This window comes from Alishewanella maricola (assembly GCF_016343785.1).
Taxonomy (GTDB): Bacteria; Pseudomonadota; Gammaproteobacteria; order Enterobacterales; family Alteromonadaceae; genus Alishewanella; species Alishewanella maricola.
Genome location: NZ_JAEINI020000004.1, coordinates 173,015 through 230,685 on the forward strand (window position 1 = coordinate 173,015; position 57,671 = coordinate 230,685).

A 57,671-nucleotide genomic window follows, 5' to 3' on the forward strand; every position below is an offset into this window, starting at 1 on the left:
AAGTGACTAAAGCGACCGCTAGCCAAGCGACCACTAAATTACGCTTGAATCAAGCCAGTGTAGAGCAATTGGTTGCCGTGCCTGGTTTAGGCAAAGTGAAAGCAGAAGCGATAGTGGCGCATATTAGTGAAAATGGCGCTATTAGCAATGAAGCGGATCTGACCAAAGTAAAAGGCATTGGCCCAAAACTGGCGGCACGCGTGGCGCAATATGTCAGTTTTGACTAAGGGTTAAAGCAAAGCCTTAGGCGAGTTCGCCTAAGGCTTTCATTTGTTCGTTAGCCCATTGCACAGCCTGATGATACGCATCAGGTACTTTCTCAACCGGTAAATTCAGGTGTTTGATAGTGCTCGTCGCTTCCGTCCAGTGCGCCGTTTCGTAATACTCAATTAAGCGAATATAATCGGCAAGCACGCCTTCTTTATTCACTAATGCGTCTTTGATATCAGCTGACAGAGGTAATTTTTCCATCACGCTTTCAATTGACTCATCTAAAATCGCATCCATTAACGACATCATCCCGGTTAAGAAAGCTTTTTCTAACGGTACTGTGCCCGATAATGCCGCTAAGCCTTCAGCAAAGTTTGCCCGAGTCATGGCCATTCGCATCAGTTCAGCCGGTTTGTCGGTACTGATTTGCGCGGTAAATAATAAGGATAAAAATTTCTTTAACTCAGCTTGACCAAGCACTACGATGGCATGCTTGATGGTATCAATTTCAGTGCGGCGGCGGAAAATGGCCGAGTTACTATAACGTAATAGCTTATATGAAAGCGTCACATCGCGTTTAAACACTTCGGCAATTTGCACTAAATCCATATCGGCCTTCGATGTTTCATATAACAGCTCAGCTAATGCCAATTGTGAAGGAGAAAGCGCTTTGGCTTGCATCATTTCCGGCTTAGAAAAAAAGTAACCTTGGAAGTAGGCAAAACCTTGATCCATAGCTTGTTGAAACTCTTCAATAGTTTCTACTTTTTCGGCTAATAACTTGATGTTCGGAAAGTCGGCAATCGCCGTTTTTATCTCTTCAATTTGTTCGCTATTGGTGCTGCGAAAATCGATTTTGATAATATCAATATAAGGGTAAAAATGCCGCCAAACATGTTTATGCTCGTAATCGTCGAGTGCCAAAACATAGCCTTGCTCTTTAAGTTGCTGGCATTCTGCTAGCAGGCGTTTGCCCGGTTGCACCGTTTCGAGTACTTCAATGACTACCTGTTCTTTTGGCAGCATACTGGGGTATTTTTTTAGCAGTGTTTCTAGTGTGAAGTTGATAAAGCCCGGCTTATCGCCCAGAAAGTCGTCTAAACCAAAAGCAAATTGACTGCCTTCAATCATTTTTGACGTGGCTTCATCACCATCAATGTCTGGAAATGCGTTATCGACGCCATCCCGAAATAGCAATTCGTAGCCGAAGAGCGCTTTATTACGGTCCAAGATGGGTTGGCGAGCGGCATAAAAAAACATTCGTGAGGTTTCTCCGACAAGTAAACTTTGCCTAATGTAACAAAACGCTGGCTATGAAAGCCAGCGTATCTTCAGCACAATCAGTAAAAACAGCCTGTTTTGTCACTGGCTGTTTCGATTAAAGCGCATTAAGTGTTGGCTTTTAGGGTGGTGAGCATCTTAGTGAACATCTGCTGTACACTTTCTGATGGCATTCTACCCATTAAACTGACAACAATAATGGCTAAAGTACTGAAGATCACCCCTGGTACAATTTCGTACATGGTCGCACTTAGCGTTTGACCATTAATGCTGATAGGTAAGTAGATCCACAATAATACGGTGCCCGAACCAACAATAATTCCGCTAAGCGCACCGGCAAACGTCATGCGTGGCCAATACAAGCTCATGATAATCAGAGGGCCAAAGGCCGCACCAAAACCGGCCCAAGCATTGCTTACTAATTGCAGTACTGAACTATCGCGATCGTAGGCTAGCGCGATAGCCACTAAGGCCACTAATAATACCGATAAACGACCCACCACCACTAATTCTGTTTGGGTGGCGCTGCGATTCACAAAGGTTTTATAAAAGTCTTCGGTTAACGAGCTCGACGTTACCAACAGCTGTGATGAGATGGTACTCATAATGGCCGCTAAAATAGCCGCTAGTAAAAAACCACTGATCAGCGGATGGAATAAAAACTGTGAGAAGACAATAAAGATGGTTTCAGGATCGGCGATGTCCATTTTGGTTTTCGCCACATAAGCGATACCCACAAAACCGGTAGTAATGGCACCGACGATGGTCACAAACATCCAGCTCATGCCTATACGACGAGCCATTTTGATATCTTTAACCGAACGGATAGCCATAAAGCGTACGATGATATGCGGCTGGCCAAAATAGCCCAAGCCCCAACTGAGCGCTGAGATGATTCCCAGAACTGAACTGCCAGCTACCCAATTCATTAAATCAGGGTTGATGTTCGTGACAATTTGGTTAACTTCACTGATCCCGCCAAGGTGATCGATCGCCACGATAGGCACTAATACCAGAGCGATAAACATTAAGCAGCCTTGCACAAAGTCGGTAATGCTGACCGCCATAAAGCCGCCAATCAGGGTGTAAATAACCACTACCCCCGCGGTAATATACAGGCCCAGTTCGTAGTTAAGATTAAACGAGCTTTCGAATAATTTACCGCCGCCCACGACACCTGAAGACGTGTACAGCGTAAAGAAAATAACGATAACTAAAGAAGAGACAATACGCAGCATGCGCGTTTTGTCTTCAAAACGTTTTTCAAAGTAATCCGGAATGGTAATCGCATCATTGGCTATTTCGGTATACACCCGCAGCCTTGGCGCAACAATCAGGTAGTTCAGTAGAGCACCAATTAATAAACCGACCGCTATCCAGGTGCTACTAAGGCCAGAAACATACATGGCGCCGGGTAAGCCCATTAACATCCAACCACTCATATCAGAGGCACCGGCAGAGAGCGCTGTCACACCAGGGCCGAGTTTACGACCACCGAGCATATAGCCTGAAACATCATTATCTGTGGCATTGTAGGAATATAAACCGATGCCGATCATGGCAAGAAAATAAATACCCAAAGATATTAGGGTGGCAGTTTCCACTACGCGAGCTCCTTTTTTAGTTTTATTTGGCATTACAGCGAGGTTAACTGACCAGGTGATTAACCTTGAGAGTATCTCGCGATAATGATGATTGAGCTGACGTTTGCTGACGCGACAACCGTTTTGTTCCCCATCAGCAAAAGTCAAATCACTTTAAATGTTAACAACTAGACTACTTAGATACCAGTCATTTTCAGTAACGCGGTCTCAGCTCTTGGTCATTCTAACGTAAAGCCCCGGTAGCTAATACAGGGGCTTTGGGTTTTCAGTACGTTATTATGGGGTTAACCGCAATTTATCAAGGATAAAGTGACGCCAGCCCTTGCGGCGTATGCTGTTTTGCTGGCGCTTGCCATTCCCGCCATTGCTGATAAAGGCTGTTGCCCTGCCACGGGCTGTCGGTGTTACTGTACAGTTGTTGTTCCAGCTGCTTTAACTCGGCTAATAACGCCTCATCTTGTAGGTGGCCCATTAACTGCCCTAAAGAGCGCATCGAAGTGCCAAATTGCTGTTGCCCCCAAAGGAGTAATTGCTGTGCCGCTGTTGCTGCATCACCTACGGCACAGGCTTGTTGTAGCAAGCGATTATCCGCCATCACTTTGGCGCTGCGTACTGTGTTTAAAGCTGCTGGTTGCGCAGAGCGTGATTTTAAAAAGTAAAGAGCGATCAGCATTGACGCAAGCCAGAGCAGGCTAAGTAGACTTGAGGTGTAATTCCATTGCCAAGGGTTGCTAGCCACTGACGGTGTGGTAGCCATTGGCGCAGGCAGCGTGTTGGCAGTAGGTGTAGCACCTGCTGCTGCAATAACTTTAAATGTACGTGCAGGTAACACCGTAGTTTGTAATTGATCCGTTTGGCTATTCCACCAAGCCAAACTAATTTCTGGAAGTGTTACATCCCCCTCAGCATTAGCAATTAAAGCCGTGGTAAAGACTTTTTGCGCGACCAAGCGGCCATTACGTTCAGCGCCGACACTTTGCGGCTGTTCATCATATGAGCGTAATTGCGCGGGCAGTTGCTGAGATAACTCGGGTAATTGACTGGGCGACACATCTACTGCTGATAAGGTAATGATCCGTGTAACAGGCTCGCCGACCACTAATTCGGTGTTATTGGGTTGCCACTCTTCTGTCAGTGTAACTAAACCGGCGACAAGCCAATTTCCAGGGAAATTATCTGGTTGCGGTAATACCTGCAGGGTAATGGGGTTGGCTTCCTGCATCACAGTTTTACTGCGGGCAAAATAATTGTAGTTGCTGTTATCGCGATCAATCACTTCACCGGTAAATACCGGCGGGTTAATCACCATATCTCCGCTGCGCTGCGGGATAACACTATAACGACGGGTAATAGTGCGATAACGCACACCATTAACGATAGCGCTGCCTTCGGCATCTTGACCCACCCGTTTAATCTCAGCACCTTCGAGTTGCGGTTCAGTTAAGGTGCCGCGCTGTAAATCACCGCTAAAATAAATCACCACATCGTAATACAACATTTGTTGCACATAGACGTTATTGGTGGCAATTAAATTGGCTTCAACAAACAGCTCGCGTGAGGCATCTTTTTTTATGGGTTGGTCTAACACTTCCACGGTGAGCGGTAAAGAACGAATACCGTTAATTTCAAAGGCCGGAATAGTGAACACGCCGCTGTTAAGCGGAAATAAGGTTAGTGACCAACGGGTACTTTGGCTACTTTGGCCGTTAATAATTTGCGTGCTTTGGCTAACCGACGGTGCCATTACGCGGAAGTTTTGCTCTAACTGCCGATAATTTAAGGCGTCAGCCGATAAACGGCTATCTGCCGTGACAACCAAGGTGATGGCTTCACCGGCCAGTGCCGGGTTTTTATCCACTTCACTGGTCAGTGAACTAAAGGCCGCTAGCGGCATGCTCATAACCAGTAACAGAAAAATAAAGCTGTTAAATACCGATGTCACCATTCCTGACGAGCTCCTGGAGGGGGTTGAGTACGACGTTTCTGATGTTCTAATAACATTCTATTGCGCAGTAAAATACCCGGATCGTCTTGTACTTTGCGCAGCAGATTTTCTAGCTCTTGTTGTTGTTCTGGCGTGGCATTGGGCCAGTTTTCAGTAACAACTTGCTGTTTATTGCTTGGCGGTTCGTCGCCGGGTTGCTGTTCTGTTGCTTGCTGCGCGGCTTGTTGCTCTCGTTGTGCGGCGTCTTCTTGCTGTTCAGCATTTTGCTCGGCTTGTGCGCTGCTATCACCGGCACTGCCATCTTCTGCTGAGTTTTGCTCGGACTCAGCCGACTCTTCAGCGTCTTGCTTTTCAGATGACGCGTCGTCGGCAGCATCGCCGTCTTGCTGACCTTGTTGTTTATCTTGCTGTTGCTGATCCTGTTGTTGTTGTTCTTGCTCTTGTTGTAACAACTTGCGCATTAGCTCAGCATTGGCCGCCGGTGATGGCGCCTCGCCGTCAAGCGCCAGTGCTTGCTCGTAAGCCGCTAAAGCAGCTTCATATTGCTGTTGCATCGCTAAGGCATTACCTAAATTGTGCCAGCTATCAACGGAGGGGGCGTCGTTGCTGGCTCGCTGATAGGCTTCTGCTGCTGCGGCATAATCTTCGGCGCGGTAAGCGGCGTTACCTTGCCATAAAGGATCACGAAACTTCTGTTGAGCTTGTTGATAGTCTTGCTGTTGATAATCCTCTACGGCTTGCTGTTGTTTTGTTTGCCATAAATCACGCCAACTTACGGCATCTGCTGGTGGCAGATATAACAAGGGCAAGATCACTAAAATGGGTGCTTTACGCGCTAGCCATAGTGCTAAGGGTAAGAGTAACCACACCAAATAAACAGCATTGTCTTGCCATTGATCGCCTGTCATCAGGGGCTGTGGCTGTCTGTCATCATATTGCTGTTGGTTTTGTTTCAGTAGTTGTTGTAAATCCGCATTATCGGCACCGGCTTGCACTAAGCTTCCGCCGGCTTGGCGAGCGAGTACGCGCAGTTGTTCAAGAGGGACACGAGGCATCACAACACCCCCTTGAGCATTTTTTAGCAGTTCGCCATTTTCTAAACGCACCACTGCACCTTCGGCTTGACCAAAAGCCATGATGGCTAATTGATGTGGCCAATTGTTAAGTAATTGCTGGATAGACTGATAACTGTCAGCATCAAAGCCGTCGGTAAACAGCACAATTTCACCGCTGGGGTAACCGGCTTGTTCTAACAACTCGGCGGCTTGCTCTAGCGCGCGTAGCACATTAGAGCCCTGAGCGGGCATTAATTCTGGGCGTAGGGTAGGAATTTGCAGGCGGATATTATTATGATCCGGCGTCAATGGCGAAATGACAAAGGCATCGGCGGCGTAACTGATTAAACCCAAATCACCTTCTTGCAGCAAATCAATGAAATCTAAAGCTTTAAAGCGTTGCTGTGTCAGGCGATCGGGCGTTAGATCTGTTGCCCGCATTGATAACGACATATCCATGACTAAAACTGTGGCTTTTTTCACCGTTAAGGCCGGTTGCGGCAGTTTCTGCCAGCTGGGGCCACTTAACGCTAATACGGTCAGCAACCAACAGCTGGCTAACAGTGGTAGCGCCCAAGGTTGACGTTGCTGAATATGTTGGCCCAACAACATCACATGCTGCAAATGCGGGGCAATCAGTTGTTGCCACGGGCTAGTGTCTTGTCGCCGCTTTTGCAGTAACCAGCAAAGGAGTGCCAGTGGCAGCAGCGCCAGTAACCAATAAGGTCGTAAAAAATGAAAGTCAGCGAACATCTTTCGTTACTCCAGACCAATTGATACGCCGAACCGCTAAAAAGCATGAACAGAGCAAGGCGAGGGCCAGCGGATAATGCAACAGGCTGCGCTGTGGCCGAAAGGTCAGCTCTTCACGCTCAATCGGTTCGAGTTCATCTAATAACTGATAAATTTCTCGTAATTCTTGCGGGCTACGAGCTCGAAAGTAACGTCCGCCGGTGCTTTCAGCTAATTCTATCAACAAGGGCTCATCTAAATCTTGCGACGGATTGATATTGCGCTGTCCGAACAGGCTTTGCTGGATCATTTGTTCTGCACCGAGCCCCACCGTGTAAATTTTTACGCCCGCCGCTTTAGCCAGTTGCAATGCTTCTCGGGGTTGAATATCGCCAGCATTGTTTGCACCATCACTGAGTAAAATCAGCACTTTATTGCTGGTCTCAAAATTATTAAAGCGTTTTACCGTTAAGCCAATGGCCTCACCAATGGCAGTGCGTTGCCCAACCAGCCCGATAACGGCATCATCAAGAAATTGCTGCACTGTGGCTAGGTCAAACGTCAGCGGGGTTTGCTGAAAAGCGGCATCGGCAAATAGCACTAAACCAATACGATCTCCTTGACGCGCTTGAATAAATTCACCCAACACCACTTTCATGGCTTTTAATCGGGTGGTATTCCCCATCTCCAATCGCATATCGGGGATATCCATTGAGCCGGATAAATCAATCGCTAACATGAGTTCGCGCCCAGGCTGTGGCAAGCTTACCGGCTCATCCAGCCAGCGGGGCTGCGTGGCACTGATCACTAATAACAGCCAAATCACCGCCAATAAAAAATGACTGACGTTACGCTGCTCGGCTTTGGCTTGATTGGCACTGCCTAGTTTAGCTAAAGCCGGTAAATTAAGGGCACTGCCATTGCGCTGCGGTTTTTTCTTTAGCAACAGCGGTAACGGCAAGGCTAACAATAACCAAGGGTAAGCGAGATCAAGCATGGGTGCCGCCTTGCTTAAATGAAGTAAACCCTTGTACAGGATCTAATTGTTTAATGATGTGCTGGGTTGCCAGCCAAAATTGCTGTTGCTGTGCCGTTTTATCTGGCCCAGGTGCTTGATAAAGCAGCGTGGCCAAAGGCGGAAGCGGCAACTGCGCCGGTAATTGCTGTTGTAAAAAAGCTTGCCATTGCTCGGTGCTGGCGCTTAACAGCGGGTGGCTAGGTTGATAGTGCTTTAATAGCCGTTTTAACAGCACATTTAATGCGGTGGCGGCTTGCGGCGATTGCCAATCAATTTGTGCCAATTCGGCCATTGCTGCGCGTTTAACCCGCGATTGCTGCTTTGCCCGATAGCGCCAAAATAATAAAGCGGTTAATAACGTTAATGCCAGCAAGGCGAGCAGCCAATAACCCAGTGGTGGCAACATACTGCTGGCTAGTTCAGGCTCATAAATATCCGCTAATTGCGGCAGTAAATCGTGTTTATCGGCCATGATAACCCCTCGACAATTGGGTTAATAATGGTTCAGCACTGCTGATACTAAGCCATTTACAGCCGAGTTGTTGGAGTTGCTGTTGCATTTTTTGCATGGTTTGTTGTTGCTGTTGTTGATAGCGTTGCTGCAGCTTGCGATCGCCAAGTGTCACCAACAGTGGCTCTGCATTGGCTTGCACCAAGGCAGAGCCTTGCGCTTTGGCAGGCAGTTGTTGTTCTAGCGGGTCGACCAATTGACAGCAATGCACTTCATTATGCTGTCGGATCAGCTGTAAATGGCGCATCGCTTCATCATCTAAAGCGTTATAGTCAGACAGCAAATACAACAAACTGCCCGGGCGTAACAAGCGGCGTACCTCGGCCAGCGCTTGCGCTAAGGATAACCCTTGGGCCGTGGTGTCGGCTTGATGCACATCGACTAAGGCTTGCAGGTAGCGCAGTACGCCACGGGTGCGACTGGCCGGCTTGAGTAAACGATGTTGTTGCTGACTAAAGACAATGCCGCCAAGTTTATCGCCATGTGCTTTGCTGTGCCAACTGATCACCGAAGCGAGATGCGCAGCTTGAATAGATTTTAATAACAAGGTGGAACCAAAGCGCATACTGCTGCTCAGATCGGTAAGTATAAACACTGGCCGTTCTTTTTCTTCACGAAATAGCTTGGTGTGCACCTTGCCGGTTCGTGCGGTAACACGCCAGTCAATCGCTCGCACGTCATCACCAGGCTGATAATGCCTCACCTCGTCAAACTCCATGCCGCGACCTTTGCTTTTGGCCAAATAACTGCCGGCCAATTTGCTTTGAATGGCAATCGTTGGGCGCAGATCCAAAAGTTGCGTATGGCGTTGATACCACAACAGCTCAGCTAAACCAAGTTGGTAGCCGCTGGCTTGTAGGGTGGCTAACCATTGTGAAGGCGTGGGTTCTGGCATGTTCATTTATGGCACAGCGACCTGCTGTAAAATTTCATCGAGCACATGATCGGTGCTGATGCCCTCTGCTTCAGCGGCATAGGTCAGAATTAAGCGGTGGCGCATCACATTATGAAACACCGCTTGAATATCTTCAGGCGTCACAAAATCACGCTCTTGCAACCAAGCACGGGCACGGGCACAGCGATCTAATGCGATGGTTGCGCGCGGGCTGGCGCCATAGCCAATCCAACTGGCCAGTTTACTGCTGTAAGCGGCAGGTTGGCGACTCGCCATAATTAACTGTACCATATAATGTTCAAGGCTTTCGGAAAGGTGTAACTTTAAAATTGCTTGGCGGGCAGCAAAGATTTCTGCTTGGCTTATTGGCTTTGCCGCTGCAGCCGCTTCGTGCCGAGCCTCAGCGCGGGTTAGGCGCAAAATGGCTAATTCGGTTTGGCTATCAGGATAATCCACTTTTAAATGCAGTAAGAAGCGGTCGAGTTGCGCTTCTGGTAAAGGGTATGTGCCTTCTTGCTCAAGTGGGTTTTGTGTGGCCATCACTAAAAACAATTCCGGTAAAGGGTAGGTATTACGCCCAACGGTAACTTGTTTTTCGGCCATCGCTTCCAATAAGGCAGATTGCACCTTGGCGGGCGCACGGTTAATTTCATCCGCCAAAATAATATTGTGAAACAATGGGCCTGATTGAAAAGCAAACTGGCCGGTCTCTGGTCGATAAATATCGGTGCCGGTTAAATCAGCCGGCAGTAAATCTGGGGTAAATTGGATCCGATGAAATTCGGCTTCTACACCCTGTGCCAGCGCGTTTACGGCGCGCGTTTTCGCTAACCCCGGTGGCCCTTCTACTAATAAATGACCGTTGGCCAGTAAGGCCAACAAGATCCCTTCGGTCAGTGCTGGTTGCCCCAGTACTTGACTGTCTAAATAGCTTTTTAGTGATGCAAATGCCTGAACCATAATAATGTTAGTCTTTTAGTCAATAAGTGAATGATTTTTGCACAATTAATGGCAAAGCTAGCTAAGCTAAGATGTTCTAACCTTTATAAGGTTCCCGTTAAAAGAAAACAAGGGCAAGGGGCATGTTGACCTTTGATTATTGATAATCTAAATGGCAACGATTAAACCGCTCTTAAAACAACTGTTTTAATTTTTGCTGAGTGTGGTTACAATCGAGCTACACTCAGAGGTCAGACCTGTAATCAAACAGAATTGCAAAAAGAGGATCACTATGGCTGCGCCAATTAATCTCACTACTCGGCAGGGCGAACGTATCGCCATTGTGGCTGGGTTACGTACCCCCTTTGCTAAACAGGCAACGGAGTTTCACGGTGTGTCCGCCTTGGACTTGGGCAAGTTAGTGGTCAATGAATTATTGATCCGCACCGAATTAGATCCTGCTTTAATTGAGCAGGTGGTGTATGGCCAAGTTATCCAAATGCCAGAAGCGCCCAATATTGCACGTGAAATTGTGTTAGGCACCGGTATGCCATTACAAACCGACGCCTATAGCGTAACACGGGCTTGTGCTACCAGTTTTCAATCGGTGGTAAGTGTTGCCGAGTCGATGATGGCGGGTATTACCCAAGTTGGGATTGCTGGCGGGGCCGATTCGAGTTCAGTGTTACCTATTGGGGTCAGTAAAAAACTGGCACGCGCCTTAGTAGATTTGAATAAAGCCAAAACGCTCGGCCAAAAATTAGCCATCGTGCGCAAGTTAGGTTTAAAAGATTTAATGCCAGTGCCACCGGCCATTGCGGAATACAGCACGGGCTTATCGATGGGCGACACGGCAGAGCAAATGGCCAAAAGCCATGGTATCAGCCGTGCAGCACAAGATGAAATGGCGCACCGTTCACACAGCTTAGCCGCGGCGGCGTGGCAATCAGGCAAGATGGCTGGCGAAGTGATGACTGCGCATGTTGAGCCTTACAGCCGCTTTTTAGACATGGATAACAATATCCGAATGGACTCTAAACTTGAGTCTTATGCCAAATTAAAGCCGGTGTTTGACCGAGCGCATGGTACGGTAACTGCGGCTACCAGCACCCCTTTAACAGACGGAGCCTCGGCTGTATTGATGATGACTGAAGGTCGAGCTAAAGCGCTTGGCTATAAACCGCTGGGCTACATTCGTAGTTATGCTTTTGCGGCCATTGACGTATGGCAAGACATGTTAATGGGGCCATCTTACGCTACGCCAATTGCGTTGGCTCGGGCAGGCATGAACTTAGCCGATCTCACCTTAATTGAAATGCACGAAGCTTTTGCTGCGCAAGCGCTAGCGAATATGCAGATGTTTGCTAGCCGCAAATTTGCAAAAGAACAGCTGGGCTTAGATCAAGCGATTGGTGAGATTGATATGGCGAAATTTAACGTCAATGGCGGCTCTCTGGCATATGGACACCCATTTGCGGCAACGGGCACGCGCTTAATCGTGCAAACGCTGAATGAATTAAACCGTCGCGGTGGCGGCGTTGGCCTTACTACGGCTTGTGCAGCCGGTGGCTTGGGTGCAGCAATGATTGTGGAGACAGAATAATGAGTGACAGCAACAGCTTCAGTTTAGCCGTACGCGACGATCAGGTGGCCATTTTGACCATGGATATCGTTGGTGAAAGCATGAATGTGTTAAAAGCCTCTTTCGCCAGTGAAATTGAGCAGCTACTACAAAAAATTACCAACGACAGCAAAATTAAAGGCGTGGTGTTTATCAGTGGCAAAGCAGACTCGTTTATTGCCGGTGCCGACATCAGCATGTTAGACAGCTGCAAAAGTGCAGACGAAGCGGAAAAGATTGCGCAAATGGGCCAACAAATGTTTGACCGTTTGTCTCAGATGCGTGTGCCTGTGGTTGCCGCCATTCACGGTCCTTGTTTAGGCGGTGGCTTAGAGTTGGCCATGGCATGTCATGCGCGTATTGCCACTGATAGCCCGAAAACGGTGTTAGGTTTACCCGAAGTGCAACTGGGCTTGTTACCGGGTAGTGGGGGAACGCAACGTTTACCTAAACTGGTCGGCGTACAAAAAGCCTTAGACATGATTTTAACCGGTAAACAGCTGCGTGCTGCGCAAGCCAAAAAAGCCGGTTTGGTCGATGACGTGGTGCCGCAGAGTATTTTGTTAGAAGCGGCGGTTAAAAAAGTTTTGGCGGGTAAACCACCGGTAGTGGTTAAAAAGCAAAGCGTATTAAACAAGCTGTTAGAGCAAACCTCGCCTGGGCGTAAGCTGGTGTTCTCGCAAGCGTTAAAACAAACGTTAGCCAAAACGCAGGGTAACTACCCAGCCGCATTAAAAATTATCCGAGTTATTCAAACGGGGGTAGAGCAGGGCTACAACCAAGGTTTGGCCGCCGAAGCCAAAGCCTTTGGTCAGCTTTGTATGACTCCCGAGTCGGCAGCACTGCGCAGTATTTTCTTTGCTACCACGCAAATGAAAAAAGAAACCGGCGCTGGCGCCGTGATCCCTCAAAAAATTCATAAAGCCGCTGTGCTTGGTGGTGGCTTGATGGGCGGCGGTATCGCCAATGTTACAGCGACCAAAGCTGGTTTACCGGTGCGCATTAAAGATATTAGCGAGAAGGGTATTAGTGCAGCGCTGAAATACACCTATGATCAGCTGAATAAAAAAGTGAAAAAGCGCTTTTTGCGCAAAACCGACATGCAAAAGCAGCTACTGCGGATCACCGGCACCACCGACTTTAGCGGCTTTCATGATGTTGATATCGTGGTAGAAGCGGTATTTGAAGATTTGGCGTTAAAGCAGCAAATGGTTGCCGACATTGAGCAACATTGCCCTGAACACACCATTTTTGCCAGTAACACCAGCTCTTTGCCTATTCATCAAATTGCAGAAAAGGCAGCCAGACCTGAGCAAGTAATTGGTTTACATTATTTTTCACCCGTGGATAAGATGCCATTGGTTGAAGTGATTGCCCATGAAAAAACCTCAGCGCAGACCATCGCGACGACCGTTGCTTTTGCCCGCAAACAAGGCAAAACGCCGATTGTGGTGAAAGATGCAGCTGGTTTTTATGTTAATCGCATCTTAGCGTTGTACATGAATGAAGCCGCCAATATTTTATTAGCAGGTGAATCCATTGAGAAAATCGACAAAGCTTTAGTGAAGTTTGGTTTTCCGGTCGGGCCTATTACCTTATTAGATGAGGTGGGTATCGATGTTGGCGCGAAAATTTCGCCGATCTTAAGCGCTGAACTGGGTGAGCGTTTTACTGCCCCCGCTGCTTTTGAGAAGTTACTGGCAGACGGTCGTAAAGGTAAGAAAACAGAAAAAGGTTTTTACCAATACGGTAAGTCAGTGAAAAAAGGAAAAAAGCTGGTGGACGAATCGGTTTACAATGTACTGGGTGTTACGGTGGCTCCTGCGCTGAATGCGGATGAAATTGCCAGCCGTTGTACGGCTCAAATGTTAAATGAAGCAGTACGTTGTTTAGATGAAGGTATTATCGCTTCAGCGCGGGATGGCGATATCGGGGCTATCTTCGGTATTGGTTTCCCACCGTTTTTAGGCGGGCCGTTCCGGTATATTGACAGCTTAGGCGTCAATAACTTAATTGCGACCTTACGTCAGTTAGAAAACCGCTTTGGCAGTCGTTTTACGCCGTGTCCACGCTTGTTAAAAATGGCCGAGCAGGGCGAGCGGTTTTATCCAAACTAAGTTAGAGCAATCGCCCTTCTTATGGGCGGTTGTACTATTTAATCAGGGCCTTAGGGCCCTTTTTACGTTTATGCGACTAAAGATTAACAGGAAGGCCTCCAGATTGCTGTTATAATCAGCAACACAATGAGGGCTGACCCATATCAACAGTAAAGCAAACAAAGGGGGCAATTGTGGTTGTAGTGCCAGTAGTATGGTTAATGGTTGTTATAGGCGTATACATTGCGGCCTTACGCAGTGGCATGCGAGCATTGCAATGGGCCATAGCGGCGCTATTCACTGGGCCTTTATTACTTCCGCTGTTTAACAGTTACAAACGTTTAGCCATTCATCGCGCCCGCACCAAAAACGCACGTATCTTCAGGCCTTAATTCGTCAATCGGTATTAGGTTTGCCATTGTTGGAGCAAGCGTATCACTGCTTGCAGTTGTGGTTGATATTCTTTATCAGTTAAATAGGCCGCATATAAGTCGAGCGTTAAGCTGGGCGTTGCCTCAAGCGGTTTTAAGGTACCTGCAGCCAACTCTGCGCTGACAAACTGCGCGGGTAAATAGGCACAACCGCCTTGTTGTAACAACCAGGCTTTAGCCAAACTGGCGCTGCTGGTTTTTAACTGCACCACTTGCTGCTCGGCAAAATGACGCTGGTGTTTAACGTCAAAGTTGCTCCCCCAATCGACATAGCAATAACGTTCATCGGGTTTGCCCGCAGCGTGTTGCTCTTTGCAGCTACTGACGGGTAGTAAGTGGATCTCGGTTAATTTAACCAGCGTGATCTCATCGGTTTTTGGTGGATCAAATAAGATGGCAATATCTAATTGATGTTCCAATAATTGGCGGGTACTGGCTTCACGGTTTAAACTGTCAGTACGCCAGGTAACATCGGGTTTCGCGGCGGCTAAAGGTAAAAACACCGGCAGTAACACGCTTTCCCACAAGTTGGCTGTTGCGCCAAGTGATAATTGCTGTAACTGTTGTATGCTTTGTGTTACATCCTGACGGGCGCGTTGTAATGCACTTAACATGGTTTGGGCATGAGGCAGTAAACGTGCACCTGCCGCCGTTAATTGAATATTATTGCGATGGCGCACAAACAGATGAACACCGAGTTGTTGTTCCAGTTGTCGAATGCGAAAGCTCACCGCCGATTGGGTTAGATAGAGGTTTTCAGCAGCCTTTCCAAAATGTCGAGTATGCTGTACTTCTAAAAAGGTTTTTAATAACTCAGTATCCAAAATGATTCCTTTGTGATATTTATCGTAAGCATAAAAAATTTTTGTTTTACGACAGGAAATTTGTTAACCATACTCCGCACAGTTTAAACAGGCTGGCTTGATATTCAACGAGATGAGAGGAAAAAAGTGATGCAGCAAAGTTTTGTCGCTAATCGTCGCTTTTTCGATGACCGGAATTTCCCACGTGGTTTTACCCGGTCAGGGCGCTTTACTCTGGCAGAGGGTAATCTGTTAGAGAAACATGGTTTGGCAATGCAGCAACTGGATCAAGGTGCTAGAGCGCCAGTCAACGAAGAGGAAGAGCGGTTTCTGCTCGTCTGTCGCGGCGAAGCTGAAGCAACGACACCTTATGAGAAGACCTGGCTAAAGTACAAACAACGCTTAGCAGAAAAGCGTAAGTTCCACACCGTATTTGGTAAAAAACGTATTGCGGATGGAGCAGACGATTTCTCTTACGTTGAAACAGATACTGATTAAAAAAAGCCCTTAGGGGCTTTTTTTATGTCTGCTGTTTGGCTGCTACCAATTATTACCGTTTGCTGTCAGGCTTAAACGGGGCTTTTTTTGTTCATGTAAAAAAGCTGCAAAATCGTCTGCTGACAGTGGCTTACTGTAGTAAAACCCTTGAATAATTTCGCAGCGCAGTTTTCTTAGCTGCTCTAATTGTTCAAGGGTTTCAACGCCTTCAGCCACCACCGATAAACTTAAGTTGTGCGCGATAGTCACAATGGTATCTACCATATTGCGGCCACGGGCGCTGTTCATATCATCGATAAAGGCTTTATCAATTTTCAGCGTATTCAATGGGAATTGCTTTAAATAGGCCAGTGATGAATAGCCGGTGCCAAAATCATCCATGGCGAGGTGAATACCGCGAGCGCGCAGTTTTTTCATCGTATCGATGGCCAGTTTTGGCGATTCCATTACTGTGCCTTCAGTGATCTCTAATTCTAAGTGATAAGATGCCAATTGGGTTTGCTGTAAAATATCGTCGATTTGATCACACAAAAACGGCAGCATAAATTGTTTGGCCGATAAGTTTACCGCTACCCGCCCATGAAACAACCCTTGGTCAATCCAGCGGCGCACATCTGAACAGGCTTTGCGCAAGACTACAGTACCAATATCAACAATTTGTCCGGTTTCTTCTGCAACTGGAATAAAACTCGCTGGGCTGACTAAGCCGCCTTTGGGCGTAATAAAGCGCACCAGCGCTTCCATACCGACCACTTTACCGCTGAGTAAGTCCATTTTCGGTTGATAGAACACCGCAAACAGATCTTCTTTTAAACCATGGCGGATTAAATTTTCGACTTGCAAGCGTTTAACCGCTTGTTTGTTCATGGTGTCATTAAAAAATAGATAGCGATTCGCGCCAGCGCTTTTGGCGTGATACATCGCGGTATCGGCGTTGCGTAACAGCGCTTGCGGATCTTTGCCATCCTCTGGGAACAACACGATACCGATACTGCTGGTGACGACCAGTTCATGTTGCTCGATAGCAAAAGGCGCATTAATTTGCTGTAGCATGGCTTTGGCAAGACTGGTAATGGCATGAATATCATTGGTATTGCTCAGTAAAATGGCAAATTCATCGCCACCTAACCGATATAGCCTTTGCCGGAACAGTTTGTTGTTATGCAGTCGTTCTGACAATTTACATAACAGCGCATCGCCTAGTTCATGACCAAGTGAGTCGTTAATTTTCTTAAAGTTGTCTAAGTCGAACACTAAAAGTGCATGCTGCGTGTTATCTTTGACTAGACTGGCCAGTTTATTCATAAACACCGCCCGATTGGGCAGTCCGGTCAGCGTATCGCTGTTGGCCAATCGATTGAGTTCGGCATCACGTCGTTTACGCTCTGAAATATCAGAGAATACGGCGACATATTGAGTGATAAAGCCTTGTTCGTCTTTAATCACGTCAAAGGTTAATTCGGCTTGATAATAATCACCGTTGGTTTTGAGTTCACGGATCTCATCACTCCAGCGGCCTTTTTGTACCAAGGTTTTTTCAATTTCTTGTAAGAAACGTGGCGGATACAAGCTGAGTTTAAAGCGGGTTTGTAGCACGCTTTCCCGAGTATTGCCGGTAATGTTGCTAAAAGCGGGGTTCACTTCGAGAATATTAAACTTGGTATCGCAAATCACCACGGCATCTGAAATGTTTTCTAGACAGCGTGCAAATAATTGCATTCTGGCTTCAGCTTGTTTTAACTGACTAATATTTTTCAGCGTGCCGGTCATTCGCTGTGCTTTGCCTTCGTTGTTATAGGCAACAATTTTTCCGCGATCTAATACCCAGATGTAATTATCATCTGCCGTGCGTAAGCGATAACTTGATTCAAAAAATGGGCTATTTCCGGCCAGATGCTGCGAGAGTGCGCTACTGACGCGTTCTAGATCTTGTGGATGAATAAAATTTTTGTTCGGAGGAAAGTTTTTTCCTTCAGGCGGCGCAGAGAGGGGGTCAAGCCATGCACTGGAGCGATACAGCTCGCCACTTTCGATATTCCAATCCCATAACTCATCACCGCTACCCCAAATGGATAAACGTAAACGCTCTTCGCTTTTTGCTAAAGCTTGATGGTAAGTGCGCATGCGGCGCTGATTAAATTGGGCAAGTAAAAAACCTGCGACGGCAATAGCCATCACAGTGTAAAGCAGATAAGGTTCAATGATGGTCCAGTCGATTACTGTTGCTGCTAGATAAGGCGAAAAAAAAGCCAATAAAATCAAACTGCCAAGCGTAAATTTTTTATAAGACATTTATTATTGTTTTTGTGAATATTCAGGCTAAGTTAACGAAGATCAGCAAGGCTGTCAAAGCAAATTCAGCCCCGCTAACAATTCAGTTTTCAAGAGAGTTTTTACATGGCTATTGCTGGGTGCCGGATCGGTTGCTAAAAACAGCACATCGTAGTCGGGTGCGAGCAGTTGTTGTAAAAACGCAATAAAGGCTTGCCGGCTTAGCGTTGCTAAGGCCTGTTGAATATCTGCGGTAAGACTAAACTGATAATCTTGCTGGCCAAGGGCAAGCCACAATCGCTTGGCGCGTGCGCCTAAACTGGTATCACGCTCGGCCAATTGCGATAGCATACTCTGTTTTAATGCGGCGAACTCGTCAGACGTTAACTGCTGAATTTGCTCTAAAAACTGTTGAAAAAACGCTACCGTCGCGGCATACAGTTTATCTGCTGTTGAGTCGGGCGATTGTACGTAAAACGCTAAACCTGGCAGGGTATTAATCGGTACATAACCGGTGCCGACTAAATAGCCTAATTGTTGCTCTGTGCGTAATTGATGAAAATAGCGTGGCGACATCACGTGGTTTGCCAACATAAAGCAGGCCATTTGGTCGGCCGTTTTTTGCTGCGCTGCGATATAAATCACAATAGCATGATCGGTTTGACCACTGGCGACACTCTGTAACCAAACCGGGCCAAGATCTTTAATACCGTTTTGCCGCGCAGGCAACGCAGGGCCACTAGAGTGCTGTGCCGCTAACCAGGTTACTAATAGCTGCTGTAAGTCAGCCGCTGCCGCGGTAGGCCAGTTGCCTACCAATAAAGCTTCCAAATGGATCTGTTGTAAAAGCTGCTGCTGAAATTGCTGAAACTGCTCAAAGCTTAATGCCGCCAGGGTGCGTTGTAATAAATCTAACTCAGGGTTTTGCGGCTGCAAAATGGCTGATAACTGACTAAATAACTGCGCGACCGGCTTATTTTTACTACTGTTTTCCCAGTGTCGGCACAGTTGATGTTTGAGTTCATTGAAACGTTGCTCACTAAATTCAGGCTCGGGTAATTGGCTTAAAATATCACTAAGTAAACGAATTTGGTTCGCAGTCAGGCCAGAGGTTTGTAAGCTGACACCTTGACGATGTACGTGAAGATAATAATTTAATCCCGCAGTTGTCGCGGCATACAATTGCTGATTAAAGCGATCCAGTACAAGTTCTACCCACAAGCGAGTGGCAGCTAACTGCGTTAAGGTTTGACAGCTATTAGGCAGGGTTAGCTGCACAAAAATATGGCCTTTTGGGGTGTTAAAATCCGTGTCGGCTTTATACCAAATATGCAGGTCATCACGCTGACATACTGCATGTGGTAAAGGCATATGCGCACTGTCCGGTAATAACGATAATTCGGTTTGTAAATACGGATTCGGTGCTGGCAATTGCATGGCGCGTTTAAGGGGTTGTTGGCTTAATTGCTCAAGCCACTGCTTATCTAAACGGACAATACTGTAGGGGGTATGATACCAGCGCGCTTCACAATTAACTGGCACCTCATCAGCCACCAACATAATGCGCATATTGTCACTACAAAAATACCCCAGCAGTTCTTGATATAGCGCCTCGGGCGGTAATTCCATGCGATAATCGCCGAAAATAATATCCTCAGGCGGGTAATGCTGCATATTGAGCGATAAATCGCCCGCGGTTTGTAAAGCACTACTGGGCTCATAAAACTGAAATGACCATTGCAATAAACGTTGCCGCTCGACAAACAGTGCCTGATTGAACCCGGATTGTTTTAGCAGCTTAATTTGACTAAACAGTGCCGCCACAATATCGCGATAATGCGCGCGGCCACTGGCCGTCAGTTCAAAGGCAACGGTGAAATCTTTGTAATTACTGCCATCAATACCGCCACCGGCACTTAATTGATTAACCAGTTCGCGTTCTTTTAAATAGGCCAGTAAAGAATGTTGCCCTTCATCGCCCAGCAGATGTGCGATAAAACTCACCAGTTTAAAGCGGTACCATGGCTGAATATCAGGCATGGCAAAGCTGACCACCAAACGGCTACTGCTTTTATGGGGTCGGATATTTAATTGAATCCCTTGCTGTTCAGGCAAATACAATGGCACCTGTACCGCAGGTTTTTTCGGAAGATGCGTTGGCAGTGCCGCAAAATGTTGCTCCGCCAGCGCGGCTAATTCAGCAAGTGATTGAGGACCAACTAAACACAAACTCATGCGACTAGTGCTGTATTGCTGCTGATAAAACTCGCTGACGGCTTGTTGCAGGCTGTTGTTTGGTAAATCGGCGAGCGTTTGGGCATTCCCTACTGAAAATTTAGCAAAAGGATGCGCAGGGTTAATGCTTTCTTTGTGTGCTTGATAAATGCGGCGGCTATCATCTTTGAGTTTCATAGAAAACTCAGCTTCGATAGATTGCCGCTCTTTATCAACGTAGCTGGCGCTAAACAAGGGCGCACTAAACATATCACCAAAACGGGCAAGGCCTTGCGCAAAAGCGGCGTGTTCAATATCAAAATAAAAATGACTATGTTCAGTGCCGGTCCAGGCATTATGACTACCGGCATGCTCACTGATAAAATGTTGAAACTCACCGGCGTTCGGATAGTGTGCCGAGCCTAAAAACAGCATATGTTCTAAAAAGTGCGCGAGACCTTCTCGTTCTTGTGGATCGTCAAAATGTCCGACATTAATGGTTAAGGCGGCGGCACTTTTTTCACTGTCAGCTTGGTGAACCAAAAGCACACGTAAACCGTTAGCTAACTGCAAATATCGGTATTGCTTTGGGTCATTTGGACTTTTTATCAGTTCATTATGTTGCAAAGCGGTTCCTTTATTTAGCATGAGGGCTTGTTGACGTTTGCGGGTTATCCGACCAAAGTTTCATAGCGATAAGTAATAACTAAACGCTATGTTATGCACAAATGATAGTTACGCTGACAACAGACTTTCTTTATCATAGCGCACTATTTTCACCTGACGCATGCTAATTTGCTCAATAGTCGAATCAATGGGACAAAACAGCATTATGGTAACAATTTCATGGTAAATCTCGTGATCATGCGACATGGCGAAGCACAGCCCTATGCGGCGGATGATAGCTTACGACAATTAACACCAGACGGTCAGAACGATGTGCGGCAAATGGCGTTGTGGTTAAAAACGGTCTATGCCAATCTCGATTATGTGTGGAGTAGCCCATACTTGCGTGCTCAGCAAACAGCCGAATTAATGTTAGAGCAGCAGCCCGCAGAATGCCAATTTAAACTCATACCCGAGTTAGTGCCTGATGCGCCAGCGGAAGCAGTGAAAGCGCAAATTGATGCATTATTGTTAGCCCAGCCCAACGCCAAGCTGCTGTTGGTATCACATATGCCGTTGGTGAGTTTTTTAGTCGAAAGCTTTACTGAGCCCGGCCAAGCCCCGATTTTTAGTACCGCCTCGTTAACTTGTATCAGTTACCAGCCAGGACAAGGGGGAGTGGTGCAAGAGCGAAATAGACCACTGGCGTTGTCGGTATTACCCGAAATCTAAAAGGCGAATGGCTTTAGCGGCCAGGCAAATCCCGAAACTGTTGCTCGGTGCTTTGGTTGATTTTCAAAAGTAGTAATAAAGCGCCTTGTTTGCCCCAAGCTTTGGGCGCAGTATGAAAGGCGCGCACATTGGGATGCTGCACTAACCAATTCGGCACTTTTCGCGCTAAAATCCCTAAGCCTTTGCCATGTACCACGCAGGCACAGTTAAATTGCTGCTGCTGGCAATAAGCTAATAACCCGGCTAATTCTGTTTTCGCTTGTTGGCCGGTCATGCCATGTAAATCCAAAACGACTTGGGGCTCGATTTCTGCGCGGCGCAGGCGCCCAGCTAAATGCGGATCATCACCGCTTTGCACATAAGACAAGCTGCCTTGGGTGTCGCTAAAAACTTCGTATTCATCAGAGAAAAAGAACAGCTTTTCAGCAGTTGCGCTATTCGAGGCCGCGCTGGGGCGTTTTTGCTTGCTGCGTTTGGCAACTGGCGCTATCTTGTCTTGCTCAAGCGGGCGGGTGCCAGCAACAAACTCCCGGAACAGTTCCAGCTCCTCTGGATCAAGGGTTTTGCTAGCTGAGTTTTTTTTCTGCATGCGCGCGGGTCTAATCAATATTTTGTTAAAATCTGGAGTGCAGCATACCATGACTGAGCAACCGCTATCACCTTTTCATCCTGAACAGTTGCAGGGTACCTTATCAGAACTGTGCACGGTACATGATTGGTTACGTTGGGCAGTAAGTCGTTTTCATCAGGCTGGAGTGTATTTTGGTCATGGTACCGACAATGCTTGGGATGAAGCGGCAGTGCTGTTAGCACATGTGCTATTTTTACCGCCACTGACCGATGACAAACTGTTGCCCGTACGTTTAACCCTGCATGAGCGCCAAGCGTTTATCGATTTACTGCAGCAACGCATTGAACAGCGTATTCCCGCCGCTTACCTGACTCAGCAAGCCTACTTTTGCGAGCTGCCGTTTTATGTGGATGAGCGGGTGTTGATCCCACGCTCGCCGATTGCCGAATTAATTAAAAACAAATTTGCTAACTTACTTGAACCGGGTTTTACTCCTACGGCTATTTTAGATTTATGTACCGGCTCTGCCTGTATTGCTATTGCTTGTGCTTATGCGTTCCCTGATGGACAAGTGGATGCCGTGGATATTAGTCCTGATGCGTTAAATGTGGCGCAAATTAATATATCGGAGCATCAATTAGAAGATCGGGTATTTCCCGTGTTATCTGATGGCTTTGCCGCCTTACAAGGCCAGCATTACGATTTGATAGTGACCAACCCGCCTTATGTTGACGCCGAAGATATGGATGACTTACCCGAAGAGTATCGGCATGAGCCCGAATTAGGCTTAGCCTCGGGTGTAGACGGGCTGGCATTAACGCGGCAAATCCTTCGAGATGCGGCAGCCCATCTTACCGAACAGGGCATTTTAGTTTGTGAAGTTGGCAATAGTATGGTTGAATTGCAGTATAGATATCCAGACGTCCCATTTAATTGGCTGGAATTTAACAGCGGTGGTCTGGGCGTTTTCGCGTTGACAAAGCAGCAGCTTATCAACAGTCAGCATTTGTTTGAGGAAGCATAAATGGCAGGTAACAGTATTGGGCAGTTATTTAAAGTCACCACCTTTGGCGAAAGTCATGGTCCGGCTATTGGCGGAGTGGTTGATGGCTGTCCACCTGGTATGGCATTGACCGCTGAAGATCTGCAGTTAGATCTGGATCGGCGCAAGCCAGGCACGTCGCGTTACACCACCGCGCGCCGTGAAGAAGATACGGTGAAGCTATTATCAGGAGTGTTTAACGATACTACTACCGGTTGCTCTATCGGTTTATTGATTGAAAACACCGATCAGCGTTCACAAGATTACTCGAACATTGCCGCTTTATTTCGTCCTGGGCATGCCGATTACACCTACTGGCACAAATTTGGGATCCGCGATTATCGTGGCGGTGGCCGCTCATCTGCACGTGAAACGGCCATTCGAGTGGCTGCCGGTGCTATCGCTAAAAAGTATCTAAAAGAGCATTGTGGTATTGAAATTCGCGGTTATTTAGCCCAGCTTGGCCCGGTAAAAGCGGAACAATTACAATGGCATGAAGTTGAAAACAACCCATTTTTCTTCCCCGATCCCGATAAGCTCAGTGCTTTAGATGAGTACATGCGGCAACTGAAAAAGGACGGTGATTCGGTCGGTGCTCGCGTTAATGTGGTGGCGAGCGGCATGCCCGTTGGCTTAGGTGAGCCGGTGTTTGATCGCTTAGATGCCGATGTTGCGCATGCCATGATGAGCATTAATGCCGTAAAAGCGGTGGAAATTGGCGATGGCTTTGCGGTGGTCGAGCAGCGCGGTTCAACGGGTCGTGATGAATTAACGCCAACGGGTTTTAGTGCTAATCACGCTGGTGGCACCTTAGGCGGTATTTCCAGCGGCCAAGATTTATTAGTCAGTATTGCGCTAAAGCCCACTTCGAGTATCAGTGTGCCGGGTAAAAGCATTAATACCGACGGTGAAGTCGTCGATATCGTGACCAAAGGGCGGCATGATCCCTGTGTTGGTATTCGAGCTGTACCCGTAGCCGAAGCGATGCTGGCGATTGTGCTGTTAGATCACCTGTTAAGACAGCGCGCGCAAAATGCCATGGTGCAGGTAACCACGCCGGATATTGCTGCTATTGCTCGTCAACAAGCTCCCAGCGAATAAGCGATTATTGTGTTCAGATTAACTGCCAAGCCAGCGTTATCGCTGGCTTATTTTGCTTACTTTGGTGTACTGGGCATCTTTGTGCCGTATTTTGGCTTGTTTTTAGATGGCCGCGGTTATCAATCGGCACAAATTGGTTTGTTACTGGCATTGGTTACCGCCACTCGTATTGTAGGCCCAGCGCTTTGGGGCACCTTAGCTGATCGTACGGCTAATCCTTTAGGGATCATGCGCTTTGGCGCCGGTATTGCCATTGTCGCTTGGCTTAGTAGCTTAGTCGATTTTGGCTTTTGGCCATTATTACTGGGTTTTGCGGTATTCAGCTTTTTCTGGACGGCGATTTTACCGCAGCTGGAAGTCTGTACTTTTCATAGTTTAAATGATGATACCGGCAGCTACAGTAAAATTCGTACCTTTGGCAGTATCGGTTATATCGTATTAGTCATGCTGGGCGGCTGGCTTTATCAGCGCTTTGGCAGTGAGTTTATGCCGGGCACCGCATTGTTGTTTCTGTTTTTGTTGTTACTCAGTTTGGTTAATTTACCGCCGATGCCACCGCCACCAAGTAAAGATCAGCCCAAATTATCTTTTGCTGAGTTGTTTTCTAGTAAGGTGCTGTGGCAGTTTATGGCTGCGGCATTCTTATTACAGATGAGCTTTGCGCCGTTTTATGGCTTTTTTACGCTCTATAGCCGGGATCTGGGTTACAGCGGAACCCTTACCGGTTTGTTTATTGGTTTAGCCGTGCTGGCTGAAATCATCGCCTTTTATTATGCCGGACGAATTTTGCAGCGTTTTTCTTTTCGTCGGTTGTTGGCCTGCTGTTATGGTTTGACGGTGATCCGCTGGCTTATGTTAGCTTTTGTTGCCGATTCGCCGTGGCTGTTAGCGCTGAGTATGTTGTTTCATGCAGGGAGTTTTGCCATTGCCCATAGTTGCGCTATGCAGTTTATTCAGCAGTTTTTCCCCAAGGCACAGCGAGGGCGAGGCCAAGCTTTTTATGCCGGTATTATATACGGTGGCGGTGGTGCGCTAGGTGCTTATATCAGCGGTATTAGTTGGCAAAACGGCTTAGGCGCTGAACAAACCTATGTGCTGGCAGCGATAGCGGCATGTTTTGCCGCCATCTTAGCTTGGTGCTTACCTAAACAGATGCCTAAAGCGGCTTTGGTTTAACGCCTTAACGGGTGAGCCAGCGTAATAAAGCTTGAAATAGCGGCCGATCAAACGGTGGATAAATAAATTGGCTGCTACTAAAGCGGCCTTTTTCATGGATGGCTTTAAGGTGCGACAACCGTAAAAAGCCTTCTGGACCATGATAATAGCCGAGGCCTGATGGCCCGACACCGCCAAAGGGTAAATCATCTTGAGCGACTTGCAGCAAGGTATCATTAATGGCTACGCCACCCGCATGCACTTGCTCGAGCACTTGGCTAATTAACGCTGAGTTTTCGCTCATCAAGTATAAGGCTAAGGGCTTAGGCCGTTCTCGAATAAAGGCAATGGCCTCGTTAATATCATCATAAGGCAGCAGCGGTAAAACCGGCCCGAAAATCTCATCTTGCCATAACTGACACGCTAACGGGGCATCCACTACCAAAGTCAGCGGCAATAATCGCTGCTCTGCGTTGCCGGCTTCGCTACAGGATATTAAGGTTGCGCCGGCTTCTTTCGCTTCTTGCAAAAGATGGCTGAGCCGCTGATATTGTCGCTGATTGACGATCGCACTGTATGAGCTGCCATTTGGGAAATCGGGGTAAAAACGTTTAAACCCCTTCTTGAGCAGACTGATTAACTCGGGCAGCTGGGCACGAGGCACTAATACATAATCTGGTGCGACACAGGTTTGACCGGCATTAGCCGTTTTACCAAATAGCAAGCGGTCGCTGATGCGTGCTAAGTTGGCGTCAGGAGCAATCAGTACTGGGCTTTTCCCGCCAAGCTCTAAGGTTACCGGCGTTAAGTTGGCGGCAGCGGCTTGCATCACTTTACGCCCAACCTGGGTTGAGCCGGTAAATAGCAAATGATCAAAGGGTAGGGCAGAAAAGTCGGCGGCGACCTTCGCATCGCCTTCGATAATACTGACGCTATCCGCACAGGCTTGCTGGCATAATTGGCGCAGTACCTGATTGGTTGCTGGGGTAAATTCAGATAATTTAACCAAGGCATGATTGCCTGCTGCCAGTGCCGTCATTAAAGGGCTCAATGCCAGAAATATCGGATAATTCCACGGCACAATAATACCTACTACGCCCAGCGGCTGTGGCATCACCCGGTTAGTGGCTGGCGCAAAAGTGTAATGAACATGCCGTTTTTTCGGGCGCATCCACGCTTTTAAATGGCGCAATTGATATTTTAAGCCTTGGCGGCAAGGCGCGATTTCCAGTAATCGGGTTTCATCGTGACTGCGCTGGCCAAAATCGCTGGCAACGGCTTCGCATAGCGCATGCTCAAATTGCTGCAAAGCACGCATTAAGGCAGTTAAACGCTGACGGCGTAGGGCGAGGCTTGGGTAAGTATCTGCATGAAAAGCCTGCTGGTGTTGCGCAAACTGCTGTTCGAGCGAGGTCATAAAAACTCCTGATAAGAAACGATATTCAAGGATAAGTAGCAAAATTGGCAAAAAACAGTTGGTGTAGCGCATAAAACCAAACTGCTGGGCGCAAATGCCGACTTACTGTAGAGCACTGACGGTCTTGCCGCAAGCCTGCTGAAATAGCCTTAGAATGCTATCCGGCCGTTACCGGGTTGCGATGCGCCGGTCTGGCGGCTGATCGCTGGGAAATAGCCAGATTAGCAGGTACAATGCGCGGCAATTGCAATACGCCTGCTTTTAAGAGGCAGCGAGCTATAGGTAGCAGTAGTTATGGCGAAACGATTTCGATTAGGCTTAATTATTAACCCATTAGCCGGCTTGGGCGGTAGCGTGGGGTTAAAAGGCAGCGATCAACTGGCCGAGCAAGCCTTGGCGCTTGGCGCTACGCCGATGGCGGGTGCGCGGGCTCGTGTGTGTTTAGAGCAGTTATTACCCCTGCAGCAGCAAGTTGAAATTCTCACGGTTGCCGCCGACATGGGCGAGGCTTTGGCAGCCGAGTTAGGTTTTCAGTATCAGGTGTGTTACACCCCAACACAACATCCTACACAAGCGCTGGATACGGAACACGCTGCAGAGCTAATTGCAGCGGCGGGCGTTGATTTACTGTTATTCGCAGGTGGCGATGGCACCGCGCGCAATGTTTGCAGTGTGGTCGCGGATCGCACCACGGTGCTAGGCATTCCTGCTGGTTGTAAAATTCACTCTGGCGTGTATGCCATATCACCGCTGGCCGCAGGGAAGTTACTGAGCAAGTTAGTCGCGGGTGAATTAGTTAGCCAGCAAGAAGCGGCGGTGATGGATATTGATGAAGTGGCTTTTCGCCAAGGCGTGGTAAAAGCACGGCGTTATGGCGAAATGCGTATTCCGGCTGAATTACGTTATGTCCAAAGCGTGAAAATGGCGGGCAAAGAATCCGCTGAGCTGGTGTTGGATGATTTAGCAGCTTATGTGGCCAGCCAATTAGAAGATAACGTGCGTTATGTGATGGGCTCTGGTTCAACCGTGGCCGCGGTGATGGCGGAGCTAGGCTTAGAGAACACGCTGCTAGGGGTAGATGTAGTTGAAAATGGCCAACTATTAGCGCAGGACGTGACCGCCAGTGAACTGCTTGATTGGGTAAAAGATTATCCCAGTAAGTTAGTTATCACTTTGATAGGCGGACAAGGCCATGTGTTTGGTCGAGGTAATCAGCAGCTATCCCCAGCGGTGATCCGTGCCGTGGGCCGTGACAACATTCTCTTACTAGCCACCAAAACGAAGTTACAACAATTAGATGGGCGGCCGTTGTTAGCCGATACCGGCGATGTCGCATTGGATCGTGAGCTGCAAGGCTTGATCAGTGTATTAACCGGTTACAACGATTATGTTATTTACCGTCTAGGATATGAGGATGAGCATTAAGATGCAGCAACAAGAACATACCGAGCAGTTTATTGAGCAGGCCGCAGCCTATTTTGATCAGTTAGTGCCCATTGCGACCGATGATGAGTTATTTGCTGCTGGTTACTTACGCGGCCATGTTGATTTAGTGGTGGGAACCTTGCAGGTTACTGAGCAACCTTTTCACGTCAGCGATATTGTGGCGCAAGTGGAGCAGAGTTTGGCGCAAGCCATTGCAGGCGGTGAACTGACTGAGCAAGATCAGCAGCAAGTTCGCGCGGTTTGGCAACAGTTACAATCGTCTTGCGAGACAAGTTCTTCTAATTAGCGTAAGATAAGCGCAATTTTAACTCTGATGGTGCTTAGCACCATCCGTCAAGGATAAGTGGAACGCATGTCAAAATTTACCACCTTAGAGCAACACGCAAGTTACGGTATTGGTTTACAGATGGGTCAGCAGCTTGCTGATCGTCCATTTGATGGCTTAGATATTACTGCCGTGGCCGCAGGTTTAGCCGCAGCATACAATGAAGAAGCGCCAGAAGTGACCGAAGATCAAATTCGTGCTGCTTTTACGGTTATCAGTGAGCGTATGCAAACGGTTGAACAAGAAAAAGCAGCGGCTTTAGCCGAAGCGGGCGAAGTATTTTTAACCGAAAACGCTAAGCGTGCAGAAGTCACTACCACCGCTTCAGGTTTACAATATGAAGTGTTAGTTGCCGCCGAAGGTGAAAAACCGACTGCTGCTTCTACCGTGCGTACGCACTATCATGGTACTTTAATTGACGGCACGGTTTTTGACAGCTCTTATCAGCGTGGCGAGCCTGCTGAGTTCCCTGTATCCGGCGTGATTGCTGGCTGGACTGAAGCGTTACAAATGATGGCGGTAGGTTCAAAGTTACGTTTATATGTGCCACATAACCTCGCTTACGGCGAACGTGGTGCCGGTAATGCTATCGCTCCATTTAGCACGCTAATTTTTGATGTTGAGCTGTTAGCTATCGTTTAAGCACGCGCTGTGTTGATGGTTAAAAAGCGCCGACTTTGTTCGGCGCTTTTTTTATGCTGAGTCATAACGCGTTAAGCGTTAATCTTACGTTTTTCATGCCTTTATTTCAGCAGTATGGCAAAACTAGGTTTATACTGAGTGTTGAATTTAGTCGTTAACATGGAGTAACTGATGGCCAACCTTACCATCCAAACCCGAATTTTATTGTTAGCTCTGATCCCCAGTACCTTGCTTGCGGTGTTGTTAGTAAGCTTTAGTTTGTTGCAGGCTAAATCCTTGGGGCAACAAGGGGTTGATAGTTTTGAAGAGATGTTTCAACAAAGTCAGCAAGCCTTAATTAAAAACTATATGCAATTAGCGAAAAGCTCAATTGCTCACTTATACAACGCGCCTGATGCGGCCACTAACCCAGCTGTAAAAGCAGAAGCTATCGAAATTTTAAGGCAATTGCGTTTTGATGATAGCGGCAGTATGGGCTATTTCTTTATTTATGATCAGCAAGGCGTCAATGTGATGCATGCGGCTAATGAAGCCTTACAAGGCCGTAACCTGATGGATCTCAAGGACCCAAATGGTGTAGAGGTGATCCGCGGCTTATGGAGTGCGGCACGAAGTGGTGACGGTTATTTATACTATCATTGGAATAATACCCAGACTAACCTAACTGAGCCCAAATTGGGATACGCTGAGGAGTTAAGTAAATGGGGTTTGATGCTTGGAACGGGTTTTTGGATTGACAGTTTAGATAAGCAAGTGGCGTTAATGCAGCAAAAAGTGGATCAGTCACTTAGTACCAGCTTTTGGAGCTCTCTGGGTACCGCCATCGCCTCGTTAATCGTGATTATGTTGTTGGCGCTGGTAGTTGTGCGCAGCATTATAACGCCATTAAAATCAGTTGTTTCGGCAATGACCGCAATAGCTCAAGGTGGCGGTGATTTACGCCATCGTTTAACCGTGAGTGGTAATGATGAATTAGCACAGTTGTCCGAAGCCTTTAACCGCTTTGCTAGTCAGGTACGAGATTTGGTTGCAAGGGTTGCCGGTTCAACCTCAACCTTAAACAGCAGTGCTGGTGAATTAAACGCCATTATGCGCCAAGCCACTCAGGGCGTGAGTCGTCAGCAATCCGAAAGCGATCAAGTGGCTACCGCGATGAATGAAATGGCGGCATCTTCACAAGAGGTGGCCGACAGTGCGATGCAAGCATCATCTGCCGCAGCGAATGCAGAAGATTTGGTCAGTAACTCTAAACACACACTGGAGAAAACCGTACAAGTAATTGATGGGTTAGCCTTGCAAGTCAATGATGGCGTATCGGTGATTGCAGATTTAAGTAAAGAGTCTGATCGGATTGGCGGAGTGTTAGATGTGATCCGCAGTATTGCTGAGCAAACGAATTTGTTAGCGTTAAATGCCGCGATTGAAGCGGCCCGTGCCGGTGAAGCAGGACGGGGTTTTGCCGTAGTCGCAGATGAAGTGCGCACGCTGGCCAGCCGTACGCAAAAAAGTACTCAAGAAATTCAGCAAATGATTTCACGCCTACACTCGGGTATCAAAGGCGCGATTGAACTGATTAGTCAGTTAAAGCAAAGCAGTCAGAGCAGCGTGGAAGAGATCCGCCAAGTAGAATTGGCATTAAATCAAATTAGTACCGCGGTTAATACCATTAATAATATGAACGCACAAATTGCCACTGCAGCAGAAGAACAAACCCATGTTTCTGGCGCCATAAACGAAAATGTGCATCAAATTGTTATCGTTATCGAAGAAACGGCTGACGGTACAAAACGTGCCACACACACCAGCGAACAACTGACGGAACTTGCGACAGAGCTAGACCGATTAGTTAGTAATTATCGAGTGTAAACAGATTTAGTGGGTTAATCACGGTAAGGGTTTTTGTTGAGCCGGCTAAATTGGCTGGCCAACACCACTACTGAAACCACACTGTAACTTAACATGATGATCTTGCTCCATTGCGCCATGCTCAGCGAAGCAAATTGCCAACTTACCCCGCCACAAGTACCGGTGACTTCAAAAACGGCAGGAAACCAACGGTCTAAAGCTAACCAACTGGGAAAATCGGCAAACAGGGCGCAAGTGGTAAAACCGCCGCTGGCTAATGTTTGCTCTATCGCTACCAATTCTTGCGCTTGCCAGAAACCATAAAGCGCAGCGCAAAGCCAAGCTAAGTTAGCCACGAAACGGCCTAAGGGATGTCTAGGCGCAAAAGCACCTATTAAACCGGCTACCAGAATACCGAGAAAGGCTGCGCGAATATAAATACACTTAATACAAGGTTGAAAATTAAGCACATACTGAAAATATAAGCCGGAAGCTTCAAATAATAACGCAGTGAAAGCCAGTAAAAGCCAAGGCCAACGTTTGAGAGAAAGGGATTTAAGCGCTTGAAACATGCTGCTGCCTGCAAAATTAAGCAAATATAGTTTAACAATTTAAGGTATTTCAACAGAATACACAATGAAGTCTGTCTTACTGCAGCGAATTTTGCCGTGTGTCTTGTTAACTGCCATCGCTCTGGTACAATCAGTCGATAATTTTAAGACTAATGAGACGGATTAATCCGCATGACCAACCTAATTAAAGCACAAAGTCCTGCTGGCTTTGCTGAAGAGTATATTGTTGATTCAATCTGGAATGGCAAATTTGCCCCAGGTTCTATTTTACCCGCTGAACGTGAGCTATCAGAATTAATTGGTGTAACCCGCACCACCTTGCGTGAAGTGTTACAACGTTTAGCGCGCGATGGTTGGTTAACCATTCAACATGGCAAACCCACTAAAGTGAATAACTTTTGGGAAACCTCAGGTTTAAATATTTTAGAAACGCTGGCGCGGCTTGATGAAGAGCATATGCCAGACTTAGTAGATGAACTGCTTTCTGCCCGGACTAATATTAGCGCTATCTATATTCGTGGCGCTATTAAGACACATCAGCAGCAGGTGATTGATTATTTAAGTCATGCTGAAACCTTAGACGATACCGCGGAAGCCTTTGCTGAATTTGATTACAACCTCAACCATGAATTAGCGCTGCATTCTTCTAACCGTATATATGTGTTGATCTTAAATGGTTTTCGCGGCTTGTATAACAAAATTGCCCGTTTTTATTTTTCACAACCGGCAGCCCGTGCGCTCGCCCGCAGCTATTATGAACAGTTAAAGCAGATGGCTCAGGCCGGTAAGCATAACGACGTGATCATGGTTGTGCGTAAATACGGTATTGAAAGTGGCAAAATTTGGTTAGAGATGCGCCCCCAGATCCCAAATGATCTGATCTAATATGCTGTAGTGTATTGAAAAAGCCGCTATTGTTATCAATAGCGGCTTTTTTTATTTAATGCTGTGCCAAGAAAATCAAATGATATAACATATAACCTTTAGTTATAAGTTGGTTTTCGCCACGTTTTTGGAGTTTCTTCGATGTCAGCACCCTCTCACCGTTGTCGCACTTTGGCCGAAGTGTATTTAGATAATAATGCGACTACACCGGTGTTGCCGGCAGTTGCCGCTGCCGTGATGCAAACAATGCAGCAAGACTTTGGCAATCCAAGCAGCAGTCATAGTACTGGTATTAAAGCGAAGGTTGCCTTGGAGCATACCCGCAGTTTGGCGCGGCAATTATTGGGTGCTGCCACAGGCGAGATTATTTTCACTTCGGGGGCAACAGAGGGCATTCAAACGTCGGTGATTTCCGCGTTGCAAGCGCTACGTGCTCGCGGCTTATGTGGGCCTGAAACCTTATTATTATATGGCGCGACCGAGCATAAAGCCGTTCCGGAAAGTTTAAAATACTGGAACAAGCTTTTACAGATTAATGCGACGGTACAGGCTATTCCTGTACTAAACAGTGGGCTAATTGACACTGATGCGTTACGTCAATTATTACCCCGTGCTGCTATGGTTTGCACTATGGCGGCTAATAACGAAACGGGGGTAAAACAAGATTTAGTGGCGTTAGAAAAACTGATCCGTGAAGTCAAACCGGATGCGTATTGGTTGGTTGACTGCGTACAGGCTCTGGGCAAAATGTCTTTAGATTTTGCGAAGATCAGTATCGATTATGCGCCGTTCAGTGGCCATAAGTTGTATGGTCCTAAGGGTATTGGTTTTCTGTATGTTCGCCCAGGTGCGCCTTATCAGCCATTAATTGCTGGTGGTGGTCAAGAGGGCGGTTTACGCTCGGGTACAGAAAACTTACCGGGTATTGCCGCTTTAAGTACTATCTTTAGTCAATTACTGAACCCTGAATCAAGTGTATTCTGCGCGGATGCGGTGCTATGGCATTATAGACAGCAACTGCTAGCTGCGCTTCGTCAGGTTTTCCCGGCCTTGGTGTTAAATAGCGCTGAGCCACACATTCTTGCTACAACCTTAAATTTTGCTGTGCCAGGTTTCTTTGCCAAAGATATTTTGGATCTGTTTGATGCGGCAGGTATTCGCGTAAGTTCTGGGTCTGCCTGCAGTTCGAAAGTAACCGGTAGCTTTGTATTAGATGCCATGGGGCTGGAACGCTGGCGCAGTGAAGGCGCTATTCGTTTATCTTTTGGCCCCGCGATGACAGCAGAAGAATGTGACGAAGCGTGCAAGCGTATTGTCAGTTTAGCACCAGTAGTGCGTCAACACTGTTTAGTGTTAACGGATGCGGATCCGCTGAATATGAGCGTGGCGGCCGGTTTATCACAATTTAAATATGATGCTAATTGCAGTTATTTACTGAGTTGTGAGCATAGTCGCCAAGCTATTATTATTGATCCTGTTATGCCGTTAGCTGAGCGTTTCGTGAATATTATTCAAGGGCAGGGTTTAACATTAGTTGCCGTGTTGGATACGCATTTGCATCAACAAGCCAACCCTGCGTCAAAATTATTACGACAATTATTGGTCGATGCAAAGGACCAGGATGTAACAGGTTGGCCACTGGCACATGATACGCTGCAAGTGGGTGTGTATCAATTAAGCCGTATTGCCACCCCAGGCCATAGTCCGCAGGCTTATAGTGTGTTGTTAAAACAAGCTGATAGCATCACTGCTGCCTTTATTGGCGATATTTTACTGCCAGCTGGTATTGGTCGCACCGATCTCGACGGTGGTAGTGCCATGGCTTTACAGCAGAGTTTGCAGCTTTTGCAAGCAACAGTTTCTGAACAAACGCTATTATTTTCAAGCCATGATTACGCACAGCGCTTTGTTACCACTTTTGCTTTAGCCAAACAAGAAACCCCTTTATTACAACACATTTTAGCTGGTGCTGAGCAGGAGCAATGGCAACAACGATTGAACGAGCAAAGTGCGATTTTGCAACAAGCCAGCACGCATTTGTGTGGTTTGGTTGAAGTATCTCATCAGGACGCGATTGCGTTAGTACAGCCCAATGATTTAGAGCAGTTATTAAGCACGCAACAGATCACTGTGCTGGATGTGCGTGAGCCCTATGAACAGAGCGCAGGGGCGGTAGATACTTACTTACCGGTGACGGCTGAAGTGTTGCAGATCCCTTTGTCGCGGCTTTGCAATGCCATGCTGCAGCAGCAATTAAAGCTAGACCAGCCTTTGTTGTTGATTTGTCGAACCGGCAATCGAAGTTTATTGGCTGCGCGAGTGCTTCGGCGTTTAGGCTTTAAGCAACTGTGGAATTTACAGGGTGGTGTGGCTTTATTAAGCTAAAAAAAGCGCCGGCAAAGCCGGCGCAAGAGTGCTACATCAGAAGTACATGTTTAAACGAGTTCAGTAAAAAAATTGTTGTAACGGGTTCAATAAACGCACTAGGCCCTTGTTGAACTTTAATGGCGCGCTTAGTACCGACAAACATAAGCAATCTTCGTCAGCCCGAGTGTGTGGAGTGTGCGTATCATCAGGGGAATTAATTAATAAGTCACCCGCGCCGTATTCACCACTTTCGTCATAAATACGCCCACTTAATACCAATGTCATTTCCATACCTAAATGGCTATGATTTGGCACTTCAGTACCTTTATCAATGTATAGCAAAGATACATGGGTTTTTTCACCAGCAGGCAACTTGGCAGTGGCAATACCACCTAATTGTAACCATTTGCTTTGTTGCGACACTAAACGGCTTAATGCACGCGGTATACGAAACTCGCGACCATTAACATTTACTGTTACTGACTCTTGCTGCTTTGGCGCATGTGAAGCAGTGTTAGGTTGCTGCGACGTTATGAAATCAAGCATCTGTGCGAAATCATCAGCGTTGTTATTCATTTCTGGGGATAACTTGGCTAATTGACTGCCGTGATCGTTGTGTAAATCTTGGCACAGGTGCTGACAGTGCGGACACAAATCAATATGTGTGGCAACTGCCAAGGCAACTTCGGCAGAAAGCGTACCTTCTACATACTGTTCCATCAGCATCATTCCAGGATGAAATTTAACTGCGTGTGTCATCTAATGCCTCTCTCAAACGATCTAGCGCCAACCTGATCCGTGACTTTACTGTGCCAAGCGGAATACCTAACTCATCGGATACTTCTTGATGAGACTTTTCTTCTAAATAAACTTTTTGCATTACCATTCGCTGTGCTGGGGGTAAAGCATCGAAATGAGGAGCAAGCTTTTCACTCATTAGCATGGTTTCCCATTGCTCAGATGTGCTGCCCTCTTGCTCTGGATAATCTCCGTCAGCCCATAAGTCATCTGCGCTGATGTCATCTTTGCGGCTTTGCTTTTTACGCAACATATCAAAACGAACGTTACGCGCGATGGTAAAAATCCAAGTAGATGCGCAACCACGACTTGCGTCGAACAAATTGGCTTTTTTCCAAACATTAAGCATGGTGTCTTGAACCATCTCTAAAGCTTGCTGTTCGTTACCGAACATCTTCATACCAAAAGCTTTTAAGCGTGGTGCAAAGTAACTAAATAGCTCAGCGTAAGCTGCTTTGTCAGCATTCACAGCGACAAAAGTTAAAGCGTCTTCCCATTGCCCAGTGCGGATATTGGGTTCTGCACTAATAGTCATACGGTCGGGCATCCTCGTTTTAGCTCTCGAGTTGTCATGATGCCCTGATAGCACGGTAGATTCCAACATATTCGTTATTTCCCGGCGATTAAGTGCGTTTTTATGAAACGTGCTATTTATACGCAGCGTAATAGGAACTGGTTTTAAATATAATTAAAATAAAAAATAGAACGTTAAATCCGAAATTATCCGTTTTTAATTCTAAAAAGTTGCATGTAACATCAGTTGAATCTTTTTAAACGGAGAATGTTGATGAAAAATATTTTAGTGATAAACAGCTCGATCAGTGGCTCTGCCGGTAAATCTGTAGAATTAGTGCAACACTTTTTAGCACAGTTGCCGCAAGCGCAGCACAAAGTAACAGAAATTGATTTAAATGCGACGCCACTTACGCATCTGACCATGCCTGAGATGGGAAGTTGGATGACGGCTGCAGCAGAGCGTAATGCCGAGCAGCAACAACTCGCAGCAATTTCTGATGATTTAGTGGCTAAGGTTAAAGCGGCTGACGTTTTAGTATTGGGTGTGCCCATGTACAACTTTGCGATACCCAGCCAATTAAAAGCGCTGTTAGATCGTTTAGCGCGCGTAGGGTTGACCTTCAAATACACTGAGCAAGGCCCAGTCGGTTTGTTAAACGACAAGCCCGTGGTTTTCGCACTGACTCGAGGTGGAGTATATGCAAATGGTCCAGCTGACAGTCAGGTACCTTTCTTAAAAACCTTTTTTAATTTCTTAGGGCTAACGCAATTGCACTTTGTTTACGCCGAGGGCTTAAATATGGGGCCTGACAGTGCGGAACAAGCCATGAGTAAGGCAAAAACGCAACTTAGCGCAATCGGCAAGCAGTTATTCGCTTAATGTTTATTTGTTAGCTGCAACACAAACCGGCCTGTGGCCGGTTTTTTGCTTTTTAGCGTATTGGCTTTGCATTCAGGCGCAATCGGTTGCGTTCTGTTTACAAGCTTTGTATAACAGCAAGGTCTTAGGCAGAAATGAAGAATAACTCTATGAAAAAATTTCACTGCGCCATACTGGCTTTAAGTGTCAGCTCGTTATTGTGTTTTAGTTCGGTTGTGGCTGCAAAAGGTGAGCCTCGTACTTGGTCAACCGACACCATCAGCGTTGTGCAACAAAATCAAGTTGATCCGTCCATTCGATTGACGATGGAACAAATTATGGCGGATCCGGATTGGTTGGGTCGTCAACCAGAAAGCGCCTTTTGGGCACCAGATAGCAGCACGGTGTTTTATCAACGCAAACGCGAGCAAAGCGAATTGCGCGATTGGTTTCGTCGTCCGGTGCAAGGAGTTGGCAATGGTGAGCAAGTTAAACTCGCTGATTGGCATCAAATGGGCGCAGAGCAATTAGTTTTTAACGCTGATCGCAGCAAAATGGCTTACATCTTTGAAGGCAACCTATTTGTCATTGTTGACGGGAAATTGCAGCAACTGACCCGCAGTAATAGCAGTCAGAGCAGACCACAATTTTTGCTAGATGGTCGTTTAGCCTATCAACAAGGCTGGGATTTTTTTGCTTATGACTTTAATAACGGTAGCCACAGCGAAATTGCCAGTTTAAAAACTGAAGATGCCCCCACCGCACCTGCACCGGCAAAGGGCTATTTGGGTCAAGAGCAAGCGAAGCTGATCCGATATATTGCGCTACAACAACAAAATCAAACCGAGCGTTATCAAGCAGCACAGCAGTTACGCACTGAAAATAATAGCATGGCTCCGGCCGCGATTTATTTGGGTAAAGGGCAACAAATTGTAGATGCCAGCTTATCGCCCAAGGGTGATTTTTTGATGCTTGCTACGCGTAAATCGAGTGCGCGCAATGACAAAGATATTATGCCGAATTATATTACGGCTAACGGTGATATTGCCGCGCAGCCGGTGCGTGCACGTGTGAATGATTTTACTCCAGAGCCGCAAAAATTGCTGTTAGTTGATTTACAACAAAACAGTATGCAGGAGCTTAGTTATAGCAGCTTGCCAGGTTATAACGAAGATGTGCTGGCAGAAGTGAAAGCAGAAAATGCCAAGGCACAGGGTAAAAAGTATCAATCGGAAAAAGTGATCCGTGATATTGGCTTAATGACCGATTGGTATTGGAGCCAAAGTGCTATGCGTTGGCACAATAACGGTCAGCAAGTGGCGGTCATGTTAAAAGCCTTTGACAATAAAGACCGTTGGATTGCCACTGTCGACCTGGCTAAAAAGCAGTTAGTACCTCAGCATCGTTTGCATGATAAAGCTTGGGTTAATTACGCTTTTAATGATTTTGGTTGGTTAAACAACAGTGAAACCTTGTTCTTCTTATCGGAAGAAAGTGGTTATGCCCACCTATACAGCAAAGCATTAACTGCGAAAAAAGCGATAAAATTAACCTCAGGCACATTTGAAGTGACCGGCCCGGTGTTAACGCATGACGATCAGTACATCTATTTCACCGCCAACAAGAGCCATCCCGGGATCTACAATGTGTATCGCCAAGTGCTGGGCACTAACCAGACTGAACAGGTGACCAATTTACTGGGCAGTACCGAGTTTACTTTATCGCCAGATGAACAGCAGTTGTTGCTACGCCACTCAACCAACCTAATGCCACCTGAGCTGTTTGTAGCAGAGGCGAAGGCAGGTACAACGGTTCGTCAGTTAACGGATACGGTTTCTACAGCGTTTAGAAAATTGCCTCTTGTTGCACCTCAGGTTGTGGCTGTGCCTTCAAGCCATGGCTCACACCCGGTATTTAGCAAATTGTATTTACCGGCTGATTATCAGCAAGGTGAGGCCCGTCGTGCTGTCGTGTTTAACCATGGCGCCGGTTATCTGCAGAACAGTGATCTAGGTTGGTCTGGCTATTTCCGTGAATTCTTGTTTCATAACTTGTTAGTTCAGCAAGGTTATGTAGTGCTTGATATGGATTACCGAGCATCAAAAGGTTACGGCCGTGATTGGCGCACTGCGATATATCGCCAGATGGGAACTCCTGAAATTGAAGATTTAGTTGATGGTGTGGACTATTTAGTTAAAAACGCCAATGTCGACCGCAAGCGTGTGGGTACTTATGGCGGTTCATACGGTGGTTTTATGACTTTTATGGCGTTGTTTAAAGAGCCTGAGTTATTTCAAGCAGGGGCAGCGCTGCGTCCAGTCAGTGATTGGGCTTATTACAACCATCCTTACACCTCTAATATTTTAAATACGCCGGCAATCGATCCTATTGCCTATGAGCGCAGCTCGCCTATTTATTTCACCGAAGGTTTGAAAAAGCCACTGCTGATCAATGCCCCCATGGTTGACGACAACGTGTTTTTTCAAGATGTGGTGCGTTTGGTGCAGCGCTTAATTGAGCACGAAATTGTCGATTTCGAAACAGCGATTTACCCCGTTGAAGCGCATGGCTTTCGTCAACCAAGCAGTTGGTTAGACGAATACCGTCGTATCCACAAACTGTTCGAAGAAAATCTCTAAACCGCTCATTCCACACAATAAGGGCCTCATTCAGGCCCGACCACACTTTGACACTGGTACGACCGCACTCCGGTACAGGTCGTACCACACTCTGACACTGGTATGACCGCACTCCGGTACTGGTTGTACCATACTCTGAGTCTGGTATGACCATACTCAGAGACGTTTTGAGGGGATGTGGTGACGGAAAGCGCTTAGCGCAGGCGATGGCCGTTGACAGTGACGAAATCGCTATCGGCATTAAAGGTAAGTGTTTGTTGGCTGTAGGGTTGTTGCAGTGTTAGTGTGGCGGCATGGAGCAGTAAGCGCGGTGCAGCTTGTTGCCACTCGATAGGGGCATAAAAAGCATCGCCTAAGATCGGATGCCCTAATGCTGCCATATGAACGCGTAATTGATGTGAACGGCCGGTAACGGGCCTTAATTCAACTAAGGCCGAGTTAGCGTATTGCTCTAAAACGTTAAAATGCGTTTCTGCTACTTTGCCTGCGGTATCAACTTGTTGTTTGGGTGGGTTAGCAGGATCGGCCGCTAAAGGCAGAGTAATGCAACCTGCCGTTTCGGTCAGTTGCCCGGCAACTATGGCAAGATAGCGTTTTTTTACCAAACGTTCGGCAAATTGCCGTTTTAATTCTCGCTCGGCTTTGCGCCTTAAAGCAAAAGCCACCACACCGGATGTACTGAGATCTAATCGATGAACTAATTGCGCTAATGGGTAGAGCGCACAAACTCGGCTAAGCAAACAATCTGCTAAGTCAGGTCCTTTGCCGGGGTTGGTTAGTAGGCCACTGGGTTTATTAACCACTAACAAATCTTTATCTTCGTATATGATTTCTAGTGCAGTTTGCGGAGGGTTATACCGCAGCGGAGCAATCATCATGCTGTTCCTGTGTCAGTGTTTTTGCGCAGCTTAACGGATTTATGGCTGCTGGCTAGGTTTTTTTGCGGCATAATGCCTGAGTTTTTTAGTATTTGAGCGCAACTATGTCTGTTGAACCGCAATCGTTAGCCATATTACCGGCAACCCAAGACACTTACCGCATTATTTATCAAGATGATGTGCTGCTGGTAGTGGATAAACCGAGCCATCTCCTCACTGTGCCTGGTCGGCATCCGGCGAATCATGACTGTTTAATTAGTCGGGTACAGCAGGATTTTCCAACTGCGCAGGTGGTGCATCGTTTGGATTATGATACCTCAGGCTTGGTCATTTTACCTTTGAACAAAGCGACATTGTCGGCCATTAGTAAGCAATTTCAGGCTCGAACCATAGAAAAGGATTATTTGGCTGTGGTTGCAGGGGACTTACCAGAGAGTGGCGAGATTAACTTGCCGATAGCAGCGGATGCTGACAATCGCCCGCTATATAAAATTTGTGCGCAAAGCGGTAAACCAGCTTTGACACATTTCACGCGCTTGGCTGATCCTGCTTTAATCGACAGCTCCCGGGTTTTGTTAAAGCCAGTGACCGGTCGCTCGCACCAATTGCGTTTGCATTTGCTCAGTATTGGCCATGCCATCTTAGGAGATACCTTATATGGCACAAAAGCGATTGCAAAAAGAGCGCCGCGTTTGCTGTTACATGCTTACCAAATTCGTTTTCAACATCCGATTAATGGTGAGTCGGTGCAACTGACAGCGGCCCCGCCTTTTTAGGTAGGGTTGAACGTAGCTGGATAAGTACGCTAACACCATGGCTGGCAGGATAAATACTGATTAAACTTGGCTCGGTGTGTGAGAGCAGGGTGAACCACAGCTGATTATTTTGTTTTTCAGCAAAGGCCCGTTGGATCGCACTGATCAGTGGGCTGAAATCGACTTCTGATTGATAGAATACTTCAGTCATGTGTTTACCCGGTGATAAGGCTCTATTACCGGCAATCCATTCCAGAGCTTGCTGGTTGATATAGCTAAAGTGAAAATGAGCATCCAGCATAAATAAACCATCGGTTACATTTTCTAAAATTTGATAAAGCGAGCGTTTAAGCTCATCAGTTTGTAGCCACAGCGCTTTTTGTTTACTGATATCCATGGCTGAACCAAACCAGTAACTTAACTGCCCCGGAGCCTGATAAATGGGCACGGCATGCATTAAGTGCCAGCTATAGTTCCCATCCGCACCTAACAACCTAAATTCAATTTTGTATGATGTTTCATGCTGTAAAGCCTGTTGCCAGGCTGACATGGTTGCCATTTGGTCTTCAGGATGGATGATGTTAAGCCAGTCGGCGACAATACGCTCGGCGCTCCAACCACAAAATACTGCAAAGCTTTGTGAAATAAAGTTGATCAATCCATCCGCATCGGCGATCCATACCTTAACGGGTAAGGTGTCGGCTAGATATTTAAACTGTTGAATTTGCTCACCGAGCGTATCGTTTGGCGATAATAATGGCTGAAGGTTTTGTAATAATCCTCGCACAATATCGCGATTATCTGGATCCGGATAAGCAACCAATTTGATCCGTTGCAGTGGTAGGCTTTGGCTGGCTAATTGCAATTCAAGCTTAATCATTTTACCTTCAAATAAACAGGCTTGAACTCGATTTGTTAATTCAGTTTGTGAGGCACTATCAAAGCAGGCATAAAACTGCTCAATGGTTAGTTCAAGCTTGTTAAGTTTTAATAACTGGCTACTGGCTTTATCTAACACCACCATTTTACGGTAGTCATTTAAGTGCCAATGACTTAAACCGGCCACTTCTTGAGCTAAATTTAACTCTAGTCGGGCTCGTTTTTCTTGTTGCAGTTGAGTTTGCTGTAATTTTAGCTGGGTAATAATTTTAAAACTTAGCCACCAGAGGATGGCAATAACCAAGCAGGATAAACCGCGATTGGCCAACACATAGGCTTCAGAGAAGTTATCTGGCGCTGGCGGAGCAATGAAATAACCTAGCCAGATAGCCATGATACTTAAACTGGCGGTCAGGTTCAGTAAGCGATAACGGTAGGTGAAACCCGCCAGTAAGATTAACGGCGAATACAGCATGCCGTGAGCAAAACCAAGTTGGGTTATACTATCGGCTAAAAAAATGACAAAAATAGTTAAAATGAAGCAGGTGAGCACATAGCGAGAAGACTGAAAAAAAGCCAAGGTTTTGTGCATGAGGTTCCTTTTCTATGCTTAATGGTGTTTTCGCAACTTTGCCAGATTAAAGGTGTGACCTATTAAATCACTGTATTAATGAGGCTTCCGCTTTTTTCGCCAGAGGAGCCATTGACTAAATTATTGATCTCGATTGTTAAGGCATTAGCTTTGTTATCAGGCTCTGCCGTAGAGTTTTGGGTAAATTGTCGGTTGATGCTTTGCTGAAAACGCTCACCGTTTTGCTGGTTGCTTTGACTCAGTTGTTCTGCTGCATTTAAATTTTGCTGTAGGGTGTTCGCTTCATTTTCGGCAACGTTAGCCTCGGCATCTAAACGTTTTGCGGCTGCCTCGGCTTGTCGGGCTTCACGCCTTTTCGCCGCAGCCTGGGTTTCTAAAGCACGCGCTTGTTGCTCAGCGAGTTCGGCTTGTCGAACCGTCTGTTGGCGTAATAGCGTGTTAACTGGAAAATTACCCGTGCTTAAGGAACTCATTGTCGCTGCTCCATCTGTTTGGCCCAGCTTTAACTATGCCTAGCTAAACTATAGTGCATTTTCTGTAAGATGCAAATAGCATTAAAACAGTGCATGTTAAAAAAGATCAAATAAAACAAGTTATTGCGGTGCTTTTCTATTTTTCTTTTTCTCGTTTTTCTCTATGGGTTTAGTCTATCTGCCCATTTAGCTTTAATGGCTAACAGCTTCGGTAAATTGTCGATCAATAAAGGCACCAGTTGGGGATCAAAATGCTTTCCTGATTGGCTGGTTATAAACGCTAAAGCTGCGTCTACTGTCCATGCTTGCTTGTAAGGACGTTCACTGGTAAGCGCATCAAAAACATCAGCAAGCGCAACGATCCTTGCGGCGATAGGGATCTCAGCGCCTGCTAAGCCATCGGGATAACCACTACCATCCCATTTTTCATGGTGCCAACGCGCTACCTGAGACGCTGTTGCCATCAAGCTTGAATCACACTCGCCGAGAATATCAGCACCAATACAGGTATGTTGGCGCATAATGACCATTTCGTCTTCAGTCAGCTTACCCGGTTTCAATAAAATATGATCGGGCGTACCAATCTTACCGATGTCATGCATTGGCGCGGCATGTAACAGCTCTTCTGCCCATTCAGTCGAGTAACCGGCCGCTAATGCCAAAATTTGCGCATAATGACTCATGCGTTTTACATGCAGACCGGTTTCATTATCTTTATATTCAGCGGCGCGGCCTAGTTGCTCAACAACTTGTAAGCGAGTACGTTTTAATTCGTCTACTTTAACCAATGACAAGTGGGTTTTAACCCTCGCGCGCACAATAGCCGGGCTAACAGGTTTAGTTATGTAATCAACGGCGCCTAATTCAAGGCCATTGCTCTCGTCTATTTCATCCTTTAATGCGGTAACAAAGATCACCGGAATGTCGGCGAGATCCGATCTTGCTTTTAAGTTAGCACACAACTCAAAACCGGTAATATCAGGCATCATCACATCTAACAAAATAAGATCGGGTTTATCGTGTTGTAATAACTCAAAGGCTTGCTGAGCACTGGTGGCAAACATCAGTTTATAGCTATCTTGCAAAATCTGCTTTAACACCCGTAAGTTCAGCGGTTCGTCATCGACAATCAAAATACGGCTGAGGGCGTGGGCGGAATGTTCGTTAAGCATGTTGCTGTTCCAAAGCACTTAGCAGTGCTGTCAAGGTTGTTTTAGCCTGATCAAATTTAAAATTTTCTACCAGCAAAAGCAGTTCATTTATTTCATCGCTGTAGGATGTGTTTTGATAGGCTTTAATTTTGGATAATAAACGGTCGTTATAATCGTGCTGCTGTAACTGTTCCGCCAGTTCGTTCAACAAAAGGGGTAACTCGCTAAGGTCAAGCTTTGTTCCTGGGGTATTAGCTTTGTTACTATACTGCTCGATCGCCAGCATAGTTTGCTTGGCCACTTCAAAAATGTGCTGCATAACGTTGGTTAATTCACTAAGCTGCTGCTGTCTTAGCGTTTGTTCCAGAGTTGAAAATACGTTAGCTAAAGGTTTTAATGACAAATTCCCAGCTAATCCTTTGCCATTGTGGGCTTGCTGCTGCAATAGCGGATAATTGCCCGTTTGCATCGCTTGTTGTAACTGATCCAGTAAATCCGTCAGTGGCTTTGTTGCAAAACGTTTAAGCTCATTACAATAGCGTTCTTTACTTCCCCATAAGGCAATGCCGTGATGCGGATCGAATAGCTGATCTTCAACTGTGGCTGGCAAAGGTGGGATAATGGAATCTTGGGGCTCAAGCTTTAACACGCGGGCTATTTCAGCAAACAGTTGATCTGGTTCAATCGGTTTTGAACTGAAACCATCCATGCCGGCTTGCTGTGCAGCGAGTTTATCTTCGGTTAAGGCGCTGGCCGTTAGGGCAATAATGGGTATCCGTGGTAACTGTTGCTTTTGTTCGCGTTGTCGTTGCTGTTGTGCCGCGGTAAGTCCATCCATCACGGGCATTTGTATATCCATTAACACAACATCAGGCCTTTGTTCGGCTAATAGCGTTAGCGCTTCAGCACCATTGCATGCGGTAAATACCCTGTGATGCATGCGTGCTAACAGTGTGCTGAGTAAATCTAAATTTTGCGCAATGTCATCGACAACTAAAATAGATAATGGCGGTAATACCAACGCGTTGCTTGTTTGAATTATAGGTTTGCCTGGTTGCAACGGAATACTGATGTTAAACGTTGAGCCCTGGCCAACTTCGCTTTGAACGTGGATCTGCCCCCCCATTAATTCGACCAGTTGTTTACTGATGGTGGTTCCAAGGCCTGTTCCCCCAAAACGACGACTCATGCTGGCATCGGCTTGAGTAAAGGGTTCGAAAATAGCCTGTAGCCGTGTCGAGTCCATGCCAATCCCCGTATCGATGACCTGAAATAGCAGGCCATTTGTCGAGGTGTGGATTTTTAAATGTACAGAGCCTTGCTCGGTAAATTTAATCGCGTTGCCCACAATATTAAGTAAAACCTGACGGATGCGATCGGCCGCACCATAGTAAAATGTGGCCACATTGGGGTCGATTTGCAGCAGTAATTGCACGTTTTTTTGTTTAGCACTCATCCAAAGCGTAGAGATAACCTGATCAGCTAACTGGGTTAAGTTAAAATCCAGCTGCTCTAACTCCATTTTGCCACGCTCGAGTTTCGCACTGTCCAATATATCGTTTAGTAAACTGAGTAATGCTTTAGCCGATTGATGTGTGGTTGTCAGATAACGCTGCGCATCGGGGGTGTCTGGTGTTTCCAATAGTAAACCGCTAAAGCCAATAATGGCATTTAAGGGGGTCCGAATTTCATGGCTCATATTGGCTAAAAAGGTGCTTTTTACTTCTGCAGCCTGCTCGGCTTGTAATTTAGCAAAGCGAAGCTGCTCTTCCATTTGCCGCCGCTCGGTAATATCCATGATAAAACCGTCACGGATTAAGCCTTGATGTTGCGGTAAGCTATCGGCATGCTCTAGCATCCAGCGTATGCTGCCATCGGCGTGCACAATGCGATATTCTAAAACAAAATCCTGACTAAAATCGGTGGCCTTAACCCTAGCTTTATCCTCTGCTGCGATGATCGAAAACCAAGAACGTTTGGCTTGTGGTGGCATAAAGTCTTCAGCAGGATAGCCGCTAATCAGCTCGACCCGTTCGCTGATATACTCTATTTGCCAGCTCTGCTGCCGAGTTGCCCGATAGGCTGCGCCCGGGATATTTTGAATTAACGAGCGCAATTTTTGTTCGCTTTGTTGCAGTGATTCCTCAAATGCTAATTTGGCAGAAATATCACTTAAACAAGCTACATACAGCAACTGATTTTCAAGTTGGGTTATGCTTAAGGCGAGTCTAGCGGTAATTTTGCTGCCATCTGCTCTAATGATGGGGATAGCTCGCTCTGTTCCCTGCAAGTTAAACGCTTGTGTTAATTCATTTGTGTTTAATTTTTGCTGGTACATCTCAGCATCTTTTGGCGTAAGAAACATCTTAAAATGTTTGCCTAATAAGGCTGTGGTGCCAAACAAAACGGGCGCTGCTTGATTGTACTCGACAATGACGCCGCGACTGTCCAGGGTGACGATGGCATCTAATACGGTATTCATAATGGCGCCAAGCCGTTTTGCATAATTATCGCTCGAGCTTTTAGCGGCGTAAAAGTTGAGTAGTACTTGTAGCAATAACACCAATAAGGTAACAACCAAGGTGACTGAGGTCACGATCAACGCCATAGAACCACTATTGGCGGTATTCTCAGCGGCAGTAAAGCCTGGCGGTGCCACAAAACGGGCTGCTAACATGCCCATGTAATGCATTGCGCTAATCGCTAAGCCCATCACGGTGCCGCTGAACAAATTCAGCTGCCAACGTGGTAACTTTAGTTGTAATCGGTTGATACCAAAGCGGATCCACAAGGCTAAAAAAGCCATAAATACGGCAATTAAAATAGAAAGGCTAAATAGCAGAGGATCGTAACGTAATTGCGGCGCCATACTCATCGCAGCCATGCCGGTATAATGCATGGCGCCAATACCGGCACCCACCAGCACACCACCGATTAACAGTTTTGCTAAGGTCAACCGTTCTTGGATCAATAAATTCAGGGCAGTATACGAGGCTAACAAACTGGGCAATAAAGAGAAGAGGGTGAGATTGGTGGTGTAGTCGACTGGGGTACATAAGCTAAAAGCCAACATGCCAATAAAATGCATTGACCAAATGCCAATGCCAAGACTGATGGTGCCGGCTAATATGGCCAATTGGCGTTGCCATAGTAAGAAATGTTGTCGACTAATATCTACCGAAAATAATGCCGCCCAAGAGGACAATATAGCCACCAGAATAGACAGCAAAACGAGCTCAAGCTGATAAGTACCCTCCAACAACACTGGCTGTGCAGGCAACTGGAACACCTCAAACAACATCGCAGTATTTCCTTCACGATAGACGTCAATATGTCTGGCATAATATACCAAGGCGCGAATTGCAACTAGCTTTTACTTTAGGTTGCTTGATGAGCAGTATGCATGTTGCTTGCTCAACAAGAAGATAAACGAGTTAGTAATAGCGTTTTTTTCTAAGCCAAAATCTCGGTACAACCCAGCCACATTAGTGCAAAATTAAACCATTCGATTTAGTTGATTACAGTGGTTAGCGCTACTCATGAGACAATTTTAGTTTAAAGAAATTGCCTTGTACGTGGCTATCCGAAGCGATAGCAATGCGTTCAGCGTCGCAAGCGGCCGCTAAAATATTATCGACATGAACAAAGCTATTTTGACTGTACTAAGCCTTTGCAACTTCTGGAAAGCGATTCACTGACCACTTTGGCGATAATATTCATTATGAGATCGCCAGGCTTAGCGGCGCGGATCCCTGAACTTACTTTGCTTAGTTTCATGACTACCCTTGGATTTTGTTTTTTATATGGCGCTATGTATCGCACAACTCATATTGCTAGCTATTATACGTGAATGGAATCCAACCAATGAGTGAAAATTTGTCAATTACTTGGCATTACCAATCTCGACTTTTATGGCTTTATGTTATTACCAGTTTTAGCGTAACCTGCTATGCTTAAAATATAGCTTGGCCCGTAATAGTAAAACCGCGATTTTGTTTTTGCTTAGGGCTTTTGAAGTCGCTAATATGCACGTTAATTAGTGCACAGAATATTGGTTAGAAAAATATGAGAGAGCCTTTATGAAAAGCAGACGAATGTTTTGGGGCATCGTAGATAAAATTGAAGCGTTAATTGATAGCGGTGAATTTGCGCCGGGTAGTCGTTTACCTGCTGAGCGCGAACTGGCAGAAAAATTTAATGTCAGTCGGCCGACTATTCGCGAAGCGATCATTGCTTTAGAAGTGCGAGAGAAGGTTGAAGTGAAAACCGGCTCGGGGGTTTATGTACTTGAAGGTGCGGTTAAAAATAATAAAGAAGCGGTAGTGAATGCTTTTGAATTAACCCAAGCTCGGGCACTGGTTGAAGGCGAGGTGGCGGCATTAGCGGCGGTGAGCATTACTGATGAAGAGCTGGCCCGTTTACATGATACGCTTGTTATGATGAAAGAACGTGGTGAAACAGAAGAGGCCGATCGCTTATTTCACAGTATTATTGCTGGCGCGACTCGAAATGGCGCGATGATTTTATTGGTCAATAAGTTATGGTCTTTGCGTGAATCTACCGCCGCCATCATTGATGATTATGCTAGCGTTTGTAGTAAGGATAGCCATTTAACGTTGCAGGAGCACACGGCCATTTATAATGCGCTTAAAGCGAAAGATCCGTCAAAAGCAAGGGTGGCCATGCATAATCACTTCAACCGTTTGATCAATACCTTGTTTGATGCCACGGAAGCCAGTGCCTTAGAAGAAGTACGCCGTAAGAACAACGAGAAACGCGGTTTATATTCCATTTCGAATTTGGTTAAACATAAAGTGGTTTAGCTCTTATTGCTTTGCACCACGGTGTGTTTCGGCTGCTACACACGGCTTAACGAAAAATAGCTGTCGCCAATATCAAAAAACCTATTAAGAAAATGCAGCGATCATCGCTGCATTTTTGTGTCTGCAAAATATAAGAGGCGCTTGATAAGAAGGGACTCTTGCTGTGTGTAGGGTAAGCGTTTTTAAAGCGTTGAGCCTTTAGAGCATTGTTTATTTATTTTATTATGTCAGCTTGACCGGATGTCGCCCGTTGGGGTTTCAGGTTTATGTCTGTTGTAGCTAACCGCTCTTCAAATTTTTAGGCTTGTGTAGCTAAAGCAGTTTATTGGCAAACTTAACAAAGGACTAAACAGCAAGGCATCATAGGGTGAGATATAGGGTAGCCGCTAGTTGCCCCCTATTAACCAATTCATTTTAATTGGCATGACACTTTTAGTGGTTCGGAAACGGTTTTATCTATAAAAAGCGAGGCTATGATCCAACTTATCGATGTGATGTTTTAAGATGAAGGTTTTGCTACTGGCTAGGCAGGCTTTTGGTCACATCAGTTGTTTAAGCGAGTTTTTTTATCGTTATACTCTGGTATCGTCTTGGTATTTCTGCCTTTTGCTGCGTTTGTTTTATCGTTAGATATATTTTGGTTCAATCATCTGCTAAACCTTACTAGGCATTTGTTTTTTCAAATACAAACGTCAATACTAATTAAGTTACCTTGCGGCTATAAGCTTGAGTATTGCTTAATAAAAACATTAAGCTTTAAGTACCTCTAGCGATATCGCAAATCCATATAATCAGGTAATGTGCTACACAACGTAAGACAACGCTATGCGTTGTTATCCGCAGTACCCACGTCTTGATTGCTTTTGAGGCTATAAAATATGTCTATTCAACGAAAGTTTGTATTATCGGTGAGCGTATTAATCGTCTGTTTAATGCTGATCGCGGTCGGATTAACCTATGTTCGTACTAACTCAGCTGTAAATAAGCAAGTGACACAAAGCGCGCAGCAGCTCAATTCTAGTGTGGTTAAACTTCTTTCTGTAACCGATAAGCTGATGCAAGACCGCGTCGATAGCACCATGAAGTTGTTATTGCAACGGATTGAACAGGCGGGGCCAGTTGCTTTAAGTCAACCGGTACAAGTAAAAGATGTTATGGTGCCTGATCTACTGATTAACGATGTACCACAAGCTAATAATTTTAAACTCGTTGATGAGCTAACCGATATCGCTGGTGGTACGGCTACACTTTTCAGCCGAGATGGTGATAATTTTGTGCGGGTGGCTACCAATGTGTTGGTGAATGGACAGCGAGCCATTGGTACACAGTTAAATCCTACCGGCACTGTGATTCAATTAATAAAACAAGGTAAGGCTTTTTTTGGGCAAGTTGATATTTTAGGCACGCCTTACCTCACTGGCTATACCCCGTTATTCAACTCGGCACAGCAAGTCGTAGGCATTGCCTATGTCGGTTACAAAGCCGACTTAACTGAACTTGAATCGAGTATTAAAGACAGTAAATTGTTATCTCAAGGCTTTGTGGCCGTGGTTGATGACAAAAACCGTGTGCGGATGCATTCAGATAACCAAACCACTGCTGCAATTGAGAGTGTCTTAGCCGGTTTAGACAGCGATTGGACCGTTATTAGTAATGATTACCCTGCATGGCAATATCGAGTCATTGTGGCAATTAATCATGATGACGTCGCTGCGCTGGTAAGAGCAGAGGCCATTAAAATGGGTTTTGCTGTGATTTTTATTGGTTTGCTGATTATCGTGTTGATAGCAGTGTTAGTGAATCGCTTTATTGCAGCACCTTTAACACAAACTATTAGTCGATTAACACAAATTACTCAAGGCGGCGGCGATTTAACACAGCGCCTATCTATTACCACAAAAGATGAAATTGGCACTATGGCGCAAGAGTTTAATCAGTTACTGGAGCATGTTCGCCAGACGATTGCTAAGTTTGCCCATACCAGTGAAGCATTACAGCACTCTGCTAAGGATCTCAGCAGTTTGGCAGATCGCGCAACAGCAGCGAGTGCTTCACAAAGACAACAAACCGATCATGCAGCGGCATCAATCCACGAAATGGCAGTAACCGCACAAACGGTGGCGCAAAGTACGGTGGATGCAGAGCATGTGGCGGGTTCCGTATTTGAGTTAACTGATAAAGCTAACCTACAAACACAACAATTACTGAAAAGTATCGAGCAGCAACAGGAAAAAGCCTCGGCGTCTTCAAAAGTGGTGAAAGAGTTAAACTCGGCCAGTGAAGATATTGCTACTGTATTGAATGTGATTAAATCGATTGCTGAACAAACCAATTTACTGGCGCTGAATGCCGCTATTGAAGCGGCTAGAGCGGGTGAGCAAGGTCGAGGTTTTGCGGTGGTCGCCTCAGAAGTACGAAACTTAGCCGGCAAAACGCAATCTTCAACCGATGAAATTCAAACCATGATTGTGCGTTTGCAAGGTAATGTGAATGATGTGTCGAGTTTTTCAGCCGCGCAGCAACAGATGTCTGAAAATAACACCCAGTCGGCGCAGCTAGCCGTTGATGCATTACAACAGGTGTTAGAAGCCTCAAAACATATTAATGCGATCAATGCCGATATTGCCAGCGCCGCTGAACAGCAAAGTGTCGTCGCTGAGGACGTCAGTCGAAATGTTGAGACAATTAAGCAAGGCGCTGAACAAAATTCAGCCTATGCTCAAGAAACGCAAAATGCGGCTAACGCATTGCAACAAGCCGCCAACGAAGCTAAGCAATTGCTGGCGCGTTATCAAGTGTAAATTCAGCTGGGCAATAGATACCTACTGCCAAGGTATCTATTGCTCAGTCACCTGCAAATTTGGGTTGATAATAAACCTTCCTGCCATTTTGAGCCCATATAATCAGTTAAACACGGTCTGAGTGATGCGATAGTAGTCGGTTATTTGTGATAGTGTTAAGCTAAGTTAAAAATAGTGCATTGAAAGCAGGAGACTTCATGGAAGCTAGCCATATAGAAATTCGCCATTTAACCAAAGAAGACATGACTGAGCTACGTCATGCCTCTGAGCAGGTATATAAATCAGGCCCATTGCTCAGTTGGAGTGAAGAGGTCATTGATACCTTGTTAGCCAAGTTTCCCGAGGGGCAAATTTGTGCCTGTGTGGACGGTAAAGTTGTTGGCTGTGCCTTTTCTCTAATTATTGATTACAGCAAATTCAGCGACGAACACACTTACGAGCAAATAGTTACTGGTTTTTCGTTTAATAATCATGACCCACACGGTGATATTTTATACGGTATCGAAGTATTTATTCACCCAGATTACCGTGGTTTACGTTTAGCACGTCGTTTATATGATGTTCGCAAAGAGCTTTGCGAAAACCTTAATCTGCGCGCCATAATGGCGGGCGGTCGCATGCCTAACTTTAATGAACATGCAGATAAACTGAGCGCCAAACAATATATTGAAAAGGTAAAAAGCAAACAGATCTATGATCCGGTACTAAGCTTTCAGTTAGCTAATGGCTTTCATGTACGCAAATTACTCAAAGGGTATCTGCGTGGTGATACCGAGTCGCAAGAATATGCCACCTTATTAGAATGGGCCAATATTTATTACACCAAATCGGTGAAGCTAATCAATGCTCCTAAAGCCGAAGTACGTTTAGGTTTAGTGCAGTGGCAAATGCGTAATATGAAAGATATCAATCAGCTTTTTGAGCAGATGGAGTTTTTTGTTGATGCCGTGTCAGATTATAAAAGCGATTTTATCTTATTCCCTGAATTGTTCGCAGCACCGCTGATGGAGCATTACAATCATTTAAGTGTGACGCAAAGCATTCGCGAGTTGTCAAAGTACACGGAAACGATCCGTGATAAATTTATTGAATTCGCTATTTCTTACAACATCAATATCATTACCGGTAGCATGCCTTATATGTATGATGGCAAACTGCACAATAGTGGCTTTTTATGCCGTCGTGATGGCACTTGGGAGCAATATGACAAGGTGCATGTTACGCCAGCTGAAAAACGTAACTGGGCGATGCATGGCGGCAATAAAATCAAGGTGTTCGATACCGACTGTGGCAAAATTGGCATTATGATTTGTTACGATGTCGAGTTTCCTGAATACGCGCGCTTATTATCCGATCAAGGTATGAATATTCTATTTGTGCCATTTTTAACCGATACGCAAAATGGTTACACCCGTGTGCGGCACTGTGCCATGGCCCGAGCTATTGAAAACGAATGTTATGTGGCGATTGCCGGTGCAGTGGGTAATTTAGCTCGTGTTAATAACATGGATATTCAATATGCGCAGTCAGCCCTTTTCACGCCATCAGACTTTTCGTTTCCAACCACTGGTATCAAAGCTGAAGCAACACCAAATTCTGAGATGCTATTGATTGTTGATGTTAATTTGGATCTGTTAAAAGAGTTACATACCCACGGCAGTGTGCATACCATGAAAGATCGACGGCACGATGTGTATCAATTATCTTTGGTACAGCAGCCAGAAAAGTAAACTGCGTTAAGCTCATTATAAAAAACCGCCACCTTTATCGTGGCGGTTTTTTTATGTCTAAAACCGCTTTTTTTGGATCCACTGCCCAAATAATACGCATGCAAATAAAAATAGTTATCATTTAGGTTTACAGGTTGGGCGAAACCTTTTATGCTTGCTGCCCTGATTGGTTTACCTCTTTAAGGGAATGATAATGACAAAAATAACCTCTAAACACCCGTCGAACCATTTTGGTTCCAAAGCACTTTTTACCACTTTAGCCCTAACACTCGGGCAGGTTTCTGCCGAAGAAATCGTGATTGAGTGCGATAGTGCCGAGCCCAATTGCCAAGAGCAGGCAATCGAATTAATTAAGATCCACGGTGTACGTTTTTCTAAATATCAGGTGGAGCAATCAGGTGATTTACGTCGCACAGCACCGCTGCTCGATACACCTCAAACCATTACGGTTTTAACCAAAGATCAAATTGAAGAGTCGGGTAAGTCGGATCTCAAAGAAATTTTAGCAGCACAAGCAGGCGTTACCCTGGGCACAGGCGAAAACGGTAATGCCTTTGGTGATCGTTATATTATTCGCGGGCATGAAGCGCGCTCAGATGTATTTGTTGACGGCTTACGCGATCCGGGCATGACCACCCGCGAAAGTTTTGCCACAGAACAAATTGAAATTACCAAAGGCCCCAGCTCGACTTTTGCCGGGCGCGGTTCTTCGGGTGGGGCCGTAAACAGTATCAGTAAAAAAGCCTCAACGTCTTACGATTTTGGCCGTATTGATGCCAGCCTCGGCACGGATGAACATCATCGTCTTGTGTTGGATTACAATGCACCGATTGCCAACGACTTTGCTACCCGTATCAATTTACTAAGCACGGCAGAGGATGCCCCTGGGCGTGAAGGGATCAGTCGTAGCCGTGAAGGCGCTTTGCTATCGGGAGTGTATGATAATGCCCGCTCGGTAAAAACCTTTGCTGATCTATATTATTTAAAAGCCGAAGATACACCGGATTTAGGCAGTTTTTATCAACAAGACAGCCGCAAGCCATTAAGTGATATTCCGGTATACGCACAGCAAGAAGACTTTTTACATTCAGAAGTGGCCGCCGCGACCTTTAGAGTTGAATGGCAGTTAGCGGATAATCTGCGTATTCATAATGCCACCCGCTATGGGGAAACCCGCAACGGTTATTTAGCGACCGGTGCCCGTGGCACTGAACGCGATGCTTCTGATTTAACAGCGCCGAATGCTCAGACCATAGTGCTAAGTACGCATCAAGGTTGGCAAGATGTTGAGTATTTTGCCAGCCAATTTAATTTATTTTGGGATACCCAAACCGGCTCGGTAGCTCATCAATTCTTGTTGGGTGTGGAAATCAGTGACGAGCAAGTGGATAACGGTGTCTATGATATTAGTTACCAAAACAGCACTAATTGCCGTGTGGCAGGGCGATCGTCAGTTAGTAACAGTTATTGCTTACTGGATGGCATGGGTGAGGTTTACGCGAATGCCGATAATATTATTGGTCGTAATATCGAGAAGGGCAGTTCAGACGCCTTGTTTAAAGCCAAAACGTTAGCTGCGTATGTCATGGATACCGCCAAACTGAATGATAAATGGCAAGTGTTCGCGGGGCTGCGGGTAGATCAAATCGATTACAGTAATGATGTACTTTCCTCTGGCCAGCCGGTGCAATATGCTTATAAAGACAGTTTTTACAATGGTCATTTGGGGCTGGTATACAGCTTGAGCGAACATGGTAACGTGTATCTGAGTTACGCTACCGCGACTAACATTAATGGTGGTGAGTCTGATCTGGGCGCAAACTGTGGCTATGGCGGTCTTTGTGGCGATCCAGAACAAGCAGCATTAGCCGATCCAGAAACAGTGCAAAATATTGAATTAGGCACTAAATGGTCGCTGTTAGATGAACGCTTATTTTTAGCTGCAGCATGGTTTACTACGACGAAGTCTGATGTGATGGAAAGTGTTGGCGATGCCTATTCAACCTTAGGGACTTTAAACACCGGTAAAAACCGTATTCAGGGTGTCGAGTTTGCCATCAATGGTAATCTAACCGATAAACTCAGTGTGCAAGCCAGCGCGGCCATTATGCAATCAGAGGTACTGGATTCAATTGAGCCGAGTAATATTGGTTTGGCGCTGAGTAACTTTGCTGATGAAAGTGTATATGTGCAGTTACGTTATCAACTAACGCCAGATTTAGTACTGGGCGGAGATTACAGCTATAAAAGCGAAATCTATGGCGGTCAGCCCGATACGGCAGCCGGTTTCAACAGCACGATTAACGATTACAGCATAGTAGTACCGAGTTATGCCGTGTTGGGCTTATTTGCCAACTATAACATCAATGAAGCGACCACCTTGCGTATGAATATCGGTAATGTCACCAATAAAGAGTACTGGACTGCGGCTTATCGTTCTGGTGCCTTTATGTACTTGGGTGATGCCCGTTCTGTTCGTGCAACCTTAACCTATGAATTTTAAACCTTGTTATTAACCTTTAGGAGCTAAAACATGCACGTGTTAAAGCAATTACTGACTAAAACTGAAGTGGCAGAATTTCGTCAAGCGCTGCAACACGTGCCTTGGTTAGATGGTAAGGGCAGTGCAATGGGGATGGCGGCGGCGGTTAAACACAATGCGCAAGCAGACCGCGATCATCACCAGGTACAGCAACTGGCTAATCGTTTACTGGCGAAGTTTGGGCATAACCCCAGTTTAATGGCTGCAGCCTTACCACATCGTATTTATCCACCGTGTTTTAACAGTTATGCAGCAGGTGGGCATTATGGCTGGCATGTCGATGCCGCCATTATGCGTTTACCGGATCAACAGATATTGCGTTCAGATCTCTCCATCACGGTATTTTTATCAGAGCCAGAAGACTATCAAGGTGGCGAGTTAGTTATTCAAACCGATTTTGGTGAGCAAAGCGTTAAGCTCGCGGCCGGTGATGCGGTGCTGTATTCCTCGGCAACTTTGCATCAGGTGATGCCAGTGACTGCCGGGCAGCGTGTGGCAGCCATCAGTTGGTTACAAAGCATGATCCCCGGCACGGCTCTGCGCGAAACCTTGTATCAACTAGATCTAAGTATTCAGGCCTTAGCAGGTCACTCGGGGGTAGAGCGCGCTGAATTAGACCGCTTACATCATATTTATCATAACTTGATCCGTCAGCATGCACAGGTATAGCACCCTTGTGAAAGTGTAATACTGACATATTTGAACAGTTGCTCATAAATAACTTGAACGACTGTTCATGTTCGGTTATAGTAGCCCAATCAGCACCGCACATGCTGCTGGCAGATACTTTTTCGCTATTAACTAAGGATCATGATGATGAGTCACTTCACTTTGCACACCGTCGATACCGCGCCAGATAACAGCAAACCCTTGCTGCAAAACTCATTAAGCGCATTTGGTTTTATTCCTAATTTACATGCGGTGATGGCTGAAGCACCGGGTTTATTAGACGGCTATCAAGTACTGCATAAGCTGTTTAGTGAATCGTCGTTTAATGCAGAAGAATTAACGGTAGTATGGCAAACCATTAATGTTGAACATGAATGTGGTTATTGTGTCCCTGCGCATACGGGTATTGCCCATATGATGAAAGTGGATGCCGGTATTACCGACGCATTACGTAACCGTGCGCCTTTACCGACAGAAAAGCTGCAAGTACTACATGACACCACGCTTGCCATGACCCGCAGTCGCGGTAAACCCTCAGCAGAGCAGCTTGAGCGCTTTTTTGCAGCGGGCTACACCCAGCGTCAATTATTAGAAATTGTTTTAGGTTTAGCCCAGAAAGTGATGAGTAATTATACTAATCATTTAGCGGCAACACCGGTTGATGCGCCATTTCAAAAATTTAGCTGGTCTGCAAAATAAGCTTCGTTTGTTAGTTTAACGGTCGACAGCACAGTGA

At 46.1% G+C, this 57,671-nt stretch carries 45 protein-coding genes (1 of these 45 cut by a window edge); 24 read left to right on the plus strand and 21 right to left on the minus strand.

Annotated elements, in window-relative coordinates:
• Nucleotides 1-227, plus strand: the 3' portion of a protein-coding gene (locus JAO78_RS07950) for a ComEA family DNA-binding protein (RefSeq protein ID WP_226750840.1). Its footprint begins 82 nt before the window's first position; 227 of the gene's 309 nt are visible here — the last part of the coding sequence; the start codon falls outside the window, past its left edge; the stop codon is at nt 225-227.
• 16 nt (nt 228-243) lie between these two features.
• Here the strand turns inward: JAO78_RS07950 and JAO78_RS07955 are convergent, their stop codons facing one another.
• From JAO78_RS07955 to JAO78_RS07990, 8 genes are all read right to left on the minus strand, one after another.
• Nucleotides 244-1,470: an EAL and HDOD domain-containing protein gene (locus tag JAO78_RS07955; protein WP_226750841.1), complete on the minus strand. Its 1,227-nt coding sequence runs from the start codon at nt 1,468-1,470 to the stop codon at nt 244-246.
• 128 nt (nt 1,471-1,598) lie between these two features.
• Nucleotides 1,599-3,095: a sodium/proline symporter PutP gene (gene putP / locus JAO78_RS07960; RefSeq protein WP_226750842.1), complete on the minus strand. Its 1,497-nt coding sequence runs from the start codon at nt 3,093-3,095 to the stop codon at nt 1,599-1,601.
• Nucleotides 3,096-3,393: 298 nt separating this feature from the next.
• Nucleotides 3,394-5,040 carry a BatD family protein gene (locus JAO78_RS07965; protein WP_226750843.1) on the minus strand — a complete coding sequence of 549 codons (1,647 nt, stop codon included), beginning with the start codon at nt 5,038-5,040 and terminating at the stop codon, nt 3,394-3,396.
• On the minus strand, nt 5,034-6,848 hold the full coding sequence (locus JAO78_RS07970; protein WP_226750844.1) for a vWA domain-containing protein: 1,815 nt from the start codon (nt 6,846-6,848) through the stop codon (nt 5,034-5,036). The genes JAO78_RS07965 and JAO78_RS07970 overlap by 7 nt, the downstream gene beginning before the upstream one ends.
• Nucleotides 6,838-7,824, minus strand: a complete 987-nt coding sequence (locus tag JAO78_RS07975; RefSeq protein WP_226750845.1) for a vWA domain-containing protein — start codon at nt 7,822-7,824, stop codon at nt 6,838-6,840. The genes JAO78_RS07970 and JAO78_RS07975 overlap by 11 nt, the downstream gene beginning before the upstream one ends.
• Nucleotides 7,817-8,317 carry a DUF4381 domain-containing protein gene (locus tag JAO78_RS07980; RefSeq protein WP_226750846.1) on the minus strand — a complete coding sequence of 167 codons (501 nt, stop codon included), beginning with the start codon at nt 8,315-8,317 and terminating at the stop codon, nt 7,817-7,819. Before JAO78_RS07980 ends, JAO78_RS07975 begins: the two co-directional genes overlap by 8 nt.
• Nucleotides 8,307-9,257 carry a DUF58 domain-containing protein gene (locus tag JAO78_RS07985; RefSeq protein WP_226750847.1) on the minus strand — a complete coding sequence of 317 codons (951 nt, stop codon included), beginning with the start codon at nt 9,255-9,257 and terminating at the stop codon, nt 8,307-8,309. The genes JAO78_RS07980 and JAO78_RS07985 overlap by 11 nt, the downstream gene beginning before the upstream one ends.
• The gene (locus tag JAO78_RS07990) at nt 9,258-10,211 is read right to left on the minus strand and encodes an AAA family ATPase (RefSeq protein WP_226750848.1); all 954 of its coding nucleotides are present in this window, start codon (nt 10,209-10,211) and stop codon (nt 9,258-9,260) included.
• Nucleotides 10,212-10,482: 271 nt separating this feature from the next.
• On the opposite strand from JAO78_RS07990, the gene fadI reads away from it, so the two are divergent.
• The 3 genes from fadI to JAO78_RS08005 all read left to right on the plus strand — a co-directional run bounded on the left by fadI (nt 10,483) and on the right by JAO78_RS08005 (nt 14,299).
• Complete coding sequence (gene fadI / locus JAO78_RS07995; RefSeq protein ID WP_226750849.1) at nt 10,483-11,793, plus strand: acetyl-CoA C-acyltransferase FadI; 1,311 nt, start codon at nt 10,483-10,485, stop codon at nt 11,791-11,793.
• Nucleotides 11,793-13,928, plus strand: coding sequence for a fatty acid oxidation complex subunit alpha FadJ (gene fadJ / locus JAO78_RS08000; protein ID WP_226750850.1), 2,136 nt, complete (start codon nt 11,793-11,795; stop codon nt 13,926-13,928). The genes fadI and fadJ overlap by 1 nt, the downstream gene beginning before the upstream one ends.
• 173 nt (nt 13,929-14,101) lie before the next feature.
• Nucleotides 14,102-14,299, plus strand: coding sequence for a hypothetical protein (locus tag JAO78_RS08005; protein WP_226750851.1), 198 nt, complete (start codon nt 14,102-14,104; stop codon nt 14,297-14,299).
• Nucleotides 14,300-14,313: 14 nt separating this feature from the next.
• Here JAO78_RS08005 and hdfR read toward each other — a convergent pair whose 3' ends face one another.
• Complete coding sequence (gene hdfR / locus JAO78_RS08010; protein ID WP_226750852.1) at nt 14,314-15,162, minus strand: HTH-type transcriptional regulator HdfR; 849 nt, start codon at nt 15,160-15,162, stop codon at nt 14,314-14,316.
• Nucleotides 15,163-15,291: 129 nt separating this feature from the next.
• Here hdfR and JAO78_RS08015 point away from each other — a divergent pair, with 129 nt between their 5' ends.
• Nucleotides 15,292-15,639 carry a MaoP family protein gene (locus JAO78_RS08015; protein WP_226750853.1) on the plus strand — a complete coding sequence of 116 codons (348 nt, stop codon included), beginning with the start codon at nt 15,292-15,294 and terminating at the stop codon, nt 15,637-15,639.
• A gap of 42 nt (nt 15,640-15,681) precedes the next feature.
• Here JAO78_RS08015 and JAO78_RS08020 read toward each other — a convergent pair whose 3' ends face one another.
• Together JAO78_RS08020 and JAO78_RS08025 are read right to left on the minus strand one after the other, a co-directional pair.
• Entirely contained in the window at nt 15,682-17,931 is a 2,250-nt protein-coding gene (locus tag JAO78_RS08020) for a putative bifunctional diguanylate cyclase/phosphodiesterase (protein WP_226750854.1), read from the minus strand.
• Between the two features lie 54 nt (nt 17,932-17,985).
• Nucleotides 17,986-20,751, minus strand: a complete 2,766-nt coding sequence (locus JAO78_RS08025) for an insulinase family protein (RefSeq protein ID WP_226750855.1) — start codon at nt 20,749-20,751, stop codon at nt 17,986-17,988.
• A 219-nt stretch (nt 20,752-20,970) separates the two neighbouring features.
• Between JAO78_RS08025 and sixA the strand changes: the two genes are divergently transcribed.
• Nucleotides 20,971-21,462 (plus strand): phosphohistidine phosphatase SixA, encoded by a 492-nt coding sequence (gene sixA / locus JAO78_RS08030; RefSeq protein ID WP_226750856.1) that lies wholly within the window; start codon nt 20,971-20,973, stop codon nt 21,460-21,462.
• Between the two features lie 13 nt (nt 21,463-21,475).
• Here the strand turns inward: sixA and smrB are convergent, their stop codons facing one another.
• The gene (gene smrB / locus JAO78_RS08035) at nt 21,476-22,051 is read right to left on the minus strand and encodes an endonuclease SmrB (protein ID WP_226750857.1); all 576 of its coding nucleotides are present in this window, start codon (nt 22,049-22,051) and stop codon (nt 21,476-21,478) included.
• Between the two features lie 49 nt (nt 22,052-22,100).
• Between smrB and prmB the strand changes: the two genes are divergently transcribed.
• Genes prmB through JAO78_RS08050 form a run of 3 tightly spaced genes read left to right on the plus strand, consistent with a single transcriptional unit; the run spans nt 22,101 to nt 25,352 of the window.
• Nucleotides 22,101-23,057 carry a 50S ribosomal protein L3 N(5)-glutamine methyltransferase gene (gene prmB / locus JAO78_RS08040; RefSeq protein ID WP_226750858.1) on the plus strand — a complete coding sequence of 319 codons (957 nt, stop codon included), beginning with the start codon at nt 22,101-22,103 and terminating at the stop codon, nt 23,055-23,057.
• Nucleotides 23,058-24,176, plus strand: a complete 1,119-nt coding sequence (gene aroC / locus JAO78_RS08045; protein WP_226750859.1) for a chorismate synthase — start codon at nt 23,058-23,060, stop codon at nt 24,174-24,176.
• A gap of 9 nt (nt 24,177-24,185) precedes the next feature.
• Nucleotides 24,186-25,352, plus strand: coding sequence for an MFS transporter (locus JAO78_RS08050; protein ID WP_226750860.1), 1,167 nt, complete (start codon nt 24,186-24,188; stop codon nt 25,350-25,352).
• 4 nt (nt 25,353-25,356) lie between these two features.
• Here JAO78_RS08050 and JAO78_RS08055 read toward each other — a convergent pair whose 3' ends face one another.
• Nucleotides 25,357-26,748: a coniferyl aldehyde dehydrogenase gene (locus JAO78_RS08055; protein WP_226750861.1), complete on the minus strand. Its 1,392-nt coding sequence runs from the start codon at nt 26,746-26,748 to the stop codon at nt 25,357-25,359.
• Between the two features lie 294 nt (nt 26,749-27,042).
• On the opposite strand from JAO78_RS08055, the gene JAO78_RS08060 reads away from it, so the two are divergent.
• The 4 genes from JAO78_RS08060 to JAO78_RS08075 all read left to right on the plus strand — a co-directional run bounded on the left by JAO78_RS08060 (nt 27,043) and on the right by JAO78_RS08075 (nt 31,027).
• On the plus strand, nt 27,043-28,173 hold the full coding sequence (locus JAO78_RS08060) for an ATP-NAD kinase family protein (RefSeq protein WP_226750862.1): 1,131 nt from the start codon (nt 27,043-27,045) through the stop codon (nt 28,171-28,173).
• Complete coding sequence (locus JAO78_RS08065) at nt 28,163-28,480, plus strand: YfcL family protein (protein WP_226750863.1); 318 nt, start codon at nt 28,163-28,165, stop codon at nt 28,478-28,480. Before JAO78_RS08060 ends, JAO78_RS08065 begins: the two co-directional genes overlap by 11 nt.
• Nucleotides 28,481-28,546: 66 nt before the next feature.
• Nucleotides 28,547-29,161 carry a BamJ family beta-barrel-assembly machinery protein gene (bamJ, locus tag JAO78_RS08070; protein ID WP_226750864.1) on the plus strand — a complete coding sequence of 205 codons (615 nt, stop codon included), beginning with the start codon at nt 28,547-28,549 and terminating at the stop codon, nt 29,159-29,161.
• 171 nt (nt 29,162-29,332) lie between these two features.
• Complete coding sequence (locus JAO78_RS08075; protein WP_226750865.1) at nt 29,333-31,027, plus strand: methyl-accepting chemotaxis protein; 1,695 nt, start codon at nt 29,333-29,335, stop codon at nt 31,025-31,027.
• Between the two features lie 14 nt (nt 31,028-31,041).
• Here JAO78_RS08075 and dsbB read toward each other — a convergent pair whose 3' ends face one another.
• Nucleotides 31,042-31,578, minus strand: a complete 537-nt coding sequence (gene dsbB, locus JAO78_RS08080; protein WP_226750866.1) for a disulfide bond formation protein DsbB — start codon at nt 31,576-31,578, stop codon at nt 31,042-31,044.
• Nucleotides 31,579-31,749: 171 nt separating this feature from the next.
• Between dsbB and fadR the strand changes: the two genes are divergently transcribed.
• Together fadR and JAO78_RS08090 are read left to right on the plus strand one after the other, a co-directional pair.
• Nucleotides 31,750-32,463 (plus strand): fatty acid metabolism transcriptional regulator FadR, encoded by a 714-nt coding sequence (gene fadR, locus JAO78_RS08085; protein WP_226750867.1) that lies wholly within the window; start codon nt 31,750-31,752, stop codon nt 32,461-32,463.
• A 141-nt stretch (nt 32,464-32,604) separates the two neighbouring features.
• Nucleotides 32,605-34,848, plus strand: a complete 2,244-nt coding sequence (locus tag JAO78_RS08090) for an aminotransferase class V-fold PLP-dependent enzyme (RefSeq protein WP_226750868.1) — start codon at nt 32,605-32,607, stop codon at nt 34,846-34,848.
• A 60-nt stretch (nt 34,849-34,908) separates the two neighbouring features.
• Here JAO78_RS08090 and JAO78_RS08095 read toward each other — a convergent pair whose 3' ends face one another.
• Together JAO78_RS08095 and JAO78_RS08100 are read right to left on the minus strand one after the other, a co-directional pair.
• Complete coding sequence (locus tag JAO78_RS08095) at nt 34,909-35,589, minus strand: ChrR family anti-sigma-E factor (protein WP_226750869.1); 681 nt, start codon at nt 35,587-35,589, stop codon at nt 34,909-34,911.
• Nucleotides 35,573-36,163 (minus strand): sigma-70 family RNA polymerase sigma factor, encoded by a 591-nt coding sequence (locus JAO78_RS08100; RefSeq protein WP_226750870.1) that lies wholly within the window; start codon nt 36,161-36,163, stop codon nt 35,573-35,575. Before JAO78_RS08100 ends, JAO78_RS08095 begins: the two co-directional genes overlap by 17 nt.
• A 252-nt stretch (nt 36,164-36,415) precedes the next feature.
• Here JAO78_RS08100 and JAO78_RS08105 point away from each other — a divergent pair, with 252 nt between their 5' ends.
• Nucleotides 36,416-37,024, plus strand: a complete 609-nt coding sequence (locus JAO78_RS08105; protein ID WP_226750871.1) for an FMN-dependent NADH-azoreductase — start codon at nt 36,416-36,418, stop codon at nt 37,022-37,024.
• Nucleotides 37,025-37,173: 149 nt separating this feature from the next.
• Entirely contained in the window at nt 37,174-39,642 is a 2,469-nt protein-coding gene (locus tag JAO78_RS08110; RefSeq protein WP_226750872.1) for a S9 family peptidase, read from the plus strand.
• 194 nt (nt 39,643-39,836) lie between these two features.
• On the opposite strand, the gene JAO78_RS08115 is transcribed toward JAO78_RS08110, so the two are convergent.
• Nucleotides 39,837-40,514 (minus strand): RluA family pseudouridine synthase, encoded by a 678-nt coding sequence (locus JAO78_RS08115; protein ID WP_439647506.1) that lies wholly within the window; start codon nt 40,512-40,514, stop codon nt 39,837-39,839.
• 110 nt (nt 40,515-40,624) lie between these two features.
• Here JAO78_RS08115 and JAO78_RS08120 point away from each other — a divergent pair, with 110 nt between their 5' ends.
• Nucleotides 40,625-41,296 (plus strand): RluA family pseudouridine synthase, encoded by a 672-nt coding sequence (locus JAO78_RS08120; RefSeq protein WP_226750874.1) that lies wholly within the window; start codon nt 40,625-40,627, stop codon nt 41,294-41,296.
• On the opposite strand, the gene JAO78_RS08125 is transcribed toward JAO78_RS08120, so the two are convergent.
• The 4 genes from JAO78_RS08125 to JAO78_RS08140 form a co-directional block, all read right to left on the minus strand.
• On the minus strand, nt 41,253-42,746 hold the full coding sequence (locus JAO78_RS08125; protein WP_226750875.1) for a PAS domain-containing protein: 1,494 nt from the start codon (nt 42,744-42,746) through the stop codon (nt 41,253-41,255). The two genes, JAO78_RS08120 and JAO78_RS08125, sit on opposite strands and share 44 nt — an antisense overlap.
• Nucleotides 42,747-42,808: 62 nt before the next feature.
• Complete coding sequence (locus JAO78_RS08130; RefSeq protein ID WP_226750876.1) at nt 42,809-43,219, minus strand: hypothetical protein; 411 nt, start codon at nt 43,217-43,219, stop codon at nt 42,809-42,811.
• A 161-nt stretch (nt 43,220-43,380) separates the two neighbouring features.
• A complete protein-coding gene (locus JAO78_RS08135) occupies nt 43,381-44,391 on the minus strand; it encodes a response regulator (RefSeq protein ID WP_226750877.1) in 1,011 nt (336 codons plus the stop codon).
• The gene (locus tag JAO78_RS08140) at nt 44,384-47,671 is read right to left on the minus strand and encodes an MHYT domain-containing protein (protein WP_226750878.1); all 3,288 of its coding nucleotides are present in this window, start codon (nt 47,669-47,671) and stop codon (nt 44,384-44,386) included. The genes JAO78_RS08135 and JAO78_RS08140 overlap by 8 nt, the downstream gene beginning before the upstream one ends.
• Nucleotides 47,672-48,449: 778 nt before the next feature.
• Here JAO78_RS08140 and JAO78_RS08145 point away from each other — a divergent pair.
• The 6 genes from JAO78_RS08145 to JAO78_RS08170 all read left to right on the plus strand — a co-directional run bounded on the left by JAO78_RS08145 (nt 48,450) and on the right by JAO78_RS08170 (nt 57,634).
• Nucleotides 48,450-49,193, plus strand: a complete 744-nt coding sequence (locus JAO78_RS08145; protein WP_226750879.1) for a FadR/GntR family transcriptional regulator — start codon at nt 48,450-48,452, stop codon at nt 49,191-49,193.
• Nucleotides 49,194-50,071: 878 nt separating this feature from the next.
• Nucleotides 50,072-51,994: a methyl-accepting chemotaxis protein gene (locus JAO78_RS08150; protein ID WP_226750880.1), complete on the plus strand. Its 1,923-nt coding sequence runs from the start codon at nt 50,072-50,074 to the stop codon at nt 51,992-51,994.
• Nucleotides 51,995-52,191: 197 nt separating this feature from the next.
• A complete protein-coding gene (locus JAO78_RS08155) occupies nt 52,192-53,724 on the plus strand; it encodes a bifunctional GNAT family N-acetyltransferase/carbon-nitrogen hydrolase family protein (RefSeq protein ID WP_226750881.1) in 1,533 nt (510 codons plus the stop codon).
• A gap of 193 nt (nt 53,725-53,917) precedes the next feature.
• Nucleotides 53,918-56,227: a TonB-dependent receptor gene (locus JAO78_RS08160; protein WP_226750882.1), complete on the plus strand. Its 2,310-nt coding sequence runs from the start codon at nt 53,918-53,920 to the stop codon at nt 56,225-56,227.
• 30 nt (nt 56,228-56,257) lie between these two features.
• The gene (locus JAO78_RS08165) at nt 56,258-56,935 is read left to right on the plus strand and encodes a Fe2+-dependent dioxygenase (protein WP_226750883.1); all 678 of its coding nucleotides are present in this window, start codon (nt 56,258-56,260) and stop codon (nt 56,933-56,935) included.
• Between the two features lie 147 nt (nt 56,936-57,082).
• Nucleotides 57,083-57,634, plus strand: a complete 552-nt coding sequence (locus JAO78_RS08170) for a carboxymuconolactone decarboxylase family protein (protein ID WP_226750884.1) — start codon at nt 57,083-57,085, stop codon at nt 57,632-57,634.
• Nucleotides 57,635-57,671 lie beyond the last annotated feature (37 nt).

Coding starts and splice junctions, on each gene's coding strand:
- JAO78_RS08110 (WP_226750872.1), top strand. CDS start 37,174: ATGAAAAAATTTCACTGCGCCATACTGGCTTTAAGTGTCAGCTCGTTA.
- JAO78_RS08020 (WP_226750854.1), bottom strand. CDS start 17,931: ATGTCTTATAAAAAATTTACGCTTGGCAGTTTGATTTTATTGGCTTTT.
- JAO78_RS08015 (WP_226750853.1), top strand. CDS start 15,292: ATGCAGCAAAGTTTTGTCGCTAATCGTCGCTTTTTCGATGACCGGAAT.
- smrB (WP_226750857.1), bottom strand. CDS start 22,051: ATGCAGAAAAAAAACTCAGCTAGCAAAACCCTTGATCCAGAGGAGCTG.
- JAO78_RS08135 (WP_226750877.1), bottom strand. CDS start 44,391: ATGCTTAACGAACATTCCGCCCACGCCCTCAGCCGTATTTTGATTGTC.
- JAO78_RS07955 (WP_226750841.1), bottom strand. CDS start 1,470: ATGTTTTTTTATGCCGCTCGCCAACCCATCTTGGACCGTAATAAAGCG.
- prmB (WP_226750858.1), top strand. CDS start 22,101: ATGACTGAGCAACCGCTATCACCTTTTCATCCTGAACAGTTGCAGGGT.
- JAO78_RS08105 (WP_226750871.1), top strand. CDS start 36,416: ATGAAAAATATTTTAGTGATAAACAGCTCGATCAGTGGCTCTGCCGGT.
- aroC (WP_226750859.1), top strand. CDS start 23,058: ATGGCAGGTAACAGTATTGGGCAGTTATTTAAAGTCACCACCTTTGGC.
- fadJ (WP_226750850.1), top strand. CDS start 11,793: ATGAGTGACAGCAACAGCTTCAGTTTAGCCGTACGCGACGATCAGGTG.
- JAO78_RS08120 (WP_226750874.1), top strand. CDS start 40,625: ATGTCTGTTGAACCGCAATCGTTAGCCATATTACCGGCAACCCAAGAC.
- bamJ (WP_226750864.1), top strand. CDS start 28,547: ATGTCAAAATTTACCACCTTAGAGCAACACGCAAGTTACGGTATTGGT.
- JAO78_RS08100 (WP_226750870.1), bottom strand. CDS start 36,163: ATGACTATTAGTGCAGAACCCAATATCCGCACTGGGCAATGGGAAGAC.
- JAO78_RS08160 (WP_226750882.1), top strand. CDS start 53,918: ATGACAAAAATAACCTCTAAACACCCGTCGAACCATTTTGGTTCCAAA.
- fadI (WP_226750849.1), top strand. CDS start 10,483: ATGGCTGCGCCAATTAATCTCACTACTCGGCAGGGCGAACGTATCGCC.
- JAO78_RS08170 (WP_226750884.1), top strand. CDS start 57,083: ATGAGTCACTTCACTTTGCACACCGTCGATACCGCGCCAGATAACAGC.
- JAO78_RS08065 (WP_226750863.1), top strand. CDS start 28,163: ATGAGCATTAAGATGCAGCAACAAGAACATACCGAGCAGTTTATTGAG.
- JAO78_RS07985 (WP_226750847.1), bottom strand. CDS start 9,257: ATGAACATGCCAGAACCCACGCCTTCACAATGGTTAGCCACCCTACAA.
- JAO78_RS08095 (WP_226750869.1), bottom strand. CDS start 35,589: ATGACACACGCAGTTAAATTTCATCCTGGAATGATGCTGATGGAACAG.
- JAO78_RS08165 (WP_226750883.1), top strand. CDS start 56,258: ATGCACGTGTTAAAGCAATTACTGACTAAAACTGAAGTGGCAGAATTT.
- JAO78_RS08075 (WP_226750865.1), top strand. CDS start 29,333: ATGGCCAACCTTACCATCCAAACCCGAATTTTATTGTTAGCTCTGATC.
- JAO78_RS07990 (WP_226750848.1), bottom strand. CDS start 10,211: ATGGTTCAGGCATTTGCATCACTAAAAAGCTATTTAGACAGTCAAGTA.
- JAO78_RS08090 (WP_226750868.1), top strand. CDS start 32,605: ATGTCAGCACCCTCTCACCGTTGTCGCACTTTGGCCGAAGTGTATTTA.
- JAO78_RS08130 (WP_226750876.1), bottom strand. CDS start 43,219: ATGAGTTCCTTAAGCACGGGTAATTTTCCAGTTAACACGCTATTACGC.
- JAO78_RS08150 (WP_226750880.1), top strand. CDS start 50,072: ATGTCTATTCAACGAAAGTTTGTATTATCGGTGAGCGTATTAATCGTC.
- JAO78_RS08055 (WP_226750861.1), bottom strand. CDS start 26,748: ATGACCTCGCTCGAACAGCAGTTTGCGCAACACCAGCAGGCTTTTCAT.
- sixA (WP_226750856.1), top strand. CDS start 20,971: ATGGTAAATCTCGTGATCATGCGACATGGCGAAGCACAGCCCTATGCG.
- JAO78_RS07975 (WP_226750845.1), bottom strand. CDS start 7,824: ATGCTTGATCTCGCTTACCCTTGGTTATTGTTAGCCTTGCCGTTACCG.
- JAO78_RS08155 (WP_226750881.1), top strand. CDS start 52,192: ATGGAAGCTAGCCATATAGAAATTCGCCATTTAACCAAAGAAGACATG.
- JAO78_RS07965 (WP_226750843.1), bottom strand. CDS start 5,040: ATGGTGACATCGGTATTTAACAGCTTTATTTTTCTGTTACTGGTTATG.
- JAO78_RS08125 (WP_226750875.1), bottom strand. CDS start 42,746: ATGCACAAAACCTTGGCTTTTTTTCAGTCTTCTCGCTATGTGCTCACC.
- JAO78_RS08060 (WP_226750862.1), top strand. CDS start 27,043: ATGGCGAAACGATTTCGATTAGGCTTAATTATTAACCCATTAGCCGGC.
- JAO78_RS08145 (WP_226750879.1), top strand. CDS start 48,450: ATGAAAAGCAGACGAATGTTTTGGGGCATCGTAGATAAAATTGAAGCG.
- JAO78_RS07970 (WP_226750844.1), bottom strand. CDS start 6,848: ATGTTCGCTGACTTTCATTTTTTACGACCTTATTGGTTACTGGCGCTG.
- JAO78_RS07980 (WP_226750846.1), bottom strand. CDS start 8,317: ATGGCCGATAAACACGATTTACTGCCGCAATTAGCGGATATTTATGAG.
- dsbB (WP_226750866.1), bottom strand. CDS start 31,578: ATGTTTCAAGCGCTTAAATCCCTTTCTCTCAAACGTTGGCCTTGGCTT.
- fadR (WP_226750867.1), top strand. CDS start 31,750: ATGACCAACCTAATTAAAGCACAAAGTCCTGCTGGCTTTGCTGAAGAG.
- JAO78_RS08140 (WP_226750878.1), bottom strand. CDS start 47,671: ATGTTGTTTGAGGTGTTCCAGTTGCCTGCACAGCCAGTGTTGTTGGAG.